Consider the following 56,985-nt stretch of genomic DNA (forward strand, 5'->3'; position numbering starts at 1 on the left):
GCGGTGTTCAGCGTCCCGTCCGGCTTCAGCGCCTCGGCATGGCGTAGGGTGATGGTGTCGCCCGCCGCGCCCTTGGCGCGGATTCGGCACCAGCCGGAAAAGTTCTGGCCGAAGTCGACGATGCGGACGCCGGGTCTGGGCGTGGTGATCCGTGTCGGCTTCAGGACCTGGATCGCGCATATGCCGGGACCCGGCTGGGCGGCGACATGGACCGGCGGCGCCTCGCCTTTGCGCGCCGAGGACCAGGCGCGATCGTCGAAGCCCGGTGCGTCCCAGCCTGTCTCGTCCAGGCGCGCATCGTGGGTCTCGCCGTCATAGATCTCGGCCTTCAGCACCGCCGAGGGGGCCAGCTTCCAGCCGTCGCCGTCCGTGGCGATGCGGGTCATCGAGCCGTCGGGGTGTGTCACCTCCAGCAGGCCCGAGAACCGGCGCGGCGGCGGGCCGAAGGCGTAGCGCAGGTCCAGGAAGCCGAACGGGCTGCCGAACCAGCCGTCGGCGACCAGAGCGCCCAGAACGTTGTCGCCGGCCTCCACCAGGTCGGTGACGTCGTAGGCCTGGCTGAGGGCGCGGCCGCGGAAGTCTGTTGACTCCGGCGTCAACAGGCGATCGCCGACCTTCTTCCCATTCAGCCGAGCCTCGTAGCCGCCAAGCGCCGTGGCGTAGAGTCGGGCGCTGGCGACGGGCTTGTCCAGCCGGAACGCGCGGCGCAGGCGCACGGCCGGGCCGGTGACCCAGGGATGGCACGGCGGGATGGTGCGGGCGGAAACCGCCGCTGGCCAAGCGGCATCGTCGAAGCTGGCCTCGCGCCAGCCGTCCGGCGCGTCCAACGCCGTGCGCCAACCTTCCTTGGCATGAATGCGCGTGACCGAACCGTCGGCCTTGGTGAGTGTCAGCCGCACGGCCAGGGCGCCGCCCAGCACCGGGCGCGGCTCGTCCAGGCGCAGGCCCGCCTCGACCGTCAACACGTGCGAGCCAGGCGTGAGACGAGGCAGGACGAAGCTGGGACCCTGGCCCCAGGCGGCGCGGTCGCCAGGCTTGATCAGATTGGCGCCGTCCACCCACAGGCCGTTCAGGCTGTCCTTGGCGCAGACGCTGACGATGGCCGAGACCACGTCGGCCGACATGTCGAAGCGCCAGCGGAACCGGCGGGGTTTGGCGTCATCCGTCTCGCCCCAGACCCAGTACACCCCCTCCAGGCGTTCTTCGCGCATGGCTGGGGTTTCGGCCTCCAGCCAGCTGGCGGACCAGGGCTCCAGCGGACCCATTTCCCACCAGGCGGGTGCGGAGGCGCGAACGGGTTTGCCGTCACCATCCCACGCCTCGACCCGCCACCAGCAGCGCTGGCGCGAGGCCAGCCGTGGTCCGGCATAGGTGATATCGAAGGTGTCGTCGGACTCTACCTTGCCGCTGTCCCAAAGGAACGGACCGCCGGTCAGCGCCGCGCGGCTGGCGGCCACGCGGAGGCGATAGGCGCTCTGCTTAACGTCGCGTCCGCCATCCGCCTCGATCGTCCACGAGAAGCGCGGCCGCGGATTGTCGAGGCCCAGTGGGCTGTCGATCTGGTCGACGCGCGGCGCGGCGATGCGAGCTGTATTCGGAGCGGCCTTGGCCGCGCCGGCGGTCAGGCTCGCGCCAGCGCCCGCGACGGCCAGGAACTGGCGGCGGTCCATCGCCTAGTGACTCGGGTTGAAGTCGGGCTTCCGCGCGAAGACGTAGGTCTCCCAGTCGGCGCGGCTGTGGAAGTCGAGGCCTTTGTCCCAGGCCGCGCCCATATAGTAGACGAACGGCTTGCCCGGCTCGACCTTGACCAGCACCAGCCAGTCCGTGTCGGTCTCGGTCACCCCGACGATCTGCTTGGGGTCGACCAGCAGGGCCACGCCCATCGTGCCCTTGTCGGGATCGGTGACATCCCAGAACGAGAACACGCCCTTGGCCTTGTCGGCGCGCAGGTCGCCAGCCTGTTTCGCGGTCGGCTTCTTGGTGACGCCCAGGGCCACGGTGATCGGCCCCTTGGCGTTCGAGCCGAAGGTCGAGACCATCCGCGTGAAGTTCGTGCCCATCGGCAGGGTGAAGGTCCGGCTCTCCCAGACCTCGCGCTTTTCCGCGACCTTCCAGGGCGCGTAGCTGACCTTGAACGAGGCCGCGTCGGGGCCGTCCTTCAGGATCTTATAGTCCTTCCAGTTGCGCGACACCCACAGTTTGCCGCCGTCCCAGACGCCCAAGCCGCCCGCGCCGCGGAAGGTCCCGACGTTGTAATAGTCGATGCCTTCGCCGTGATAGGCGTGCTGGTCGCCAGTGCGTAGCTGGCGGGTCATGAACGGGTAGCGGACGCTCTTGCCCCAGGCGTCGATGCCCGAGGTCGAGGGGGGCTCGAACTGCTCCAGGGCCGGGCCGTAGATGCGGTGGGCCGTGCGGTCGTTTTCCCACAGGATGTCGTCATAGCGCTCAGGCGCGTAGCGGACGGTGGCGCGTGGCTTGTCTTGGCCGGCCGGCGGCGGGGCCATGCGGTAGATCATCTTCGGCGGCGTCGGCTGGCCCGGCGCGGCGGGCGGAACCTGGGCGGGCGCCAGGCCGGGCCCCTCGATCGCCGGATCGTAGGCGAGGGCGGCGACGGCCTTCATCTCGGTGGCGTGGCGGGCCTCTTCCTCGGGCCCTCGAACGGTGCGCGGTACGGGCGGCACGGGCGTCGAGGCGGCCACGAAGTCGGCCGAGTCACGCGGCGGCTCGGCCAGGGGCAGGGCGGTGACGGGCTTGCCCAGGTTCATCACCTCCAGCCCGGCCAGCAGGAAGGCGCCCGTGCCGTAGGGACCGATGTCGTCGGCGGCCGTCGGCACCGGCTGGTCGCCGGTCTTCTGCACCGCGCCGATCATGCCGCTGGGCAGCACCTGCTTTTGAAGGCCGTTCCAGCCCTTCACGACCACCGGCTGGTAGGTCGCTCGGTCGAGGAGTCCATGGTTTATGCCCCAGGCCAGGGCGTAGACGAAGAACGACGAGCCGGAGGTCTCGGCCTCCGGGAACTTCTCCGGCTGCATCAGGCTGGACGCCCACAGGCCGTCGGCGCGCTGCAGGCCGGCGACCCGCTTGGCCATGGCCTGGAAGATCGCGACGTAGCGGGGCCGGGAGATGTAGTCGGCCGGCATTGATTCCAGCACACGCGCGGCGCCGGCCATCACCCAGCCGTTGCCGCGCGACCAGAAGAGCTTGCGGCCCTGCTCGTCGCGGCGCTCGATAAAGCGCTCGTCGCGGAAATAGAGGCTGTCGTCCGGGCTGTAGAGGCGCGCGAAGGTGCGCCACCACTGCTTGTCCATGGCGTCGAGGTACTTCTTGTCGCCGGTCTGGGCGCTCATCCGCGCCAGCACGGGCGGGGCCATGAACAGCGCGTCGCTCCACCACCAGACCAGATGCTCGGGGATCGGCTGGCGAGCCAGGTGGGGCAGGGCCCAGTCAAGGCGCTGGCGCAGGGGCATGATCACGCCTTCTTGGCCGCGACGGGCGTGGAGCTCCTCATAGAGGTCGCCGATCGCCATCTCGTCGGCGTTCAGCATGGCCTTTCCGTTCTTCGCGCCGCGCAGGGCGTAGTTGTAGTGCTCGGCCGCGTCGGTCAGGAACTTCAGCGTTTCGGCGTCGCCCGTCGCCCGCGCCAGACGCGCCGCGCCGACATAATAGGTCGCCGACACCCAGTTGGAGGACATCTCGCGCACCGCGCCGCCGGTGGTGACGGGGATCGGCTCGGCCCGCATGGCGTCGATCTGGGCCTTGTTGGCGCGGTTCAGCACCGCCAGCACGTCGGCCGGAGCAGGGAGTTGCGCGGCGTCCGCCGCGGGGCGCTTCGGCGCGGCCAGGACCGGCGCCCCGATGGCGCACAGGGCCGTGGCGCATAGCAAGGCGGCGAGGCCGGCCTGACGGATGGGCTTTGAACGCGGGGTCACGGGCACTGGCGATTTCCTCGACGCGCCGACGCTCATGGGGTCAGCGATATTCATTATTTGGAATAGAATGTCAGATTTTGAAAAGTTGTCCATCAGCCGCGCCATTGGGTGTTGGCGGTGTCACAGCATAGGCGCACCCGCCCATTATTCCGCCTGTGGGCTTGCAAAAAATGGAAACCAATCGCAGCATGTGAAGACAATGATACCGGTGTCATCAAGAACACCAACCTGGGAGGGTACGAGATAATGGCTTCATCCAAGAGTTTTGCCCTGCGTGATCGCCTGCTGACGGGCGCCGCGGGTCTAGTTTTCGCCCTGGCGGCCGGCGCGGCGCAAGCGCAACAGGCGGCCCCCGCTCCGGCGGGCGACGACACCGTCGAGGCGGTGGTCGTCACGGGCTTTCGCAACAGTCTCCAGCAGGCCCTGAACGTCAAACGCTCCTCGGCGGCGGCCGTCGACGCCATCTACGCCGAAGACATGGCCAAGTTCCCGGACCTGAACCTATCCGAATCCATCCAGCGCATCCCGGGCGTCGCGATCTCGCGTGACGCCGGCGAAGGCCGCCAGATCTCGGTCCGCGGTCTGGGCGCCCAATTCACCCGCGTGCGCATCAACGGCATGGAAGCGCTCACCACCTCGGGCGGCACCGACGCCTCGGGCGGCACCAACCGCAGCCGCTCGTTCGACTTCAACGTCTTCGCTTCGGACCTCTTCAACCGCATCACGGTGCAGAAGACCGCCTCGGCCGAGACCGAAGAGGGCTCGCTGGGCGCGACCGTCGACCTGAACACCGCCCATCCGTTCGACAAGCGCGGCTTCAACTTCGCGGTGTCGGGCAAGTACGGCTACAACGACCAGGCCAAGAAGGCCTCGCCGCGCGTGGCGGCCTTGATCTCTAACACCTGGCGCGACGACACCATCGGCGCCCTGTTCTCGATCGCCTATTCCAAGCGCGACCTGCTGGACGAAGGCACGAGCACGGTGCGCTGGCAGACGGGTACGGCGGCCGCGCCGGGCTTCCGCAGCGTGAAGGGCGTGACCTGCGCCACCAACGCCGCCGCCTGCGCCGAGGCCAATGGCGCGGTCCACCCGCGCATCCCGCGTTTCGACTGGTACAAGAACAAGCAGGACCGCCTGGGCATGACCGGGTCGCTGCAATGGGCTCCGGACGACAAGACCACGGTTTCGTTCGACGTGCTGTACGCCGACTTCAAGGGCGAGCGTAACGAGGACTTCCTTGAGACCTTCACGCCACAGACCGCCGGCGCCTGTACGGCGACCTCGGCGCCCTCATGCGGCATCAACCAGGTCGACGTGGTCGACTACACGGTGACCAACCCCCGTTCTGGCCTCTCGGTCATGACCAAGGGGACGTGGAACAACGTCGACCTGAAGACCGAGCAGCGCCACGACGAGCTGGAGACCGAGTTCCGCCAGTTCACCCTGGCCGGGGAGCACCAGTTCACCGACAAGTTCAAGGCCAAGGGCGTGCTCGGCTTCTCGAAGTCGACCTTCTCCAACCCGGTCCAGAACACGGTCCAGTGGGACCAGTACAACGTCCAGGGCTACAGCTTCGACTACAGCGGCGGCGACGCCTATCCGGTGATCAAGTACGGCACCGGCGACACCGTCAACGCCGACGCCTGGACCCTGGCCGAGATCCGCATGGTCCAGGGCTATGTCGACAACAGCTACAAGACCGGCCAGTTCGACCTGGCCTATGACTTCAGCGACGCCTTCAAGCTGAAGGGCGGCCTGTCCTACAAGGCCTATGGCGTCGAGAGCACGGCCTTCGCCCGCTCGAACGGCACGACCGCAAATATCAACCCGGTTTCGTCGACGGACCTGAAGAACGTGCCGCGGTCCAGCTATGCCGAGACGATCGATTTCTCCAGTCTGAAGATCCCGGGTGGCAACGTCTCCTCGTGGATCACGCCGGACCTGAACAAGGCCATCGCGGCCTTGCACATGGACGACGCCAGCTACGGCAAGACCGTCACCACCACGCCGGGCACGGTCTGGGTCAGCCCGTTCGGCAACTCCTGCTTCACCCAGGGCTGCGGCATCTACAACCTGGGTCGCGAACCCAGCCTGGGCAGCAACTACTCGATCGATGAGTGGGACACGACGGGCTACGTCCAGGGCGACTTCAAGTTCGACGTCGGCGGCGTGCCGGTGCGCGGCGATGTGGGCGTGCGCTACGTGAAGACCCGCCAGAAGGCGCTCGGCTACGGCGTCGTCCCGTCGAGCGTCAACGGCGTGAACTACCAGACGATCTCGGCCACCACCGCCACGCGCGCCTATACCGACGTGCTGCCGGCCATGAACGTGGTCGTCGAGCCGCGTGAAGACCTGCTGCTGCGCTTCGGCGCCGCCAAGGTCATGTCGCGTCCGAACCTCGGCTCGCTGACGCCGGGCGTGAACATCGGCACGGGTTCGACCAAGTCGGTGACCTCGGGCAACCCGTTCCTGGATCCGTACCGCGCCAAGACCGCCGACGCCGCCGTCGAGTGGTACTTCCAGCCGGGCGGCCTGCTGTCCTTCGCCTACTTCTACAAGGACATCTCGACGTTCGTGCAGAGCTATACCTCGGCGCTGTCGACCTTCGACCAGAACCCGTTCGGCCTGCCCGACAGCGCGGCGGTCGCGGCCTGCGGCACCACCCCGGGCTGCTCGCCCAGCCTGCCGGTCTGGCAGTTCAGCACCTCGGTCAACACGCCCGGCGGTCCGCTGAAGGGCTTCGAGATCAACTACCAGCAGCCCTTCACCTTCCTGCCGGCGCCGTTCGACAAGTTCGGCTTCCTGGGCAACTACACCCACGTGACGTCGAACGTGACGTACCTGTCCTCGACCGGCGCGGTGGCGGCCATCGGCCCGCTGACCAACCTCTCGAAGGACAGCTATAACGCCACGCTCTACTTCGAGAACAAGAAAATCAGCAGCCGCGTCTCGGCGGCCTATCGCTCCAAGTACCTGACCCAGATCCCGGGCCGTAACGGTTCGGACGTCGAGGGCACCAAGGCGACGCTGAACTTCGACGCCTCGCTGACCTACACCTTGAACAAGAACTTCGCTTTCACCCTCGAGGGGGTCAATCTGACCAACGAGAAGCAGGACCAGTATTACGACAGCAGCCAGCTGGTGTCGTTCTACCACGAGACCGGCCGCGAGTTCTTCGCCGGCTTCCGCTACACCTTCTAAATCTCATGCGCGGCGCGGTTCTTCGGAGCAGCGCCGTTTCGCTTTCCGAGGCGGCGGACCTATACGGTTCCGAAGCTGATATCGGGCTGGAGTCCGGTTTGAGGAGTAGAATGATGGGCGGTTTGCGACGACGCGAAGTCCTGGTCGGCGGCGGCGCCTTCGCTGGCGGCTTGTTGGCTGGCGGCGCCGAAGCGATGACCCGGCTCCCGGGTTCGACCCGCTGGGTTTTCGATCGCCTCTCCAACATCGGCGGCGTCGACACAGTGGTGGAGGGCGACCCGACCCTGGTCGACAGCCCCTATGGCAAGGCTGTCCAGTTCGACGGCGTCGACGACCGCCTGGTCATCGGCAAGCACCCGCTGGCGGGCATGGGCCAGTTCACTTTCGAGGCCCTGTTCCGCCCCGACGGCGGCGTCTTCGCCCAGCGCTGGTTCCACCTCAACGAGGAGGACCCGACGCCCGGCGCCCCGCTTTCGGTCACGCGCATCCTGTTCGAGATCCGCATCAAGGACGGCGCCTGGAGCCTGGACGCTTTCGCCACGGGGCAGGGTTACAAGCAGACCCTGCTGTTCCTGGACAAGACCTATCCGATCGGCCCCTGGTACTGGGTGGCCCAGAGCTATGACGGCAAGACCTATCGGTCGTTCGTCAACGGCGAACTGCAGGGCGAGGCCGACATCGCCTACGCGCCGCAAGGCCAGGGCCGCAGCTCGGTCGGCGCCCGCATGAACAAGGTCGACTACTTCAAGGGCGCGATCCGCGAAGCCCGCTTCACGCCCCGGGCGCTGGCGCCGGCTGCGCTGCGGAAGACCCGCTGACGGGGGCTCGATCGCCGCATCGGCCTGAATCCTGGTATGCCGTCGCGCGATCCCAAGTGCCGCGTAAGCGACTTGGCGTTGCACATGTCACCGCCAAACATATCCGTGGATTCCGGGACGTAACTTCCGGCCGACCCGGCTCGACCCGCGTATCGCCAACCCATGAAGCGCGAAGACATCGACCATCTGTTGGATTTCATGGCCAAGGAGGCGACGGAGAAGGGCGATGCCGCCTACCTGCCGGCGGCGATCACCTTCAACTCCGACACCTGGGTGAAGATGTCGGAGAAGGACTTGCCCACGACGTGCGTCAGCACTGGCGTGGGCATCCGCTATCGCGGCGTCCAGGTGCTGATCAGCGCGGCCCGGGAGGACAAGGTGCTGAACCGGGCCGAGGACGGCGGCGAGGGCAAGCCGCACTTCGACCTGGAGCCACGCGACTAGGCCAGCGGCGGCTTTGAAGGAACGGCCGGCGGCTCGACCCGCCGGTCCGCACGCCAATAGGGCAAGGGGCGCCAGCAAACCTAGGCCGAAGCCAAGGCCGGGCCTTCTTCGCTATCTATCTGAATTTTCGGGAAGAGGAGAATGGTGGATGCTGCAGGGATTGAACCTGCGACCCCCTCGGTGTGAACGAGGTGCTCTCCCGCTGAGCTAAGCATCCGCCTTGTCGGTTCGGGCCGCGAGGGACCGATCCGCGAGAGGAGGGGGCCTATAGCCCGGTGTTCGGCGCGGGGCAAGAGGCCAAAAGCGTCTTACAGGCCTGGGGGACATCCAAAAAGCTGTGGATGACCAGATCGGCTCCCAGGGTCTCGACCGGATCCTCGGTGTAGCCGAAGGATACCAGCACGCAGGGCGCCCCGGCGTTGCGGGCTCCGAGGGCGTCGTTGATGCTGTCGCCGACCATGACGGCGCGGGCCGGATCGCCGCCGACGGCGGCGATGGCGGCGGCTACGTGGCGGCCGTCGGGCTTGGCGGCGGGAGCGAGATCCGCGCCGACCACGGCGTCGAAGAACGGCGTCAGCGCCACGGCGTCCAGCAGGGCGACCGACAGGTTGGTCAGCTTGTTGGTGCAGACGACGAGCTTGGCGCCGGCGGCCTTCAGCTCGGTAAGCACCTCGACCACGCCGGGGAAGGGCGCGCTTTCGTCGGCGATGCGCTCCAGGTAGACGGCGATGAAGCGCTGGACCAGCGTCGGGCCGTGCTCGGCGTCCATGGGCGCGCCGGCGGCGGCGAAGCCGCGCTCCAGCAGGGCGCGCGCGCCGCGCCCGACCATCAGCCGCACCTCGTCGAAGGGCAGGGGCGGCAGGGTTTCCTGAGCCAGGATGGTGTTCAGCGCGCCGACCAGGTCCGGCGCGGTATCGACCAGGGTTCCGTCGAGGTCGAAGGCGATTGTCGCCCCGTTCAGGTCATGAAGCTCGCTCATGGGTCTGGCCTTTCCGCCAATTGGGCGGCTAATGCAACGCTGGAAGCGTCCCAGGGAGTCGCCAGTCCATGACTGATTCCGTTTCGAGCCCACCCCGTCCGCGCGCCGCCGTGATCCTGGCCGCCGGCCAGGGGACGCGGATGAAGTCGCCGACGCCGAAGGTCCTGCACAAGGTCGCCGGCCGCACCCTGCTGGACCTGGCCATCGACGCCGCCGAGGGTCTGAACTGCGAGCGGATCGTCGTCGTGGTCGGCGCGCACAGCCCCCAGGTCGGCGAGAGCGCCCGCAAGCGCCTCGGCCCGAACGCGACCGTTGTCCAGGATCCGCCGCTGGGCACCGGACACGCCGTGCTGGCGGCCAAGGACGCTCTGGCCGATTTCGATGGCGACGTGGTCGTCACCTATGCCGATTGCCCGCTGACGACCGCCGGAGTGATCGCGCCGCTGTTCGACCTGATGGCGGCCGGAACCGACGTCGCGGTGCTGGGCTTCGAGGCCGTCAACCCGACCGGCTACGGCCGCCTGATCATGGCGCCCGGCCATGTGCTGCTGCGCATCGTCGAGGAGAAGGACGCCGACCTCGCCACCAAGCAGGTCAAGCACTGCAATTCCGGCGTGCTGGCCGCTGACCGCGCCATGCTGTTCAGCCTGCTGGCCGACGTCCGCAACGACAACAGCAAGGGCGAGTACTATTTGACTGACGTCGTCGGCCTGGCCCACGACCGCAAGCTCTCGACCCGCGCGGCCTTCGCGCCGGAGCCGGCGGTGCAGGGCGTCAATTCCCAGGCCGAGCTGGCCGCCGCCGAGGCCGTCTGGCAGCGCGGCCGCCGCAACGCCCTGCTGACCGAGGGCGTGACCATGTGCGCGCCCGAGACCGTGCATCTGTCGTGGGATACCAAGATCGCCGGCGGCGCTGTCGTCGAACAGTTCGTGGTCTTCGGCCCGGGCGTCAGCGTCGAGACCGGCGCGGTGATCAAGGCCTTCAGTCACCTGGAAGGCGCGAGCGTCGGCGAGGGTGCGCTGATAGGCCCCTATGCCCGCCTGCGTCCGGGCGCGGAGATCGGTCGCGAAGCCCATATCGGCAACTTCGTGGAAGTGAAGAAGGTCAAGGTCGGGGCGGGCGCCAAAGCCAACCATCTCAGCTACCTGGGCGACGGCTCGATCGGCGAGAAGGCCAACATCGGGGCCGGTACGATCTTCTGCAACTACGACGGCTTCGAGAAGTTCGAGACCCATGTCGGCGCGGGCGCCTTCATCGGCTCCAACAGCGCCCTGGTCGCGCCCGTGCGGGTGGGCGACGGGGCGATGACCGGTTCGGGCTCGGTGATCGTCAAGAACGTGCCGGCCGAGGCCCTGGCCCTGGGGCGCGCCGAGCAGGTGATCAAGACCGGCTGGGCCGCGAAGTTCCGCGCCGCCAAGCAGGCGGCCAAGGACAAGAAGAGCAAGAAGGACAAGACATGAGCGCCGACGACCAGAAGCGCATCTCCGGCGAAGCCGCCGCCGAACTCGTCGAGAACGGCATGGTGGTGGGCCTGGGCACCGGTTCGACCGCCGCCTGGTTCGTCAAGGCGCTGGCGGCCCGCGAGCTGAGCGATATCCGCGGCGTGCCGACCTCGGACGCCACGGGCGCCCTGGCCCGCGAGCTGGGCATCCCGTTGGTGGCGCTGGACGACGTCAAGACCATCGACCTGACCGTGGACGGCGCCGACGAGGTCGGTCCGGGCCTCTCCCTGATCAAGGGCGGCGGCGCGGCCCTGCTGCGCGAGAAGCTGGTCTGGGAAGCCTCCAGTCGCTGCGTGGTCATCGCCGACGCCGCCAAGAAGGTCGACGCCCTGGGCAAGTTCCCTCTGCCGATCGAGGTGGTCCGCTTCGGCCACGTCCACACCAGCTGGCGCCTGGCCGACATCGCCGCCGAGTTCGATCTGCCGCCGCCGCGCCTGCGCATGGCCGACCGGGGCGTGGTGGTCACCGACGGCGGTAACCTGATCTACGACATGGCTTCCGGTGTGATCGCGGACCCCACGGCGCTGGCGGCGGCGCTGAAGAGTGTCACCGGCGTGGTCGATCACGGCCTGTTCCTCGATCTGGCCGACGAAGCGCTGTTCGGCACGGACGAGGGCGTGGTGCGCCTCGTTCCCTGACGTCCTACATAAGCCGCCCAAGCTTAGTTTCCGGAGGCCTTGATGGCTGACTACGACTTCGATCTCTTCGTCATCGGCGCCGGTTCTGGCGGCGTGCGAGCGGCCCGTCTGGCGGCAATGAGCGGCGCGAAGGTGGCCGTGGCCGAGGAATATCGGGTCGGCGGCACCTGCGTGATCCGCGGCTGCGTGCCCAAGAAGTTCATGGTCTATGCCAGCGAGGTCACCAGCCAGCTGAAGACCGCCAAGGGCTATGGCTGGACGATCGAAGTCGCCAAGTTCGACTGGAAGGGCTTCCTGCACGACAAGGACGTCGAGATCGCCCGCCTGTCGGGGATCTACGTCACCAACCTGCAGAAGGCCGGCGCCCACTTGCTGCACGGCCGCGCCCAGATCGTCGACGCCCACACCGTCGAGGTGCTGCCCAAGGAGGGCAGTAAGGACGCCGGGACCTATACCGCCCGGAAGATCCTGGTCGCCACCGGCGGCCGCCCGGTGAAGCCCGATTTCCCCGGCGCGGAGTTCGGGATCACCTCGGACGAAGCCTTCCACATCCCGAAGCTGCCCAAGAGCATACTGGTCGTCGGCGGCGGCTACATCGCGGTCGAGTTCGCGGGCATCTTCAATGGTCTGGGCGTCGAGACCACTCTGCTCTATCGCGGGGCCAATATCCTGCGCGGTTTCGACGACGACGTCCGCTCGCACCTGGCCGAGGAGCTGGAGAAGCGCGGCATCAAGGTGGTGTTGGGCTGCTCGCATACCAGCATCGAGAAGCAGGAAGACGGCACGCTGCTCAGCACCCTGACCAGCGACCTGACCTTCGAGACCGAGGCGGTGATGTTCGCCACCGGTCGCGAGCCCTACGTCCACGGCCTGGGCCTGGAAAAGGCCGGGGTGAAGCTGAACGATAAGGGCGCGATCGCGGTTGACGCGCATTCCAAGACCAGCGCCGCCAGCATTTGGGCCGTCGGCGACGTCACCGACCGCATCAACCTGACGCCGGTGGCCATCCGCGAAGGCGCGGCCTTCGCCCAGACCGAGTTCTATAACAACCCGACCAGCTTCGATCACGAACTGGTGGCTTCGGCGGTGTTCTCGCAGCCGCCGGTCGGCGCGGTCGGCATGACCGAGGCCGAGGCCCGCCACGCGTTCGGCACGGTCGACGTCTACCGCTCGGTGTTCCGGCCGATGAAGATCACATTCTACGGGGGCCAGGAGCGCTGCCTGATGAAGCTGGTGGTCAAGGCCGACGACCAGAAGGTGGTCGGCGTCCACGTGGTGGGCCCGGACTCGCCCGAGATCATCCAGATGGCCGCCATCGCCGTGAAGATGGGCGTGACCAAGCCCCAGTGGGATTCGACCTGCGCGGTCCACCCGACCCTGGCCGAGGAATTGGTCACCATGCGCGAGAAGTACGTGCCGGTCGAAGTCGGCGGGGTTGGATGACGCTGGCGGTGGCCTCCGCCGAGAGTCCCGAGCGCCGCACGCGGTGGTTGGGGGCGCTCGCCGTCTTCCTGATGGTGATGACGCCGCTGGTCGGCTACCTCGCGCCGCTGGGCTTCGCGCCCCTGCTGGCCGTGGTCGGCCTGCTGGCGGCGCCGAGCCTGGCGCGCTCGCGTCCGCCGCTGCTGCCGATGTTCGCCCTGATACCGCTGGTGCTGTGGGCGCTGGTCAGCCTGAGCTGGAGCCCGGCCGCGCCGGCGTTGTCGGCGCTGAAGCGCGGCAAGGACATTGGCGCGTTCACCGCGCTGAAGCTGGTTCTGGAGCTGGGGCTCTATGGGACCGCGGCCGCCACCCTCGGAACCCTGTCGCAACGCTCAGCGCGACTGGCCGGGCGGGTGATGCTGTTCGGCATGATCGCCCTGGCCGCGCTGACCTTCCTCGATTCCGCGATGCAGGCCAGAATTTATCAGGCGATCCGGGCCGCGACCCACGACCCCATTCGGCCCGATCTGGCGGTGGTGAAGGTGTCGATGCCGATCTATCCGCTGGTGCTGCTGTTCTGGCCCTGCGTGCGACTGCTGGACGCCTGGGGCTTCCGTGGCCGAAACGTGCTGATCGCGACCCTGGCGCTGATGATCCTGGCCGCTTCGCACTTCACCAGCGCCGACGCCTCGGGCGCGGCCCTGGTGCTGGGCGGTGTGGCCTGGCTGGGGACGCGGATCATCGGCAAGCCGTTCGTGCGCGGCATGATCCCGGCCGTCTCGACCCTGTTCATCTTCGCGCCGATGGTGGTGCTGTGGGGCGTGCGCTCGGGTCTGTTCGCGTGGCTGCACGCCATGGCCCCGCCGTCGTGGGACGCGCGGCTGAACATATGGGCGTTCGCCGCCAACCAGATCGTCGAGCACGCCCTGCGCGGCTGGGGCATCGACGCCAGCCGGGTCTTCGGCGCGGCCATTCCGCTGCACACGCACAACGCCGCGCTGCAGCTTTGGCTGGAGCTGGGCGCGCTGGGCGCGGCTCTCGCGGCGGCCTTCTTCGCCTGGGTCCTGTACCGGATCGTGGCCTGGACCGGGGAGAACCGCCGCGACGGCGCGATGGCGGCCGCGACCCTGACGGCCTATGTGGTGATCGGCGGCCTCAGCTTCGGCGTCTGGCAGGAGTGGTGGCTGGCGCTGGGCGTCATCGCGGCCGTCGGCTGTTCGATCGCGCAAAAATCGAGCGCCGCGGGGCGTTAGCGCGACCACGACTTTCTCGCCTTGGCGGATCCGCAGTGTTCAGTCGCACGATTTTGCCTTTTAGTTCCTTTCGCGGTATCTACGCCGCCCTTTCAGTTATCGAGCTCCGTCATGACCGCCCGCTGGACACCCGCCGCCTGGAGAGCCAAGCCCGCCAAGCACATGCCCACGGATTATCCGGACATGGCCGCGGTCGAGCGGGTCGAGCAGACCCTGCGCCAGATGCCGCCACTGGTCTTCGCCGGCGAAGCGCGCCGCCTGAAGAGCCTGCTGGGCGATGTGGCCGAGGGCCGGGCGTTCCTTCTGCAGGGCGGCGACTGCGCCGAGAGCTTCAAGGAATTCCACGCGGACAACATCCGCGACACCTTCCGCCTGATCCTGCAGATGGCGGTGGTGCTGACCTTCGCCGGCGGCAAGCCGGTGGTGAAGGTGGGACGTATCGCCGGCCAGTTCGCCAAGCCGCGCTCCGAGCCGATCGAGACCATCGGCGAGACGACCCTGCCGTCCTATCGCGGCGACATCATCAACGGCATGGATTTCACGTCGCAAGAGCGCGTGCCCGATCCGGACCGCCTGATGAAGGCCTACGGTCAGTCGGCCGCGACCCTGAACCTACTGCGCGCCTTCGCCAACGGCGGTTACGCCGACCTGCACAACATCCACCGCTGGACCCTGGGTTTCGTCGGCGACAGCCCGCAGGGCGCTCGTTATCGCGAGCTGTCCGACAAGATCACCGAGAGCCTGGCCTTCATGGCCGCCATCGGCGTCACGCCCCAGAGCCATCCGGGCATGCATCAGGTGGAGTTCTTCACCAGCCACGAAGCCCTGCTGCTGGGCTTCGAGGAAGCCATGACCCGCGTCGATAGCACCTCGGGCGACTGGTACGACACCAGCGCCCACCTGTTGTGGATCGGCGAGCGCACCCGCCAGCTGGACGGCGCCCACATCGAGTTCATGCGCGGCGTGAAGAACCCGATCGGACTGAAATGCGGCCCGACCATGGAGGGCGACGACCTTCTGCGCCTGATCGACGTCCTGAACCCCAACAACGAGCCGGGCCGCCTGACCCTCTACGGCCGCTTCGGTTCGGACAAGATCGCCGACCGCCTGCCGCGTCTGATGAAGGCCACCAAGTCGGCCGGCCGATCGGTGGTCTGGGCCACCGACCCGATGCACGGCAACACGCTGAAGGCCTCGACCGGCTACAAGACCCGTCCGTTCGACCGCATCCTGAGCGAAGTGAAGAGCTTCGTGGAGATCGCCCAGGCCGAGGGCGTCCATCCGGGCGGCGTGCACCTGGAGATGACCGGCCAGAACGTCACCGAATGCCTGGGCGGCGCCCGCGCGGTCTCGGAGACGGATCTCGCCGACCGCTACCACACGCACTGCGACCCGCGTCTGAACGGCGAGCAGGCTTTGGAGCTGGCCTTCCTGGTGGCCGAGAAGCTGAAATCCGATCGCGACGATCAGCGCCGCCAAGCGGCGGGTTGAGCCTGTGGCCGGGGATCGTCGCTGGGGCGGCGATCCTGAGTGATCGCTGTTCAGCTTGAGCGAACATTGAAAGGTTTGCGATGCGGCGCGACGTGTCTTGACCCGTCGCGCGGCGCTCTCCAATGGTTGTTTAAGGGAGAGATGAATGCGTTTGCGTCAGAAGATTAAGCGGGAAATCCGCTTCCTGAAGGGCCTGTCCCGGACGCTGAAGCGCGTGAAGTCCATCGCTCCCGACAGTCCCAACCTGATCTGCGACGATCTGGAGGCGGCCGTCGACAAGTGGCGTGATCGCCAGGCCATCACCTTCGAGGGCAAGTCGGTCACCTACGCCGAACTGGACGCCATCGCCAATCGCTACGCCCACTGGGCCAAGGGGCAGGGGCTGACCAAGGGCCAGACCGTGGCGCTGTTCATGCCCAATCGCCTTGAGTATCTGGCGATCTGGTACGGCCTGACCAAGGTTGGCGTGGCGACCGCGCTGATCAACAACCAGCTGACTGGCGCGGCGCTGGCGCACTGCCTGAACATCTCCCAGGCCCTGCACTGCATCGTCGATCCCGAGACCTCGCCGTGCTTCGAGGACGTCAAGGGTCAGCTGGAGCGCCACATGCAGCAGTGGGTGCTAGGCCCGGCGCACGGCGAGCAGCGCGATCTGGTCAAGGCGCTGAAGAGCTGCAGCCAGCTGCGTCCGGACCGCGAGACGGCCCGTGACGGCATCACCGCCAAGGACACCGCGCTCTACATCTTCACCAGCGGCACCACCGGCCTGCCCAAGGCCGCGCGCATCACCCACATGCGCGCCCAGCTGTACATGCGCGGCTTCGCGGGCTCGACCGGCTCCAACCAGAACGACCGCATCTACGTGACCTTGCCGCTGTACCACGCCACCGGCGGCCTCTGCGCCATGGGCGCGGGCCTGCTGAACGGCGGCTCGATCGTGCTGCGCAAGAAGTTCTCGGCCACCCATTTCTGGCCCGAGATCGTCGCCGAGAAGTGCACGATGTTCGTCTATATCGGCGAGCTGTGCCGCTACCTGGCCAACCAGCCCGAGCACGAGCTGGAGCGCGCCCACAAGATCCGCATGATCTTCGGCAACGGTCTGCGTCCGGACGTCTGGAACGACATGCTCGACCGCTTCAAGGTCGGCGATGTGCTTGAATTCTACGGCGCGACCGAAGGCAATGTTTCGCTGTTCAACTTCGACGGTCGCCGCGGCGCGATCGGCCGGGTCCCCGGCTATCTGAAGAAGAAATTCAATATCCGCATCGTCAAGTTCGACATCGAGACCGAGATGCCTGTGCGCGGCCCGAACGGCTGCTGCATCGAGGTCGCGCCCGGCGAGGTCGGCGAGTGCATCGGCCACATCGGCAGCGACGCTCGCTCGAACTACACCGGCTATGCCGACAAGGCCGCTACCGAGAAGAAGGTGCTGCACGACGTCTTCCAGAAGGGCGACGCCTGGTTCCGTACCGGCGACCTGATGAAGGTCGATGGCGACGGCTACATCTATTTCGTCGACCGCATCGGCGACACCTTCCGCTGGAAGGGCGAGAACGTCGCCACCAGCGAGGTCTCGGAACGCATCGCCGGCTTCGACGGCGTGCAGGAAGTCAATGTCTACGGCGTCAAGGTTGGCGACCTGGACGGCAAGGCCGGCATGGCCGCGCTGGTCGTGGAAGACGGCTTCGACATCGAGGCCTTCGCCAAGTACGTAGACGAGCAGCTACCCAGCTACGCCCGCCCGCTGTTCGTGCGCCTGCAGCGGCAGATCGAGACGACCGGCACATTCAAGTATCGCAAGATCGACCTGGTCAATGACGGCTTCGACCCCGCCACGACTAAGGACCCGCTGTACTTCCGCGATCCGGCCAAGGGCTATGTGAAGATCACCAAGGCTCTGCACGCCAAGATCGAGAGCGGGGCTTTCAAGCTCTAGGGGCGGCGAAGACCGGCGCTCGGTGTTGGTGGAAGGACGCGCATGAGCGTCCGAAAGCTTCGTGCGTTCGTAGCTCTAGCGGAGAACAACGGCGGAGGCGCGGCGTGGCGGGAATGCGGGTGACGAGACGTGTGGGACTGGCCGCCCTGACGGCCGCGATGACCTCGGCGTGCTCGCCGCTGTCGCTCTTCGCGACCTTCACGCCCAAGGATGCGGCCAGGGTCGAGGACAAGGGCGCGCGCTACGCGGCCGGACCGCGCGGCGGCCTCGACGTCTACGCTCCGCCGGTGGCCAAGGGCCCCGCGCCGGTGGCGATCTTCTTCTATGGCGGCTCGTGGGACAGTGGCCGCCGCCAGGATTACGGCTGGGCCGCGCGCGCGATCGCCGCCCAAGGCTTCCTGACCTTGGTCCCGGACTACCGGCTGTATCCGGAAGTGCGCTATCCCAGCTTCATCGACGACGGCGCCCAGGCCGTGCGCTGGGCCGTCGAGCATGCCGCCGCCCTGGGTGGAGATCCCGGTCGCATTGTCCTGATCGGCCATTCCGCGGGCGCCTACAACGCGGCCATGCTGGCCCTGGACACCCGCTACCTCACGGCCGCGGGTGTGAAGCCGGGCGTCATCAAGGCCTTCGCCGGCTTGTCGGGTCCCTACGCCTTTTTGCCGCTGGATGGCCCGATCACGCGCCAGACCTTCGGCGAGGCGTCGGATCTCGAAGCGACCCAGCCGACCCACTACGCCCGCGCCGATGCGCCGCCGACCTTCCTGGCCACCGGCGACAAGGACACCACGGTCCGTCCGCGCAACACGCGCATACTGGCCGCCGCCCTGCGCGACAAGGGCGCCAGGGTCGAGGAGCGCCATTACGCTGACCTCGACCACGCCGGAACCGTGCTGGCCCTGTCGCGGCCCTTCCGCCGCAAGTCGACGCTTTTCGCCGACATGACAGCCTTCCTCAAGACCGCTGTCGGCTAACCCCCGCAGGCTTGGCCGTTCAGCTTGCGCTGGTAGGCCTCGGCCAGGCTCAGATAGGGCGGCAGGAAGGTCAGCAGGGCGATCGGCTTGCCGTCGGTCGTCGTGCCCGTCACGCCCGCCCGCAGCTCGAAATGCAGGTGGATGGTTGTCGGCGTACCGCCGAAGTCGTTCGAGACCTTGCCCAGCTTCTGGCCCCTGACGACCTGATCCCCTTCCTTCACCGCCAAGGTCGACATCTGCATGTGCAGGTAACGGTAGGTGTAGTGCGGCTGGGCTTTGGCCACGAGGGTGACGCTGTACGAACCGATGTCCGTGATCGTCCCGGCCTCGGCGGCCACGGCGAAGTGTTCGTTCTTCTTACAGGTGGCCGGGCGGATGTCCTGGCCCTGGTGGCCCGTGCCGGATCCGGCGCACAACGGGTTTGTCCGCGAGCGGGCTTCGCAGAAGGTATCATGCCAGGGCAGGCTGTAGTTCAGCGTGTCGCACTGGCTGGGCTTGCCGGCCGGGCCCATGCCGCCGCCCGGGCCGTAGACCTGCGAATTGGCGAAGCCGGCCTCGGCCAGCGGCCAGCACATGTTGGGCGACCAGATCGTGCGGTCCATATAGCCCGGACCCTGGCCGGCCGGGATCGCGCCCGCCGGCGCGTGGTCGAAGGTGGCCTGCGCGGGGGCGGGCGGATCGGCCGGCCGCGGCGCGGGATCGGGGCTGGGTGGCACGGGCTCGCTGGAAGGCTGCTCGGCGCCGCCGTCGGATGGCGTGTCATCGGGCTGTGGCGGGCCGGGCTCGGGCGACGGCGGCTTGGGCGTCTCGCCGGGCGCCGGAGGCTTGGTGGTGTCGTCGCAAGCGGCCAGCGGCGCCAGGGTCAGGACGGCCATTAGCAGGAGCGGGGAGAGGCGCATGGTCAGCCCCCCAGCCCGGCGGCTTCACGGGCGGCCTTGCCCATCACCACCGCCGTGGTCTTGCCGACCAGGCCCAGCACGTAGTTGTCGTCGGCGCAGCGAGGGTCGCCGGCGGCGTCGCAGCGGATTTCCACCGAGTAAAGCACGCCGTAGCGCACGAAGCTGGCCAGTTGACCGTCGACCGTGCGCTGGACGATCAGCATCTCCGGCCCGGTCTCGATCTTCAGCGGCTTGGACGCCGGCATCGGCACGGTGGCGGTCGTCCCGCTCAACGAGACGCGGCCTCCGGTGGTGTTGCTGGTGATCGTATAGTAGTCGCCGAAGCTGTAGATCCGCGCCCCGGCGGTCAGCTTGGCGTCCTGCGGTAGCAGGATCGGCACGGCGGTCAGGTCGACCTGCTCGCGATCGAGGTTGGTCGCCAGGCTCTCGCCGACATTGGCCGACTGGCGCAGGCCGCCGACGGCGCCCTGCCAGTCCACGCGGACGCGCGGACGGGCCGCCAGCGCCGCGATCCCGGGACGGATAGCCGCCGCGCCGGGGATCGGCGCGCCGGTCGCATCCCGCGTCTGCGCCTTGCCGGTCGAGATCCAGGCCGCGCCCGCGAGCACGCTCACGGCGACGGCCCCCGCCACCGCCCACCCTCTTGAATGACGCATGGTATCCCCCACAGAACCGCGTTCTCTCAAACCTTAGCGCGAAAAGCGCGTGGTGTTAACCATTGGTCCCGCGTCCGGGTGCGATTGAACGGTTGTGGGCTTGTGTCTATATGGCGTGACCTGTTTCGGGCCTTGTGTGTGGCGCCCCTGAAAATTCAATTCATTTCAAAGGGATAAGGTCCCCGCCATGCTGCTCACCATGCTGAAGGCCAAGCTGCACCGCGCTACGGTGACCCAGGCCGACCTCGACTACGAAGGCTCGATCGCCATCGATCGCGACCTGCTGGACGCCTCGGGCATCCTGCCGAACGAGCAGGTCGACGTTCTGAACATCACCAACGGCGCTCGCTTCACCACCTACGCCATCGAGGCTCCGCGCGGCTCGAAGGTGATCGGCGTCAATGGCGCCGCCGCCCGCCTGGTGCAGAAGAACGACCTGGTGATCGTCGTCACCTACTGCCAGATGGCCGCGGAAGAGGCGCGCAACTACGCCCCGACCGTCGTGCTGCTGGACGAAGGCAACCTTATCAAAAAGGCCGCCTGATGCGTCGTATCGCGCTCGTTGTTCTGGCCGCCGCGGGCCTTTCGGCCTGTTCGCCGAAGCTGCCTACGGGCGTGGACGAGGCTGTCCTGACCCAGTCGGTCGGCAAGTCGATCGGTTCGCCCTCGACCTGCGTCGTTATCGCCGACGCTAGCGGCAAGCTGGTGTGGCGCGGCGGCGGCTATGTCACCTGCTCGCGCAACCTGCCGTCCTGCGACGGCGCGCAGACCACGGCCGAGACGTTGTTGAAGGCCAATGTGGGCAAGCCGGCCCGCTTCCTCAGCTGCGCCAGCGGCGGACCCGCTGGCGCCACGGTGGGCTGGTCCATCGGCCCGGTGCCGACCGGCGAGGGCAAGCCGCCGCGCGGCCTGACCTATGTCGCGGTCATGGAAGGCGACAAGGCGCTGCCAGGGCTGGAGATCAAGGAACGCGTCGAGCGGGCCTTCAAGAAGGCGGGCTTCTAGACACGTCAAAGCCGCCGCCGGGATCCCGGCGGCGGCTTTTTCCTAAGCGCGGGTTGGGGCGCTGCTCGGGGCCTACTTGGCGGCTTCGTACGTCGCGCTGATATCGATGCGGACCTTCAGTTCGCCGGCGGCGATGCTGGTCGAGTCGGCCATTTCGCGCTTGGCCATGGCGAACACCGGCATCGGCGCGGCCGGGGGCGAGTAGCCGCCGCCTTCGCTCAGATCGACCAGGCGCACGGCCTTGTAGCCGGTGGCGCGGCCATAGAGCTCGGCCTTGGCCTGCAGCGCCTTGACCGCTTCCAGGCGGGCGGCGTCCTCGGCGGCCTGCGGGTTGATGAGGCCGAAGCTGATGCCGTTGACCGTGTTGGCGCCGGCATTGACCGTGGCGTCGACCGTCGCGCCCAGCTTGGTCAGGTCGCGGACGGTGATCGTCACCTGGTTCGAGGCCTGGTAGCCGGTCAGCTTCGGCGGCTGGTTCTGCTCATAGGCGTATTGGGCGTTGAGGTTCAGGTTCGAGGTCTGGACGTCGCGCTCGGCGATCCCGGCCTTCTTCAGGGCGGCCATCACCTGGTTCATGCGCGCGCCGTTGGCCTTCAGGGCCTCGCCGGCGGTCAGGGCCTCGGTCTGGACGCCCAAGGTGATGGTGGCCATGTCCGGCGCCACGCGGGTCTCGCCATAGGCCGACAGGCTGAACGTCGTGGCCTTGAACGCCGAGTCCGCGCCGGTCTGGGCCGAGGCCGGGGCGGCGGCGCCCATCAGCAACGCGCCGCCGATCAGGGCGGCCACGGCGGAGGATTGGGCGATCGAGGTCAGGCGGCGAGCGGTGTTGGTCATCGTTCTTTTCTCCAGGGCGGTCGGGACAGGGAAGCGTCGCCGGACAGCTATGCGTTCCCTGATGACAGCTCCAACCTGAACCGGAGCTTTAAGCCGCGTTCGGCTCATGCTAATCCGCCGCTCTCGCGTACGTTCATCCGTATCCGCGCGGGCCTGTAGCTCAATGGTTAGAGCCGACCGCTCATAACGGTCTGGTTGGGGGTTCGAGTCCCTCCGGGCCTACCACTTCACCCAAATTGCGCAACGAAATCAGATCGCTTTGGTGGGTTAGGCAATAGGGTTAGACACTAGTTCGTTCGATGTATGTTCCGCGCGAGCTAGGCGCGAACCGGGTTCGCAGCCTAGGTGCTCTAGCCGGCGGGCGGGAAAAAGCCCGCTCCGGCGTTGGCCGGAGCGGGCTTCATTGTCAGCCCAGCTCTTAGTGAGACGGGAAGTCGGCGGGCAGTTCGGGGGCAGGGGCCACCTTGCTAAACTGCTCGCTTCGTTTGAACTCGCTAATACGGCCCTGATTGAGGTCGTAGTAGGCGGCAATCTGGTGTTGATAGTAACCCGATTGCATGGCCAGCTTAGCGACGCGCTTTTGTTCGTCAGTCAGATGGCGCATCGGATCAGCTCCGGTGCTTGGTGGGGTCGACGAGACGGTAGCCCTGGCCGGGCGAGAGGCTCGGAGGCAGGGGTTTGCCGCGCGTCGAAGTGACCTCGCCGGGGATGTGGCCCCCGCGAACGCCGATACGTTCATACTGTCCAGATTTAGGGGTGGGTTGCCCCGGTCGAAGGGGTGGCCGTTGAGCCATAGTTATTGCTCCTTGGTTCTTTAAAGTCAGATTGACTTGAAAAAGCCTTGGAGCGGGAATAGGGAAAGGTTGCTTACACCATACCTAGTCCCGCCGTGGCCTAACCGCCGGAAGCACCGGACAATCGACCTACCAAAGCACCCCGGAGACTTCTCCGGGGTGCTTTTTTATTCGGATATCGGGATGAGTCGCACAAGTGCCAAAACGAGACACTTAGGATTAGGTTAACAGTTTATGCACATCGCTGAGTCGGGTCAATGAATTTTGAAATGAGTAACCCGCTGATTTAGCGAGACTTTCCATTTCATAATGTTTTCGCCACTTCGGCGAAAAAAGTTCCCATAGCTGTGGATAAATGTTCGGAAGAGGCCTCGGTTCCGCCCGACGGGAACCTGGTTCGCCGAGCCGTTGGGACACAGGATGGCGTGCATGAACAGGCCGTTCTTGAAGCGGTCGGTCGCGGCGCGCCGATTTGCTGCCGATGCAAATACGCGGGAGATGAGAAAATTTGCCTTCAGTGCAAAAATTAACCTGCGTCAAACGCGGACGCATAGGCCGCCGCCACCGGTCGACTCATCTGAAGGAGGCGTGCAGAGTAGGGGTGTTGAAGGCGGAGGTTGTCGTGTTCTCGGTGACGCGTTTCTGCGTGCAGGCCTTCGGGCGGCGAGGTGGATTGCTCCGGCCGACCGAGGTTCGGGAGTGCTATTTCGAAGAGGATGCGCGGCGTGAAATGGAGGTTCTGGCCCGGCGATCCTCTGGCGTGGCGCTCTATCGGGTACGCGGCGAGCCGCTATCGGGCCTTTGGGGAAGGCCCAAGCTGATCGAGCGCCAGGGCGAGATCCTGGCGCTGGACTGATCGGGAATTACCCAGCTTTCTTGAGCGTTTGGCCGATCTCGACAAGTTGGCTGCGCTGCACGGGCTGCAACTGGTCCCAGATCGACCAGATCGCCTCCCCGGCCGCGGGATCGCGCATGATCAGGTCGGCGGGCTCGCAGCGATAGATGGTCGCCAAGGCCTCCAGCACATCCTGGGAATAGCCGGTTTCGCCGCGCTCGACGCGCGAGAGCTGGGCGACCGAATAGGGATATCCGACCTCGAGCTCCAGCCGTTCGATAGCTTGCTCCAGGTTCATGCCGCGATGCTTCCGCCAGGCGCGGATGAAGGTCTTCGCGCGCTGCTTCGCCTTGGCCTGCCGGTCGGGGGTCATGCAAATCCGGGAGTGAGTGCGAAAGGGAATGTCCAGCCATTAAACACAAAATTTGCTTGCCATGCAAATTTGTATTTGGTACAAATTGGATATTCCAAGAACTCCGCCCTGGCGACGCGAGCCGGGCGGCTTTCCACGAAATTCCCTTCATCGGCCTAGCCGCAGGAAGCCCCAGATGATTCCGCTCCACGCGACCGGTCACGCCGGTCATGCGCCTGTCCACGCCCCTATGCCGGGCTATGTCGCGCGCCGCACCGACGCCGACCGCCGTCCGCCGCGCGCTGTCCTGACCGCTCTGCTGATGGGCGATCCACGCCCGGGGCGCTACGCCGTGTCCGAAGCGATCCGTACCCGCCTGTTCGGCGGCGCGCCCATTGAACCCATCGTGCCGGCCAAGGTCCTGGCGGTGCTGGAGGCGCTGGTGGACGGGCCGCTGACCCTGGCCGAGCTAGCCGACGAGATGGCCGTCAGCCTGTCGGCCGGCAGCGACCGCGCCCAGGCCGCCCGTCTACTTGGCCTGGTCGAGCGCCTGGGCGGCCGGCCTTGCCGGATCGGCCTGACGCCGGCCGGCCGGACCGCGCTGGAAGCCTAGACCCATGGCCGGGCTCCAGGACGAGATCGCCGAGGGCGCCATCGACAAGGCCGTCCGCGCCTGCGGGCCGCGCAAGCCGATGCTGTGCGCGATCATTCGCGCCGCCGGCCGGATGCTGGCCGAGAGCGAAGGCCATGACTTCGTTGCACAGGTCTGCGCCGGCGAACCCCGCCGCCACGCCCTGGCCGACAGCCGACGCGGCGTCCGTTTCGGGCGCTGACCATCTAGAAAGGGGAACCATCATTTCCGTCCAGTTCATCCGGCCCGAGGGGCTGACCTCGGCCGAGCTTCGAGACCTGGCCCGCGCCGACCGCGCGGCGGGCCTGGCGATCAGTCCGGCCGCCCGCCAGGCGGCGCGCGAGACCGTGCTGCGCATCGCCGGCGCCCAACTGGCGAGAACCGAAGAGGCCGAGACCGCCGCGGGCTTGGTCGAGACCGCGGCCCTGGCGCGGGCGCGGGGTGAGGTGGTCGAGGCCGACGGCGGTTCGTTGCGGATCTCCAGCCGCGATGGCCTGCGCAGCCTGCGCCAGGGCGGCCACATCAACGACGCCCACTACGCCGTCGCCCTGCTGTACCGCGCCGGCTTCGAAGCCCGGGGCCGTGACCTGCGCGTCGCCAGCCTGGAGCCCGGAAGCGGCGGCGGTCACGACAACGACCGCTTCGTCGCCGCCCGTCTGCGGCGCGCCCGGATGCTGGACTTCGTGGCCCGCGCGGACCGCGCCGTGGCGATGAGCCTGGCCGATACGCCCATGGCCCTGCGCCTGCTGCGATCGGTGGCGGGCGAGGGGACCAGCCTGTCCGTATGGGGCGCCGGCCGCGCTTTTGCTCGTAATCGCGAAGTGCTGATCAAGGCTTTGGAGCTCGTCGTGGCCTTGGCCAAGCAGATCGCGCATGATCGTCAAATCAAGAACGTTTCGTGAACAAACAGATTGACGACCGGGAAGGTAAGGGGTTTAATCAAAACAGTCTCCGAGATGCGCCTTCAGCGGCGATCAAGACCTCCGGAGACTGAACTCCAGGCCTTCCTGTTCTTCCGAAGCGGCGCGCGCGACAAAGCGTGAGCCGGTCGGCCCCGTGAACCCGCTCTTCCTCCCCGGAGGGCGGGTTCTTCGTCTCGTCCGCTGATCCAGGGACCTCCGACATGAACCTCGCCCTCGCCGCCGGGAGCCGCATGGCTTCCGGATCGCCTCCGCGCGCCTCGAGCCCGCCAGTCTCGACAGGGGAGCGCCGCCGATGAGCGTGCTGAAGATCCGCGCGGCGCTGGAGACGGCGCTGGCGGCCATGAGCCCTGCCCTGGCCACCGCCTGGGAGAACACCGCCTACACGCCGGTTTCGGGAACGCCCTATCAGCGCGTGTCCATGACCTTCACCGAGCCGGTCAACACCGAGTACGGCCGAAGCTTCCAGCAGGGCGGCCTGTTCGTGGTCACCCTCTGCTACCCGCAGGGCGCGGGTCCGGCCGACGCGGCCGCGCGCATCGAGCTGCTGCGCTCGACCTTCTATCGCGGCGCCGCCTTCACGTCCGACGGCCTGACCACCGCGGTCGCCCGCACCCCCATCATCCTGGCCGCGATCCTGGAGGGCGACCGCTACCTCGTCCCTGTCCAGGTCCCGTTCCTGGCCACGATCACCAGCTGACGGCGGTCTCCGCCCGAAGGGACAGGCCCCAGGTCGCCTTCCTTGGGAGCCTCGTCCGATCCACCCATCCCGATAACGTCTCAGGAGAAGACCCCATGGCAGTCGCCCAGGGCATCAACAAGAAGACCGTCTACAAGAAGCAGACCGGCCTCGGCGCGCCCGCCGCCGGCTCGGGCGGCCAGGTCGTCCGCCGCACCAGCTCGGTGTTCCAGGCCCCGCCGGACACCTTCGAAAGCAACGAGATCGTCAGCCATCAGCAGTCGACGGGCGTCGGCCTGGGCGTGGTCAAGCCGGCCGGCAAGATCGACGGCCTGCTGTCGCCGGGCACCTACGGCGCCCTCATGGGCTCGCTGTTGCGCAAGGACATGACGGCCGGCGTCTCGGCCACCGGCGCGACGATCAGCGTCGCCGCCTCGGGTCAGAACTGGACCCTGACCCGTTCGGCCGGCTCGTACCTGACCGACGGCTTCAAGATCGGTGACGTCATCCGCCTGACCGCCGGCGCCTTCAATGCGCTGAACACCCAGAAAAACCTGCTGATCATCGCCCTGACGGCCACGATCGCCACGGTGCGCGTGGTCAACGGCTCGACCATGTTCGCCGAGGCCAACATCGCCAGCGCCACGGTCTCGGTCACCGGCAAGAAGTCGCTAGTTCCGCTGTCGGGCCACACCAACGACTACTACACCTTCGAGGAATGGTATCCGGACCTGGGCCGCTCGGAAGCCTATTCCGACCAGCAGGTCGGCCAGGCGGCGCTGAACCTTCCGGCCACCGGCAACGCCACCATCAGCCTCGACACCGTCGGCCGCATCCGCACGCTGGGCGCGGCCCAGGTGCTGACCACGCCGACGGCCGAGACGGTCACCGACATCCTGACGGCCGTGAACGGCGTGGTCCTGGTCAACGGCGTTCCCGTGACCAACGTGACCGGCGCCCAAGTGACCATCAACGGCAACGCCGCCCACAGCGACGCCGTGGTGGGCTCGAACGTGGTCGACGACATCCAGCGCGGTCGCCTGGCCGTGTCGGGCTCGTTCACCGCCAAGTTCGACAGCGTGACCCTGCAGACCATCTTCGAAGGCCGCTCGACCACCTCGCTGGTGCTGGCGGTGACCGAGGACGCCACGGCCAACGCCGACTTCGTGGTCATCAATCTGCCGATGATCAAGCTGACCGGCGACACCCCGGACGACGGCGAGAAGGCGGTGATCCGGACCTATCCGTTCACGGCCCAGATCAACGGCGCCGGCGGCGCTGGACAGACCTCGGATCAGACCATCATCGCCATCCAGGACAGCGCCGCCTAACCGGTCCGGTCCTTCTTCTCTCCCTCCCGAAGTCCCCCTCGACTTAGCGGCCGGGTCGCGCCCGGCCGTCCTTTTCCAAGGACAGACCCATGACCAAGTTCTCGACCGAAACCCTGTTCGACCTGAATGACCTCGACGCCGTCGCCGCCGGCGACACCCCGTTCGAGGTCGAATATATCCGCGCCGACGGCTCGGGCTCCGGCGTCTTTCTGCGGGTGCTGGGCGGCCAGTCCGAGAAGGTGCAGTCCGAGGTCAACCGCCTCGTCAACGACCGCCGCAAGAAGCAGGCCGTGGCCGCCGCCATGACGGGCCGAAGCAATCCCGAAAAGGCGGAGTTCACCCCGATCGAGGACGACATCGCCTTCGGCCATCGCCTGACCGCCGTCCGCCTGGTCGGCTGGCGCGGCATCAAGCAGGAGTGGTCGGCCGAGAACGCCTTCCGCCTGGTCAGCCGCAATTCCGAGATCGCCGAACAGATCACCACGGCGTCGAACACCCTCGGAAATTTTATGCCGGGCAAGTCCGCGGCCTGATCGCCTACGCCCGCGAGCAGTTCGAGCTCGCCGCGCGCCAGGACGACGGCGAGCCGCTGCGGACCCACCTCGAGAGCCTGGCCCGCCAGGGCGACCCCGAGGCCAGCTGGCGGCTCGCCAACCCGCCGCCGCTGTCGCCGCACGTGGCCCACCTGTGGGCCTGGTACGCCGACCTCTGCCAGACCCGCCAGTCCGGCGGGTTCGGTCCCTCCCGCCTCTCGCGCCTGGAGATCCAGGCCTGGGAGCGCGACGAGGGCGTCCGGCTCGAGCCCTGGGAACGGCGCGCGGTCATGACCCTCGACGCCGAACACCTTCTGACCATGACGGCCCCCAGCAAGGGCTGACCACCACCGGGCTGCGCCTTCGCAAGGAGGCGCGGCCCGAACTTTTTGGGAGAGCTGCTGTGGCTGATTTGGACCTGAAAGACCTCAAGCTCTTCGAGAGCGCTCTGGAGGATGTCGGCGATGCGTTCAAGGACATCGGTGACGAGGCCAAGGACGCGAGTAAGGAAGTCGAGGACTTCGAGAAGCGCATCTACGCCCTGATCATCAAGTCCAATCCGATGCCTCGGCTGGTCAAGGACATCAATGACCAGCTATCGCGCCAGGCCGGCCAGATGCGGCAGACGATGAAGGCCGCCGACGATCTCGCAAGGGCCTATGAACGGCTGGCGAAGGCGCAAGGCGGGCCAATGACGGCGACTTTGAAGCAGGGGCCAAAGTTCGGCTCGGCCGCCAAGTCGGCGATCGACAAGTCCCCGATGGAGGCGCCGGAGCCGATCGAGCCGCCGATGCCGCAAATCCCACATAAGCGTTCCAAGAAGAGCGTCGCGGGCGGACTGACCTCGCCTGAGGCTGAAGCTCTAGGTGGATCGGCGATCGAGGCCATCGCTTCGCTGTCCAAGGGCGACGAGCCGCTGAAGGTCCTGATCGACCTCGGCGAGCAAGTGGCCAATACCTTCCTGAAGGCCTCCATCGAGGGCGTCAGCCTGGCAACTGAACTGAAGCGCATGGGCGTTTCGACGGGCGTCCTCAAGGTCGTGGGCGCCGACGCCAAGGCGGCGCAGGCGGGGCTGGGGCTGATGACGGGTGCGACTGGCGAGCTGAGGGCCGCGACGGTCGGGATGGGCGAGGCCGCGACGGTGGCGGGCGCGGCTGAAATGGTCGCGTTCACGCCCGTGGGCGTGGTGTTGGGCGGTATTGCCCTGGCCGTCGGGACGGTCGCGACGGTGTTCGCGGTCACCGCCCAGCAGATCGGCAAGTCGACCGGCGAGAACCTCGATCACCTGCATCTCACCGAAGAGCAGCTAGGTCGGGTGAAGGACAAGGGCGTCACCATGGGCGACGTCCTGTCCGGCGTCTGGAAGACGACGACGGACATCCTTAAGGACGCCTTCGGGCCGGCTCTGAAGTGGCTCGGCGACCTGTTCGGCAAAGTCTACCAGGGCGTGGTCGATGGTGTCCTGTGGGTGGTTAAGGCGAACGTCCGAGCGATCGGGGGCTTCATTGGAGGGTTCAAGGCCGCCTTCGGTGGCCTGGGCTTCGCGATCGGGGATCTCGTGATCTCCGGCCTGAACCTGGCCGGCCAAGCCATTCAGCAGTTGGTCAACAAGGCCTTCGACGCCATCAACAACCTGGTGCGGATGGGCAATGGCGCGGCAGAGAAGCTGGGGCTGTCGATCCGTCTGCCCGAGTTGAAACCCATCTCTATCGGCCCAATCGACAATCCGTTCGAGGGCAAGGCCGCCGCTTTCGGCAAGGACCTCTACAAAGGCATTGTCGACGGCGCGGACGCGGCGGGCAAGGCCTTGGACGCCCTCGGCGCTCGCATGGTCAAGAACATCGTGGATGCGCGTGACACGCGGGCCATCAAGCATGCCGGCAAGGACGTCAAGGACGCCGCCGACGCCGCCTGCAACTGTGGCTCTAACATCCAGGAGGCCGCCAACGACAACTGCTCTTACACTTCAGCCGGCGCTTCAAGCGATGACGTGGTCGTCGCTTCCTACAAGGAGCCGGTTTCCGTTCAAGAGCAGTTGGTTCGCCCTATAGTGGTGAATGAGCCGCTTATCGATACCGGTCTCGAAGAAGCGGGCAAAGCCATCGAGGCCGTCCTCAAGCCGCTCGACGCGATGTTCGACAAGCTCACCGACGTCAACGCGTTGGCGCCTGAACTCGGCAAGCAGTTCGAAGCCGCCTTTGGCCAGACCGGCAAGGCGTTGGGCGGTGTGCTGAGCAGCTTCACGGCCTATTCGCTAGAGCTCGCTAAGATCAAAAAGGCGGCGGCGGGTGCAGACCTTTCGACCGAGCAACGGGAGGAGCGTACACGCGCTCAGGTCAAGGCCTATGGCGCTATGGCCGGAGCGGCCAAGGGGTTCTTCAAGGAAGGCTCCGACGGCTACAAGGCCATGCAGGTCGCTGAAATTGCATTCCATACGATCGAGATGCTGAACACCATCAAGTCGATGGGTGTGAAGGCGGCGGCGAACGCGGCCGATGTCACCGGAGAGGTGTCCAAGCAGGCGGCCTACGGCGCTACCGCCTACGCCAAGACGCTCAGCAGTTTGCCGTTCCCGTTCAACCTGCTGGCGGGCGCCACCGTGCTGGCGGCGCTGGTTCAGGTCGGCGTCGCGATCAAGGGTAAGCCCAGCGGTGCCGGTTCAGCGCCCGGCGCCAACGACATGAAGACGCGTCAGGAAGCCGCCGGCGCGACCTCGGTCCTCGGCGACCCCAAGGCCAAGTCTGACAGCCTCGAGAAGGCCCTCGGCTACGCCGAAGGCTACCAGAACAAGGACCTGGAATACGGCAACGCCATGGTCCGGTCGCTGAAGTCGATCGACGACCAGATCGGCGCGGTGGCGGCGGCGCTGGCGCGGTCGTTCGGGGCTGGCGGGATGCTGAGCACCGAGGGGCTGAACCTCGGCAAGACCGGCACGTCGGCGTCGCTGTCGAACCTGGGCTTCTCGAAATCCACGACCCGGACGCTGCAGGATCAGGGCATCCAGTTCGACGCCGCGACCCTGGGCGACGTCACGGACGGCAAGCTCTGGGGTTCGACCTACCAGCAGGTGCTGGAAGCGACCAAGAAGAAGGCTTTCGGGATCACCACCTCGAACAAGAGCAAGGTGATCACCGAGACCGGCGCGCTGGACACCGACTTCGTCGAACAGGTCACCAAGCTGATCACCTCGCTGGGCAAGGGAGTCACCGATGCCGCCGACGCCATCAAGGCGACCGGCGTCCAGGAGATCCTGGCCAGCTTCAAGGTCGACCTCGGCAAGCTGTCCTTCAAGGACATGACCGGTACGCAGATCGAGGAGGCTCTGAACGCGATCTTCGGCAAGCTGGGGGACGACATGGCCAAGGCGGCCGTGCCGGCGATCGCCGAGTTCCAGAAGGTGGGCGAGGGCGCCTTCGAAACCCTTGTCCGCGTGGCGCGCCAGTACGAGGTCATCGACACGGCGCTGAAGTCGGTCGGCATGAAGTTCAACGAGGTCGGTGTGGCCTCGCTGGCGGCCCGCGAGCGTCTTGTCGAACTGGTCGGTGGCCTCGACAACCTGACTGAGCAAACCGCTTTCTTTGGCGAGCATTTCCTGACGGACGAAGAGCGCCTGAAGCCGGTGAAGGACTCGGTCAAGGACAGGCTAACCGAGCTGAAGTTGCCGACGAACATGACGCGCGAAGGCTTCAAGGATTTGGTCCTCGGCCAAGACGTCAAGACCGAGGATGGCGCCAAACTCTACGCCGCGCTCCTGGCCCTCGCCCCCGCCTTCGACAAGGTCGCCACGGCGGCAGAGGCCGTCAAGGCGGCGGTGGACGACAAGCGGGCCTCGCTACAGGGGCAGATCGACGACCTGGCCCTGTCGCCGGCCGCCAAGCTGGCCAAGTCGCGCGAGGTGGAGAGGAAGGCGGTTGAGGACCTGGACAAGTCCCTGGTCCCGCTGCTCGAGACTCTCTGGGGCCTGCGGGACGCGGCCGACGCCGCCAAGCTGGCCACCGACCGGTCCAACATGTACGCGGACCTCCTGGACGCCCAGGGGCGGACGGCCGAAGCCACGCAGCGGCGCCGCACCCTGGCGCTGGCGGCGATCGAGGATCCGGTCCAGCAGGGGTACCAGACGCAGATCTGGGCCGCTCAGGACGCCGCCGAGAAGGTGTCGGCGGCGCGGGACGCGCTGAGCCAAGCCTATGAGAGCCAGAAGACCATCTTCCAGGAGACCGTGGACCGGTTCAAGGCTCTGTCGGAGTCGCTAAGGGCGTTCAGCGCCAGCCTGTCGGAGACGATCGCTGGAACCGATCTGGCCACGCGGTATCGAACGACGCGGGAGGCGTTCCAGACCACGGCCGCCCAGGCCAGACTGGGCGACGCGGACGCCATGGGGCGTCTCCAGGCCCTGGGCGAGGCGTTCACGTCGGCGTCGCGCGACCACGCCACCAGCACCATCGACTACCTCCGCGATGTCGCCCTGGTCCGGGGCGCGGTGGACGACGCGGCCGACACCGCCGACCGCCAGGTCTCGATCGCCGAGAAGCAGCTGGAGGAACTTGAGAATTCAGTCAGCGGGCTGATCAACATCAACAACAGCGTCATCTCGGTGGAGCAGGCGATCCTGAACCTGCAAGGCGCCTTGGCGGAGGCCAACAGCGCGGGCGTCGTGTCGGTGGGCGGCTCGAGCCTTGGCCTGTCGGGCGCCCCCTCTTCCAGCGGCGCCCCGGCGGTCACGACGCTGGATGGCAAGTACGCCTACGACAGTTTCCTGGGCAGCCTGGCGCTGAGCGAGTCTCGACGTGACCCGCAATACTACGGCGGCGCCAATCCTGCGCTGACCCCGGGCACGCAGTCGTACTCTCTGCTCGAGACCTACAAGGCCCGCGACCAGCTGTCCTATCTCAACCAGAGCATGAACTTCGCCACCGGCGGCGGCTTCGAGGTCGGCGGTTCGGGTCCGCCGGACTCCAAGCTCTTCAACCTGGCCCTCAGCCCCGGCGAGGCGGTCAACGTCCGCCGCCGCGGTGAGGGCGGCGACGACAGCCTCATCAACGAACTGCGACGCCTCCGCGAGGAGCTGGCCGACCTGCGCCAGACCAACGCCCGCATCGCCAACAGCAACGACAAGATGGAGCGCACCTTGACCAATGTGACCGAGGGCGGCCGCGCCATGCAGACCAGTCAGGCGGCCGCCTGATGCGCGCCCTGCCTCCCATTCCCATCACGCAGGCCGTCCTGACCAGCACCACCTGCGCCGAGCCTTCGGCGGGGGAGGCGGTCTGGGCCGCCGGGACCACCTACGCGGTCGGCGATCGCGTGATCCACACCACGTCCCACCGGGTCTATGAAAGTCTGAAGGCCAGCAATGTCGGCAAGGACCCGACCGTGGCGGCCAACGCGACCTGCTGGCTGGACGTCGGTCCAACCAACCGCTGGGCGATGTTCGACCTGCTGCGCAACACCGGCACCAGCACGACCTCGCCGCTGACGGTGGCGCTGACGCCGGGCAAGCGGGTGGACGCCATCGGCGTCGTCGGCATGGTCGCCGACACGGTGACCATCACGGTCACCGTGGCCAGCGTGATCGTCTACACCGCCTCGGCCAACCTGCTGAACCGGCCGACCCGAGGCTGGTACGACTACTTCATCGGGCCGTTCCGCTACCGGCAGGAATTCGCCCGCTTCGACCTGCCGCCCTATTCCAACGCGGTCATCACCCTCACCCTGACCAAGGCGAACGGCAATGTCCGCTGCGGCGGGGTGGTGATGGGCTCGTCGGTCTATCTGGGCCGCACCCTGCACGACGCCGAGAGCGACGCGCTGAACTTCTCGCGCATCGACCGCGACGACTTCGGGACCGCCACGCTGGTTCCGCGCCGCTCGGTGCCCAAGACGGTCCAGACCGTGCGCTGCCGGAAGACCGACGTCGATCGGATCCTGCAGCTGCGCGACGACCTCAACGCCACGCCGGCGCTGTGGTCGGGCCTGGACGACCAGGACAGCGGCTACTTCTCGGCCCTGCTCATCGTCGGTGTCTACAAGCGGTTCACGATCTCGATGGACCAGCCGGAAGACGCCCAGATTTCCCTCGAACTCGAAGAGGTCTAAACCCGTGGCCATCACGCCTCCCTCCGCGATCACGGTCGCGATCACCCCCCTGCCGCAACCGCCCCAGACCAGCGATCCCGCCAATTTCGACGTGAGGGCCGACGCCTACGTCCTGGCGGAACAGGTGTTCTCGCAACAGGTCGAACTGGCCCGGCAGCAGGTGAGCGCCAACGCCCTGGTCAGCCAGAACAACGCCCAGGAGTCGGCGAACTCGGCGGCCGCCTCGGCCGCGCAAGTGTCGCTGGCGGCCGCGCAAGTCGGGCTCGCCGCCGACCAGGTGGCGCTGGCGGCGGGCAAGGTCACGCTGGCGACGGCGCAGGCCGATCGCGCCGCTGAAAAGGCCGGCGCGGCCGCCGACACCCTGGCGCTGATCCAGAACATCGCCTCGGGCCTGTCGTTCACCTCGACCTCGACCACCTCGAACAGCATCTCGGCGGGAAGCAAGACCTTCACGGTCGATGCGGGCGAGAGCTTCAAGGTGGGGATGCCGATCTACGCCGTCGTGAACAACGATCCGACGCGGTACATGGTCGGCGTCTGCACCGCCTATTCGGGAACGACCCTGACGGTCTCGGTCAGCCAGATCTCGGCGAACACCGGCACGTTCAGCGCCTGGAACATCAGCATCGGCGGTATTCCGGGCACGGCCGGTCAGGGGGTTCCGAGCGGCGGCGCGATCGACCAGATCCTGCGCAAGAAGTCCGCGGCAGATTACGACGCCGAGTGGTCTACACTGCTCATTGGCGACATCGGCGATGTTGCCTATTCCTACGCGACCAACAAGGGCGCGAAATGGAAGAAGGCCGATGGCTCGATCATCAGCAGAGCCAGCTACCCGGACTTTGCGGCGCTGAACGGCTCGCCGGTCAATAAGCTGACCAACGCCTCGACGGAGTACGTCGTGACGGCTCAAACCCAACCCGGCGGCTGGAATTACTCCCTCAATGCCGTCTGCAAGGTCGGGTCGCTCTACATCGTGGGGGGCACTCGGGGCCTCATCTTCACGTCCCCCGACCTCACGACTTGGACGCAGCGCAGCACGGACCAGGGGGGCAGCTACGACATCGCATTTTTAGTTTACGACGGCACCTACGTGGTCGCCATCTCTAGCACGGGCTACACCATGCGCTCGGCGGACGGTGGGCTCAGCTGGACTAGTCTCGGCTACGTGGCGTCCGCTGTAAGCTTCGGGGGGCTCTTCGCGGTCGCCAGTGATGGCGCGGGCACTCTGATGGCTATGGCGACCTTCTCCAACATGGATGGAGAAGGAAATTCAGTCTACTATGCTTTCGTGATTAAGTCGACGAACGGAGGCGCGACTTGGTCCAACGCTCAGCAGATCATGAGCAACGCGGCTGCTTATGTCTCGGTCTGGATGCTGACTTGGACCGGCAGTAGATTCATCGCGGCGGTTGTCTGCGGAAATGTCGCCGGATACCAGTGGATTTCCTTCTTTAACTCGTCTGGAACACTGACCGGAGGACGGGCTCTATCAAGCCTCCCCGGAACGAACCAGATATATTGGGTCGGAAGCATCAATGAGCGGATTTTTGTCGGCCGTGCAAGCGCGCTGACGGCATACTATTCTGACGATGATTGTGTGACTTGGTCGCCGACCGCGTTGAACGCTAGTATTAGTGGGCAGCTGGTGAGCTTGGCGGGCAACGGCATCCTAGTCGGGAACAGTGGTGGCACCGCCGTCGTCAGTGTTGATCAAGTTATAACGATCGGCAGCAGTTTGAACTTTGGCATCCGGTCCACCGGGCAGATCGACAATGAGAACGGATACATTCTCATCCCCGGTACGGTCGCAAGCTCCAATGTTCGCGTCAGCGTGCTGAAGCCGTTCACCTACGACGTGAAGACGCAAACCGCGCTCCCAAAGCTGGCGCCATCGGCAACTTCGAATACGCAACTCGATAAGGCTGCAAACCCCTTCGTGAAGGTGCTCTGACATTCGGACCATTTGGGAAACCGACGAGCACGGCGCGTGGACGGGCGCGAGCCGCCAGATAGACGACGGCGACGCCTGGCCGCCGACTTGGGTCACGGTCGAGCCGCCCGAGCTCGCCGAGGGCGAGACCGCGCTCTGGAATGGTATCGTCTGGTCGCTCGTGCCCGACTGGACCCCGCCGGCCCCGACGATCGAGGTCCCCGCCAAGATCCACAAGGTCTGGGCTGTCATGGTCCTGGAGGCCTGGGGCGTCATGGATCAGGTCGAAGACGCCTTGGACGCGGCGTGGGCGGCGGGGAACCGTAGCTTAAAGCGCTTCTGGAGCGCTGTCGGCGAGATCAACCGAGGCGACCCGATCCTCGGCGCGTTCGCCGCCAACTTCGGCTGGTCGAGCGAGCAACTGGATCAGATCTTCGTTCAGGGCGCGGCCTATGAGGCCGCCGCCGGAGCGAACCTTTAAACCCCGACTCCGGAGGTCCGCATGGACGTCGATCCCGATCGCGTCCGCGCGGTCCTGGGCGCGCTGGGAGGCGCGTCCGTCTATGGGCTGGTGCAGTTCGGCGCGGTGGCGCTGGGCGGGCACCAGCCCTCGCGCCAGGAGTATCGCGCCCTGGCGCTCAACATCGCCTGCGCCATCCTGGCCGGGGTGCTGCTGGCGGGGTTCCTGGTCGAGGTGGTCGCGCCGTTGATCCCGTTCGCGCCGCTCCGCGACGCCTCGGCGTTCGGCTTCGCGGTCGGGGCGTTCGGCTGGGAGCTGGCGCCGCTGATCTTCAAGGTCATCGGCAACCGCGCCCGTCGCCAGGTCGAGACCCTCGGCGGGGAGGGGCGCTGACATGGCCCCGCTCGATCTGGTGACCATGGTCAATGCCGGGGCCGCGGCCCTGGCCCTGGCGCTGCGCGGCAACATGCTGAAGCCCGAAGCCCGGGCCTGGGCGTCGAGCCGCGCGGCGTCGCTGATCATCATGGGCCTTTCGGTGACCATGGCTGGGGTGGCGATCGACATCCACGGCCGGCGCGGCGCGACCGCGCGCGAGATGGCGATCGTCAGCGCTGTCGCCGTCTCTTCGATCGCGATGCTGATCCATCTCTGGCGCCAGAGACGCACGCCGACCGCCTGACACCCCAAACTCAAGGAGAACCACCATGCCCACGCCCTCGGCGCGGGGTGTACCCGCCTGCGCGCTCGCGCTGATCCAGCGCTTCGAAGGGCTTCACGACCGCGACAAGAAGACCGCCGTCCTGGAGCCCCAGGCCGATCCCGTCGGCATCTATACCGTCGGCTGGGGCCACGCCCTGTTCGTCGGCGGCAAGCCGGTCAGGGATCGCGAGACCGCCTACCGCCAGTGGCGGACGCGGTGGCCGGCCGGGATGGTCCGGGGCGACGCCGATGCGCTGCTCAAGGCCGATGCGCAGTCCGTCCGCGACAAGGTCGTCGCCCTGTTCCCGAACACGCCGCTGAGCGACGCCCAGCTCGGGGCGATGACCAGCCTGGCCTACAATATCGGCGTCGGCGAGATCGGCGGCGCGGCGGACTTCGCCGACAGCAGCGTGCGCCGGCGGCTGATCGCCGGCGACATCCAGGGGGCGGCCGACGCCTTCCGGATGTGGCGCTTCGCCGGCGGCCGCGAATTGCCGGGCCTGATCGCCCGGCGCGAGGCCGAGCGGGCCGTGTTCCTCAATTCCAAACCTTAGAAGGAGCTTTCCATGAAGCGCGTCGTCGGCCCGGTGGCGGGCCTTCTGCTGACGGTGTCCCTGTCGGCCTGCGCGGGCATGGCCGTCGATCCGGTCACCCTGGCCCAGGCCGTGAAGATCCTGAACGAGGGCTGCGAGCGGTCGGTCGATCTCAATCTCGACAAGAGTCAGCCCGGCGGGGGTTCGTTGAAAGTCGTCCGGACCTGCGCGCCGGCCGAGGCTCAGCCGCCAAAGCCATAGCCGAAACTAGAACCTGCCCGGAAACGCCTTGGTCGTCTTGGCGTCGTTGTAGCGCGCGCCGGGGCAGTCGACGGCGTAGGCGCCGGCGGTCTCGGCCAGGTAGGGGCCGCGGTCGCTGTCGCCGTTCAGGGCGCGGCACGAGACGGCCGTCTTGTAGACGACCGAGCCGTCGTGGCTGAGCTCGTTCATGAAGAGGTCGAAGGCCAGGTCCATCAGGCCCCGCGTGGCGGCGAGGCGCCGGTCGCGGCCGTTGAAGGCGGTGGTGACTTCGCCCTGTCGCGACACCTCGCGTGACACCGGGACGGGGCCCGCCGCCGCGCCGGCCGCGCTGATCACGCCGCCGGCCAGCATGGCCTCGAGATCCTGGAAGCGGCCCGACGCCGTGCCGACGGCCAGGGCGGCGCTGAAGGCGGCGTCGAAGCCGGGGCCCTGGCGGCTAGGGCCACCGATGCCGGCGGCCTGGGCCGCGCCGGCCAGGCCGGCATAGGGCGCGTCGTAGAGCGAAACGATCAGGTTCTGATTGACGTAATAGCCCAGCGCGATGCCGCCGATCGCGCCGCCGGGCAGGGCCAGCACGCGATCGCGCGAGACGCCCAGCGGGCCGGCGATGGCGGCGCGGGCGATGTCGGGCGTGATCCCGGTCCAGCGCGCCTCGTAGGAGGCTTCCAGGGTCTTCTCGCGGACCACCTCGCCCGTGCGCCAGCGCACCAGGCGGAAGGTCACGCGAGCCGAGGCCAGCTTGTCGGTTCCCCACCAGACGTCGGGGCCGCGAAGCTCTTCGAACGCCGTGTAGAGCATGTACTCGGCGTCGAGGCGCGTAGGCGCCAGCATCTCGGCGCGGCGCAGATGGTTGTTCAGGCTCTCGACCACCTGCACGCGGGTCGGGCGGGTGGTGACGACGGCGCCGCCATCGAACCAGCGGAACTCCGGAGCGCCTTCGACCGCCTGGACGGCGACGTTGCGATAGAAGGCGCGGGCGGGCGAGGCCTTGGCCACGGCGACCGGCGGCAGGGCCGGCTGGCGCAGGGCGGCCACCTCCTCGCGGGTGGCGCAGGCGCTCAGCAGGCCCGCGGCGCTCGCCAGTAGGACGGCCAGACGGATGGACTTGGTCGGCATGATCGCGCGCTCCCCCAGATGGACGGCACTATCCGGCGCAATCCTAAAGAGAGCTTGAAAGGCTCGGTGGTCTCTTGGGTTTAGGCCAAAAAGAACCCCTGTCGGGCAGGGCCGACAGGGGCGCCATAGGCTCCTTGGGGAAGGATTGGGCGGCTTAGAATCTGTAGTTCAGGCCGACGAGGTAGGTGCGACCGTAGTTCTGGTAGTCGATGACCTGACGCGGGTCGTTGTTCTGGTAGGTGACGAAGGGCTCGTTGGTCAGGTTGTTGACCTGGGCCAGGACCGAAAGGCCTTCCATCGGGCCGTCGTTGAAGGTGTAGCCGATCTGGCTGTCGACGACGGATTCGCCCTTCACCATCCGGTAGTTGCGGCCGTTGCCGAAGCCGGTGACCTCGCCCAGGAACTTCGAGCGATAGCGGTCGCTGACGCGGAACGAGAAGCCGTTCTTCTCGTAGTAGACGGTCAGGTTGGCGACGGTCTTGGACAGGCCGGGGATCGGCTGCGTCGCGTCGCTAGGGTTCGGCTGGATCGAGCTCTCGGTGTACGAGGCGCTGAACGTGGCGCCGAAGCCGTCCAGCCAGTCGGTGAACAGCGCGCCGGGGATCGAGGCGGCGAATTCCACGCCCTTCAGGTTGCCGCCCTTGCCGTTCTGCGGCGTGGTGACCAGGCCCAGGCGCGTGGCCGGGGTCGGGCCGCCATTGGTCGGGAAGCCGGTGAAGTCGAAAACGACGCTCTGGTCGTAAACGTAGGTCTTCAGGTCCTTGTAGAAGGCGGCCAGCGAGACATAGGCCTGACGGCCGAAGTACTTTTCGTACGACACGTCATAGGCGTCGGCGCGCCAGGGCTCGAGTTCCGGATTGCCGCCCGAACCGCTCCAGGGCGAGAAGTTGATGTTGCTATTGCCGGCCTTGGACGGGTCGTAGCTGAAAGTCTTGCTGGCGCGCATCTGGTCCATACGCGGACGGGCCAGGGTGCGGGCGACGGCGAAGCGCAGGGTCTGCTCGGCCGGCAGGTGGAACTGCAGGTTCATGCTGGGCAGGAAGTCCGTGTAGGTCTTGCCGCCCGACAGGTTGGTGCGGGTGACGCCCGCACCGGTGCCGCTAGCGCCCAGGGCGGTCGAGCTCTGGTCGGTGTTGACGATCTGGAAGCCGAAGTTGCCGGTGACCGGCACGCTGCCGACAGCGGCGTCGATATTGGCCTTCACATAGCCGATCGTGACCTTTTCCTCGACGTCCCAGCTCTTGACCAGCACGTCGGCGTTCGGGTTGCGGACCAGGTCGTACGTGCCGTTCTTGATCAGGGCGAACGGGTCGTAGCTGACCATGCCGGCGATGCCGATGAAGGCCAGCGAGGTCGTGCCTACGATGGCCGACGACGGGATCGCGACGCTGGCCGGCGAGCCCTTCACGCGCAGGAACCATTCGTCGTTGACGAGGCCCTTGGAGCGTTCGCTGTAGTTGAAGCCGATCTCGAAGCTCGACAGGCCGTCGCCCAGCGCCTTGGTGGCCGAGAGGCGGGCCGCCTTCAGCTCGTCCTCGATGTGCGGCTGGTTCAGATAGCCGTCCTGGCCGCCGGTGATGATGTCGCCGCCCCAGCCTTGCGGGCTGGTCAGCTTGATGACGTTCGGATCGGCGTAGTTCAGGGTCGACTTGAAGATCGCCACACCGTCTTCATTCATCGCGAACGTCATGTTGTCGGTGGCGCCGACGCCCGAGCGGCCCGTGCCTGAATAGCTCTCGACGACCTGGTCGGTGCGGTCGACCTTGGACCACGACAGGTCACTGACCAGCGTCCAGTCGTCGCCGACGTTGAACTTGTTGTTCCAGCCGACCGACTTGATGGTCGCGTCACGGTCGTTGCCGTCGTTGCGGACCACGCCCTTGACGCCGTTGAACGCGCCGCTGTTGACGAAGCCGCCCGAGGCCTGGGCGTTGGTCAGCGGCACGCCGCCCCAGACCAGCGGCAGTTCGATGCCGCGCTGGATCTGGTGGTTCTTGAACTTCGAATAGAAGACGTCCAGCGACGAGCTGAAGGTGTCGGTGGGCTTGAACTCCAGGACGCCGATGACGCCGTCACGCTTCAACATGCTGGACTGCACGTACGGCTTGGCGCCGCCGATCACCAGGTTGCCCGAGGCGTCGGTGGGATAGCCCCACGAATTCCAGCGCTCGGCCTGATAGGGCGACTCCATGTGAGCGTAGCCGAGCGCCAGGCCCAGCTTACCGTCCATGAACTGGTCGATGTACGAGATCGACAGGCGATTTCCGTGGGCCTTGGTGCCGGCGTTCAGGGCGCCGATATCGTTCCACTCGTAGCGGGCGCCGATGGCCAGGGCGCGCTTGCCGAAGGCCAGAGGACGCACGGTGCGCATGTCGGCGGTGCCGGCCAGGCCCTGGCCGATCAGGCCGGCGTCAGGGGTCTTATAGACCACGACCGCGCTCAGCAGTTCCGACGGATACTGGTCGAACTCGACGCCGCGGTTGTCGCCGGTCGAGACCTGCTCGCGGCCGTTCAGCAGGGCGGTGGTGAAGTCCGGCGCCAGGCCCCGGATCGAGATGACCTGACCGCGACCGTCCAGGCGCTGGGCGGTCAACCCAGGGAGACGCGCGATCGACTCAGCGATCGACATGTCCGGCAACTTGCCGATGTCTTCGGCCGAGACGGCTTCGACGATCGAGGTCGAGCTCTTCTTCAGCGAGATGGCGCCCTCGATGCCGCGGCGGATGCCGGTGACGACGATCTCTTCGACCTTGCTGTCGTCTTGAGCGGCGGGGGCGGTGGTTTGCGCTTGAGCCGAGCCGGCCACGGCGAACGCCAGCGCCAAGCCCGTGGCGCCGCCCGCCATCAGCCACGCGCGACGACGCGAAAATTGGGTGTTCATAGAAGCTCCCTCCCTGTCCGGCTCTGCGCTCTTGCGAATTTGCGATCGGGCCGTTGCTGCAAACTACCGCAAATTAACGGGCTGTAATCAACCCAAAAAATTGCAAATCCGGCATTGAGGATGGTGAGAAGTCACCGGAATGGGGCTTGGTGTGGCTTCAATGCGCCACCTTTGGCGGCGAGATTGGCTAGATGGACTGCAAATCGCGTCAATCGAACGGATTGACAGGTCGTCGCGGGTTCTGCAAATTCTTGCAAATAATTGCATTGGCGGTTGCAAGCCGTCAGCTAGGGGAGGGAGCGATGTCGGCGTTGACGCCTTGGCGACGAATGTTGCTGGCCATGACGGCGCTAGGCGCGCTGGCCTCGGCCGCCCACGCCTCGCCAGACTCCTTCCGCCTGCGAAAGCCCCAGGATGAAGTGATCTATTTCGTCCTGCCCGATCGCTTCGAGAATGGCGACGCGACCAATGACCACGGCGGACGCAATACGGGGCCGCTGGTCGACGGCTTCGACCCGACGCGGGCCGGCTTTTATCATGGCGGCGATCTGAAAGGCGTGACCCGACGGCTGGACTACATCCAGGGCCTGGGCGCGACGGCCGTGTGGCTGGCGCCGATCTTCAAGAACCAAGCGGTGCAGGGCTCGCCGGGCCACGAGTCGGCGGCGCATCACGGCTACTGGATCACCGACTTCACCGACGTCGATCCGCATTTCGGGACCAGGGCCGATTTCAGGGCGCTGGTGGACGCGGCCCACGCTCGAGGCCTGAAGGTCTATATGGACATCGTCGTGAACCACACGGCCGACGTCATCCGGTACAAGGAATGCCCCGATGGCCGCTGCGCCTATCGCGGCGTCGCGGACTATCCCTATGTCCGCCAGGGCGGCGTCGGCGGTGCGCCCATCAATGCCGGCTTCGACGGCAAGGATTTCACCAGGCTCAAGACGCCGAACTGGGCCTACAGCCCTTTCGTCCCGGCCGGGCAGGAGCACGCCAAGAAGCCCGACTGGCTGAACGACCCGATCTACTATCACAACCGGGGTGACAGCACCTTCGCCGGCGAGAGCTCGTTGCTGGGCGATTTCGCGACCCTGGACGACGTCTTCACCGAGAACCCGCGCGTCGTGCAGGGCTTCATCGAGGTCTACGGTCAGTGGATCGACGACTTCGGGATCGACGGCTTCCGCATCGACACCGCCCGTCACGTGAACCCGGAGTTCTGGCAGGCCTTCGTTCCGGCCATGCTGGCCCGCGCCAGGGCCCGGGGCATCCCGAACTTCCATATCTTCGGCGAGGTGTTCGACGCCGACCCGGCGATCCTGGCCAGCCACACCAGGGTCGACAAGCTGCCGGCGGTGCTGGACTTCGCCTTCCAGTCGGCCGTGACCGACGTCGCCCTGGGCCGGACCGGTACAGACCGTCTGGCCCGCGTCTTCGCCGCCGATCCCGTCTACGAAGGCGGCGAGGCGACCGCGCGTCAGTTGCCGACCTTCCTGGGCAATCACGACATGGGCCGCATCGGCTGGTTCGCGCTGAAGGCCAAGCCAGGCATCGGCGACGACGAACTGCTGGCCCGCGTCACCCTGGCCAACGCCCTGATGCTGACCGCGCGCGGCGTTCCGACGATCTACTACGGCGACGAGCAGGGTTTCACCGGCGACGGCGACTATGCCGACAGCCGCGAGGACATGTTCGAAAGCGGGGTCGCCAGCTACAACGACAACCGCCTGGTCGGCTCGAACGCCAAAGGGCCGCGATCGGCGTTCGGGACCGATGGCGTGCTCTACGGCCGGATCGCCGAACTTTCGAAGCTGCGCGTCGCCACGCCAGCCTTGCGTGGCGGCCGCCAGATCACCCGCGTCGCCAGCGATAAGCCGGGCCTGCTGGCGTTCTCGCGCATTCTGGGCAAGACCGAGGTGCTGGCCGTCTTCAACACCGGCGACCAGCCGCTGAAGGCCAACATCCCGGTCGAGGTAGGCTCCATTTCCTGGCGGGCGCTGCACGGCGCTTGCGTCGGGACCGCCGCCGCGCCGGGCAGCTTTTCGATAGAGCTGAAGCCGCTCGACTACATGATTTGCGTTTCCGAGGGACGATAGTGACAGTGCAGGTTCTGGTTCGCCCCGGTGCGGAGACGTCGATGAGCGGTGAGTGGTGGCGCGGGGCGGTGATCTATCAGGTCTATCCGCGCAGCTTCGCCGACTCGAACGGCGACGGCGTTGGCGACCTGCCGGGGATCAACGCCCATCTCGATCATATCGCCTCGCTGGGCGTCGATGGGGTGTGGCTGTCGCCGTTCTTCACCTCGCCGATGAAGGACTTCGGCTACGACGTCTCGGACTATCGCGACGTCGATCCGATCTTCGGGACCCTGGCCGACTTCGACGCCCTGATCGCCAAGGCCCACGCGCTGGACCTGAAGATCATCATCGACCTGGTGTTCTCGCACACCTCGGAAGAGCACCCCTGGTTCGCCGAGAGCCGCCAGGACCGGGCCAACGCCAGGGCCGACTGGTTCGTCTGGGCCGACGCCAAGATCGATGGCGGCCCGCCCAGCAACTGGCAGTCGGTGTTCGGCGGCCCGGCCTGGACCTGGGACGCCCGCCGCGGCCAGTACTACATGCACAACTTCCTCAGCAGCCAGCCGCAGCTGAACCTGCATAATCCGGCGGTTCAGCAAGCCCTGCTGGCCGTCACCCAGTTCTGGATCGACAAGGGGGTGGACGGCTTCCGCTTCGACGCCATCAACTTCTCGATGCACGATCCGGCCTTCACGGATAACCCCCCGCTGCCGCCGGGCGGCAAGCGCACCCGGCCGTTCGACTTCCAGGACAAGATCCACAACCAGAGCCACGCCGACATCCCGAAGTTCCTATCCCGCATCCGGGCCCTGACCGATGCGGCGGGTGGTCGGTTCTCGGTGGCGGAAGTCGGCGGGGACCACGCGGACCGCGAGATGAAGCTGTTCACGGCCGGCGAGGACCGCCTGAACAGCGCCTACGGCTTCCTCTATCTCTATGCCGACAAGCTGACCGGCGACATGGTCCCCAAGGGCGCGGCCATGTGGCCGGGCGAGGCGGGCGAGGGCTGGCCGTCCTGGACCTTCTCGAACCACGACGCCCCGCGCGCGGTGTCGCGCTGGGCCGAGGGCCGCGACCGCAAGGCCTTCGCCGAGATGTGTCTGCTGCTGCTGATGGGCCTGCGCGGCAATGTCTTCGTCTATCAGGGCGAGGAACTGGGTCTGCCGCAGGCCAACGTCCCGTTCGAGCGCCTCCAGGACCCGGAAGCCATCGCCAACTGGCCCCAGACCCTGGGCCGTGACGGCGCGCGCACGCCGATGCCGTGGGTGGCTGGCGCGATCAACGCCGGCTTCTCGGGTGTCGAGCCCTGGCTGCCGGTCGATCCCGAGCACCTGCCGTTGGCGGTGGACGCTCAGGAGGCCGACCCGACCTCGACCTTGCATGTGGCGCGCCGCCTGATCGGCCTGCGCAAGGCCTATGCCGCGCTGCGCACCGGCGCGATCAGCTTCGTCGACACCAACAGTTCGCTGCTGATCTTCCAGCGCGGGGAGGGGGCGGATGGGGTGCTGCTCGCCTTCAACCTGGGCTTTGAGCCGGTGACCTGGTCGCTGCCCGAAGGCTGGACGATGGTCGATGGTGTCAACCTGGGCGGCGAGGGCGAAATGCCGCCATGCGCCGGGCTGATCGCGCGACGGGCCTAGGTCGCCGGCGCTGCCGCGTGCCTTCCGCTCCGCTGCGGCAGGACGATGATCAGCAGCACGATCGCCGTGGATAGCACCGCCGAGGCGATCGGTCGGCTGAACGCCAGGCCGCCATGGTCATGGGGCTTGTCCAGGAAGTCGCCGACGGCCGCGCCCAGCGGCCGGGTCAGGATGAAGGCTGTCCAGAAGAGGACAATCCGGCTGACCCGGGTCCTGAAATACAGCGCCGCGACGACGACAAGCATGCCGGCGAAGATCAAGGCCGCGCCGACATAGCCCAGGCCCGCCGTGTCCGCCGTCCAGTCGCCGAGCGCCGTTCCCAGGGTCTGGGAGAAGGTGATGGTGATCCAGTAGAAGGTCTCGGCCTTGCGCGACTGGATGTCATCGGCGTCGATCGCGCCCAGGCTCACCCGCCAGGCCGCCAAGGTGGCGACCACGCAGGCCAGCAGCAGCAATGAGCCTCCGGCATAGCCGATCCCGAGCGAGCGCGTCGCCAAGTCGGCCATGGTCGTGCCGGCCGTGGTCGAGGCGATGATCGTCGCCCAATAGAGGAACGGGTGAAAACGCCGCGCCGCGATCTGGCTGGCGGCCAACGCCAGCAGCAGCGCCAGGAAGATGGCGGAGCTGACGAGGTAGCCCAGCGCGAAGGTCATGCTCAGCGTATCGCCGCCGGTCTCGCCCAGCGTCGTCGCCAGGATCTTGATGAGCCAGAAGCCCAGCGTGACGGCGGGAACCTTGCCGGCGGCGGCCTCAAGATCGGTCTTTGGCGTCATCCTGGGTCTCCTGGTCGGGCGCGCGCCGACACCTTAAAGACGGCAGAGTGGACCCTGTCCCTCAGCGGCCACTAACCGCCGCAGCTTTCCCGAATGATCAGGTCCGTCGGCACACGCTCCGATCGGCTAGCGCGCTCGCCGCTGTCGAGCAGCTTCGACACCATCAGGCGTCCCGCCTTATTGGTGTCCTGGGCGATCGTGCTGAGCGCCGGGCTGGCGTAGCGGCTGAAGGGGACGTTGTCGAAACCCATGACCGAGACGTCGCCGGGAACCGACCGGCCGGCGTGCTTCAGGGCGCGCATGGCCCCCAGCGCGATCAGGTCGGAGGCGGCGACGACGCCGTCGAACGCCACGCCGTGGTGGATCAGGCTGTCGACGGCGGCCTCGGCCGACTCGACCTCGAAGTGGGCCGGGACGATCAGGTCGGGATCGACGCCCAGCTTGGCGTGATCAAGGGCGTCCAGATAGCCGCGATGGCGCTGCATGGCCTCCGGCGCCTCGGTGTCGCCGAGGAAGACGATGCGCTTGCGGCCCAGCCGCTGCAGGTGAAGCGTGGCGCGGCGGCCGCCCATGACGTTGTCCGAGCCGACCGAGCAATAGTTCTGATCCGGCAGCTGGGCGCCCCAGACCACGAAGCGGTTCTCGGTCTCGGCCAGGCGGTTGAAGGCCGCGTGCAGCGAGCTCTGCCCCAGGAAAATCACGCCCTCGGCCCGGCTGGTGGTCATGGCCGAGGACAGGTCCTCGAAATTGGTCGGGGCGATGTGGCTGAGAATCACGTCGCAGCCGCGCTCGCGCGCCGCCTCGCCGACGCCGGCCAGCAGCTCGAGGAAGAACGGGTCAGACATGCTGCTGGCGCGGCCTTGCGGACGGGGCGTGACGATGGCGATCGTCGCCTCGGCCCCGATCGGGCCGGCGGGCATGTAGCGGCGGAAGGGATAGTCCATCTCGCGCGCCAGCTTCCAGATCAGTTGCTTGGTGCGCTTGTTGACGGCGGGGCTGTCATTGAGGGCCCGTGACGCGGTCGAGATCGAGACCCCCGCCAGCTTGGCCAGGTCCTCCAGTCGCGTCGCCCCCTTGCTCACCTTACGCTCGTCCCTGTCCGGCTGTTGTTGCTGCAAAGATTTCTGCAAACTTTTTCAGAGGTCCATAAGGCGCCGTTCGAAGGCGTTTGCAAGTCGGCCAGGGTGGAAACCGACTTGAAAACTCCTGCAAATATGAATGCAAGCTCTGCTTCACCGAGCGTGGGTTTAGAAGGGTGGGGTGCAAGGGTGTCGCGCTATAAGGCAATAAAACTTGGATTTTTCGTTGCGTAGCCTACCGGCGCATGCGCAAATACGCGCCACCACGATTTATGAAAAAACTTGCGAACCAGTCGGGCCAACCGGCGGTCGGAGCGGGGCGGAGGACCGATGGCCAGGCAGAGGCTCAGTTTCCTGCAGATCTGGAACATGTGCTTTGGCTTCTTCGGAATCCAGATCGGTTTCGGCCTGCAAAACGCCAACACCAGCCGCATCTTCCAGACCCTGGGCGTCGATGTGAACCATCTGGCGATCCTGTGGATCGCCGCGCCGGCCACGGGCCTGCTGGTCCAGCCGATCATCGGTCATCTGTCCGACAAGACCTGGGGGCGCATGGGCCGCCGCCGGCCGTACTTCTTCTGGGGCGCGATCCTCACCACCCTGGCCCTGTTCGTCATGCCCAACGCCCCGGCGCTGTGGGTGGCGGCCGGCGCGCTGTGGCTGATGGACGCCTCGATCAACATCACCATGGAGCCGTTCCGGGCCTTCGTCGGCGACAACCTGCCCGACGAGCAGCGGGCGACCGGCTACGCGATGCAGAGCTTCTTCATCGGCCTGGGCGCGGTGCTGGCCTCGGCCTTGCCGTGGATGCTGACCAACTGGCTTCATGTGTCCAATACGGCCCCGGCGGGGCAGATCCCTGACGCCGTGCGGATCGCCTTCTATGCCGGCGGCGCGGTCTTGCTGCTGGCCGTGATGTGGACCGTGTTCACGACCAAGGAATACACGCCCGAACAACTTGAAGCGTTCGAGGCGGCCGAGTTCGACAACGGCGTCCACGAGACCCCCGAGCCCTCGGTCAACGCCTATATCGGCCTGGCTCTCGGCGGCTTGATGGGCGGGGTGGTTCTGGCCCTGATCGTCTGGGGGGCGAAGCTGGAGAAGGAGCTCTACGTCCTGGCCGGCCTTTTGGCCGTGTTCGGCGTGGCGGGGATCGTCGGCGTTCGCCTCAAGCGGCGAGGCATGACGCAGAACGGCTTTTCCGAAGTGCTGGACGACTTCTTCCGCATGCCCCGGACCATGCGCCAGCTGGCGGTCGTGCAGTTCTTCTCGTGGTTTGGCCTGTTCGCCATGTGGATCTACACGACGCCCGCCGTGGCGGCGGTCCACTTCCACGCCGTCGACGCGACGTCCAAGGCCTACAACGAGGGCGCCGACTGGGTCGGCGTGTTGTTCGCCGTCTACAACGGGGTCGCGGCCCTGGCGGCCCTGGTCATCCCGCTGATGGTCCAGGCGACCAGCCGCAAGGTCAGTCACGCCGTCTGCCTTTTGCTCGGCGCCTTGGGTCTGCTGTCGTTCCTGCTGATCCGCGAGCCGGGGATGCTGTGGATCGGCATGATCGGCGTAGGCTTCGCCTGGAGCTCGATCCTGTCGGCCCCGTACTCGATCCTGGCCGGCGCTCTGCCCGCCCGGAAGATGGGCGTCTACATGGGCATCTTCAATTTCTTCATCGTCATCCCGCAGCTGCTGGCCGCGACGGTGCTGGGCCTGCTGCTGAAGAGCTTCTTCGGCGGCCAGGCGATCTACGCTCTGGTGCTGGGCGCGTTGTCCTTGGCCATCGCCGCCGCCACGACCTTCCTCGTCCGCGATCGTGTCGCCGGCGAGCCCGCCTGATCCTCCCTTTCCCTTCCAGCCTGACGAGGTCCTCGCCATGCGCCGCCTGAAACTTCTCGCCCTGGCCTCGGCCGCCGTCTCCTCCGTCGGGAGCGCCTACGCGGCCGCGCCGACCACCTGGGCCTATTCCGCCAAGACGGGGGTCGGCGCGTCCTACGAGGCCTATGTCGACGGGGCCTACAAGGCCGGCGGCAAGACCGGGGCGGTGTCCAAGGTCTGGTTCTCGATCGCCGACGGCGTGCTGACCGAGACCATGTATGGCCTGATCCACGAGGCCCAGATCAAGCAGATGCGCATCGCCGTTGAGACCACGACGGGCCTGGCGGTCGAGGGCGCGGACACCACGTCGAAGACCGAATATCTGCACGTCGACGGCATGGGTCGTCCGCTGTCGCCGGCCTACAAGATCACCACCACCGACAAGCAGGGTCGCTTCGTCATCGAGAAGCGGATCTTCACCGATCCCGACCGCGACAGCCTGTTCGTGCGGGTGACGGTCAAGGCGCTGAAGGGGGCGGTCACGCCGACTCTCGTGCTGGAGCCGCACATGGCCAATACCGGCGGCGGCGACACGGGCGTGGCCTCGCGCGCGGCGCTCACAGCCTTCGAGGGCAAGGCTTTCCTCAGCTTGAAGGGGACCAAGCCCTTCGCCAAGGCTTCAGCCAGCGTGCTGAGGGACAATGACGCGCTGCTGGGCCTGAAGGCCACGACGACCTCGGCCAAGGGCGCGATCGTGCTGACCGGCCTACTGCCCGCCGTGGGCAAGGAAACGACCTTCGACTTCGCCATCGGCTTTGGCCCCGACGCCAAGGCCGCCGACGCGAGCGCCGCCGCCACGCTGAAGACCGGCTATGCCGAGGTGCTGGCCCGCTACAACGGCGAGGGCGCGCGGGTGGGCTGGGAAGACTATCTCGCCTCGCTGACCGAGCTGCCGCGCCTGCGCGAGGCGTCGGAAGACGGGGGCAAGCTGGTCCAGGCCTCCGCCCTGATGCTGAAGGTCCAGGAAGACCGCACCCACGCCGGGGCCCTGATCGCCTCGCTGTCGAACCCGTGGGGCGACACGGTGGACGCCACCCAGTCCTCGACCGGCTACAAGGCGGTGTGGCCGCGCGACTTCTACCAGTGCGCCATGGCGTTGGCGGCCCTGGGCGACAAGGAGACGCCGCTGGCGGCCTTCCACTATCTGCCGACCGTGCAGGTCGGGCCAAAGACGCCGGGCAATAAGGGCGACGGCGGCTGGTTCCTGCAGAAGTCGCACGTGGACGGCACGCCCGAATGGGTCGGCGTCCAGCTGGACCAGACCGCCATGCCGATCATGCTGGGCTGGAAGCTCTGGAAGCTGGGCTGGCTCTCCGACGCCGACCTCAAGACCTTCTACGGCAGGATGCTGAAGCCGGCCGCCGACTTCCTGGTCAAGGGCGGAAAGGTCGACCTGGGCTGGAACCGCGGCACGATCATCCCGCCGTTCACCCAGCAGGAGCGCTGGGAAGAGCAGGGCGGTTATTCGCCCTCGACGACCGCCGCCGTGATCGCGGGTCTGGTCGTGGCCGGCGACATCGCCGAGGCCGCTGGCGACACGGTTTCCGCGCAGATCTACCGCGGGACCGCCGACGACTATTCCAGCAAGGTCGAGGCCCGCATGGTCACGACCAAGGGCGCGTTCGGCGACGGCCACTACTATCTGCGTCTCAACAGCGACCAGGACCCGGACAACAAGAGCCCGGTCGAGGAACGCAATGGCCAGGCGGCCGTACCCGAGGACCAGATGCTGGACGCCGGCTTCCTGGAGCTGGTCCGCTACGGCGTGCGCCGCGCCGACGATCCGGCCATCGTCGCGACCCTGCCCAAGGTGGACGACGAGTCGATGCAGGATCTCTATCGCGTCCGCTACAGCTTCACGTTCCCGGGCGTCGAGGGGACCTTCCCCGGGTGGCGCCGCTACGGCGTCGACGGCTATGGCGAGGACATCAAGAGCGGCGCCAACTATGGCGCGGGCGGCAAGATGGCGCCGGGGCAGCGCGGTCGGGTGTGGCCCATCTTCACCGGCGAGCGCGGCCATTACGAACTGGCTCTGGCCGGCGTGTCGGGCAAGCCCGACGCCGCGTCCCTCAAGAGGATCCGCGACACCTATGTCCGCGCCATGGAGCTGTTCGCCAACGAAGGCCTGCTGATCCCCGAGCAGGTCTGGGACGGCGTCGGCGCCGAAAGCCCGCACGGCTACGTGCGCGGCGAGGGAACCGACAGCGCCACGCCGCTGGCCTGGAGCCACGCCGAGTACGTCAAGCTGCTGCGCTCGGTCAGCGACGGGCAGGTCTGGGACAGCTACGCGCCTGTGAGGGCCCGTTTCTCACGCTAGGGCAGGCGGCCAGGGTGCGCGGATTGTCGCACTCGTGCGTGTCCGCGGCATGGTTAACGGGGCCTTTAGGATTCGACCGCGAGAAAGGGTTAATCGCCCTTCTCGCGGCCGGAGACCTTTCAAATGACCGCCTTCCGTCGGTTGACCATCGCCTGGAAACTGATCCTGGTGGCGGGTCTGGCGATCGGCTTCCTGCTCATCGCCGCGGCGGTGGCGGTGTCGTCGCACACCAGCGCGATCGTTTCGGGCCTGACCAACCGCTACGCCGGCGCGGTCGCCGACGATGCGATCCAGAGCGTCCAGGCCGACATCGGCAAGGTTCAGGCCACGACCCGGTCGATGGCCGTCTCTATCGGGGCCGCCCATGAAGCGGGCATGACCGACCGGGCCACGGTCGTCCAGATGCTGAAGCCGAACGCCGAGTCCTCGGCCATGGTGCTGGGCAGCTGGTACATGGCCGAGCCCAACGCCTTCGACGGCAAGGACGCCGAGTTTGTCGGCAACACCGCGTCGGGCTCCAACAAGGCCGGCAACTTCTCGCCGTACTGGGTGCACGACGGCGACAAGGTGATCTTCCAGCCGCTGGACCAGGGCAACGAATACGCCGAGCCCTACTACGCCATCCCCAAGCGGACGGGGAAGTCGACCGTCGTCGAGCCCTATTCCTACGACGTGGCCGGCAAGTCGGTGCTGATGACCTCGGTCGTCTATCCGGTGTTCTCACACGGCCAGTTCATAGGCGCGGCCGGTCTCGACATGGCGCTGGACAGCGTGTCCAAGACCCTCGGCGCGCTCAAGCCGCTAGGCGGTGGTCGGGTGATGATGCTGTCGCCGAGCGGCAAGTGGATCGCCCATCCCGATCCGGCCAAGCGCACCCAGCCATATTCCGACGTCGGCGCCGACCAGTTGCAGAGCGTCCTGGCCGGCGGCGCGGCCGTCGAGGTCAAGGGCGTGATCGACGACGGCGTGCCGATGGCCCGCATCATCCGACCCGTGCCGATCCCGGCGCTGAACACCACCTGGGCCCTGGTGATGGACGTGCCGGTGGCCGCCATTACCGGTCCGGCCGACCGACTGGCCAAGATCCTGTTCATCGGCGGGCTGGTGATCACCGCCGCCGTGCTGGCCGCGCTGTTCTTCGCCAGCGCCGCCCTGGTCAAGAAGCCGCTGACGGGCCTGACCCGTAGCGTCGATAAGCTGAGCGCCGGCCGCTATGATGAGGCCGTCCCCGGCGTCGACGGCGGGGACGAGATCGGCGCCATCGCCCGCGCCCTGGACGGCTTCCGGCACGATCTCGCCGACGGCCAGCGCCGTCGGGCCGAGCAGGAGGCCGAGCGCGCCGCCGCGGAGATCGAGCGCCAGCGCCACGAGCAGGAGGCCAAGGCCTTCGCCGCCGCCCAGGCCAAGGCCGTCTCCAGCCTTGGCGAAGGCATGGAGCGCCTAGCCGACGGTGATCTGATCTGGCGCATGCGCGAGGACGACTTCAGCGGCGACGCGGCCAAGATGCCGCGAGACTTCAACGCCGCCGTCGAGAGCCTGCAGGCGACCATGACCGGCATCCTGACCGCCGCGCGCAGCATCCGCGGCGGTTGCGCCGAGATCAGCAACGCCGCCGACGACCTTTCGCAGCGGACGGAACGTCAGGCCGCCGGCCTGGAGCAGACCGCTGCGGCCCTCGACCAGATCACCGCCACGGTGAAGCGCAGCTCGGAAGGCGCCGAGCGCGCCCGCCTGGTGACGATCAGCGCCAAGGCCGCCGCCGAACGTAGCGGCGCGGTCGTGAAGGAAGCCGTCCAGGCCATGGGTGGCATCGAAAAGTCCTCGCAGTCGATCACCCAGATCATCGGCGTCATCGACGAGATCGCCTTCCAGACCAACCTGCTGGCGCTGAACGCCGGCGTCGAGGCCGCCCGCGCCGGCGACGCCGGTCGTGGTTTCGCGGTGGTCGCTCAGGAAGTGCGGGCCCTGGCCCAACGCTCGGCCGACGCGGCCAAGGAGATCAAGGGCCTGATCCGCGCCTCCAGCGACGAGGTGGGCAAGGGCGTCAAGCTGGTCGGCGAGACCGGCGAGACCCTGGCGCAGATCCTCACCCAGGTGGCCGAGATCAACGAGCTGGTCGGCGAGATCGCCTCGTCCTCCAAGGAGCAGGCCGTGGGCCTGGCCGAGGTGAATCAGGCCGTGAACCAGATGGACCAGGTCACCCAGCAGAACGCCGCCATGGTCGAACAGTCGACGGCCGCCAGCCACGCGCTCTCGACCGAAGCGGCTGAACTGGAACGTCTGATTGGCCGCTTCCAGGTCGGGGCGGTCGTCCACGAACTGCCCGCCCGCGCCGAACGTCGCCCGGCGGCTACGGTTCAGCGTCCGGCGGCGGCTCCGACCCGCGAGAGCTTCCGCCAGCGCTACGTGCAGGGGGCGAATGCCTTGAAGGTCCAGCCGAACTCGCGTCCGGGCGAGTGGGAGGAATTCTGAGGGACCGGCATGCGTGACGATCACGCCCTCTGACATCCGCCGCCGGCCGCGCTATATCCCCGCCATGGCCGAAGCGTTCAACGACATCACCCTCTCCGCCGACAAGGCGACCCGCTATGCCGAGGTCGCCGACGAGATCGCGTCCGTGCTGGACGGCGAGCCCAACGTCACCGCTCGCATGGCGACGGTGGCCTCGATGCTGGCCAACAGCTTCGATCACTATTTCTGGACTGGCTTCTACGTCGTGGATCCCACCAAGGAGCGCGAACTGGTGGTCGGGCCCTATCAGGGCACGCTGGGCTGCCTGCGCATCGCCTACGGGCGCGGCGTCTGTGGCGCGGCGGCGGCGACGGGCGAGACCCAGCTTGTTCCGGATGTCCACGCCTTCCCGGGTCACATCGCCTGCGACAGCCGCTCGGAGAGCGAGATCGTCGTGCCGGTCTTTGGTCCCGACGGCCAGTTGATCGCGGTGTTCGACGTCGACTCCGACAAGCCGGCCTCGTTCGACGCCACCGACCAGCTATGGCTGGAGAAGATCCTCAAGACCACGTTTGCATAGGTCGGGCGCAACCCTGTCGGGAACCCTTCGCATGGCCCGCTGATTGCAGGCCCAGGTCCATCTTTCCCTAACCCGAGCCGGAGTAGGACAGGTGGACATGTTGGACGTCGAGACCCTGCACCCGAGCCTGCTGAGCGCCGAAGACGTGACGCTATGGCGGAGCCTGGCCGCTGCCCAGGCGGGTTTCGGCAATCCGCTGCTGGGTCCTGACTTCGCACAAGCCATTGGAAATGTTCGGGAAGATGCCCGCGTCGCGGTGGTTCGCCGCGCCGGTCAGGCCCTGGGCTTCCTGGCCTATCACCGTCGCCCCGGCGGCTTGGCGCGACCGATCGGTTCGCCGCTGTCGGACTATCACGGCCTGGTGGCGCGTCCCGATGCGGGACTTGATCTGGGACAGGTGCTGCGCGCCGCCGACATCTCGGTGTTCCGCTACACCGGCCTCATCGATCCGAACGGCCTGTTCCCGGCCGCGCCGGAGACCGATCGCACGGCCTATCTGATCGACCTCTCCGGCACGACCGCCGAGGCCTATCTGGAGGCCATCCGCGCCGCGAGCCCCAAGAAGATCAAGAACTACCGGCGCCTGGACAACAAGCTGGATCGCGAGGTCGGACCCGTGCGCCTGGTCGCCGGCGACGTCTCGCGCGAGGCCTTCAACCAGCTGATCGACTGGAAGCGCGAGCAACTTGAGCGCACCGGCGCCCACGACTTCCTGCGCGCGGACTGGACCCGTGAGCTGATCGCCGACCTGTTCGCGCGTCGCTCGGACGATTTTCGCGGGCTGATGATCAACCTCTATGCCGGCGACACGCTGATCGGCGGTCACTTCGGCGTTCGCTTGGGCGACGTCTATCACCCGTGGATCGCCTCGACCTCGCCGGAGCACGCCGCCTGGTCGCCGGGCCAGATATTCTTCCTGCGCGCCATCGCGGCGATGCCTGAACTAGGCCTCAGCCGCTACGACCTTGGTCCCGGCCATGATCACTACAAGCGCGCCTACGGACTCAACACAGTGACGATCGGCGAGGGCGCCGCGACGGCGGCCACGATCGGCGGCCGCATGGCGCTGTCGATCGAGAACGCCTGGACGATGGCCGGCGCCCATGGCGCGGGTCCGGTCGGACGCCTGCGCCGCCGGATGGACGCCATCGCCAGCACCGAACTGACCATCTCGGGCCGCGTGCGCGACTTCGTGGGCGCCGTGGCCTCGCGAGCGCACCGCCGCCCGGGGGACCATCCGGAGGCCTGATGACGCGCGTAACGATCATGATCCCGACGCAGCGACGTCCCGACGGCCTGGCCGTCGCGGCGCGCTCGGTGTTCGGCCAGACCGGCGTCGACTTCGCCGAACTGGAGCTGGTGATCGTCGACAACGACCAGGTCCCGTCCGCCAAGCCCCTCGCCGACGACCTGGCCAGGATCGCGCCGTTCCCGGTGATCTACGTGCATGAGAAGCGCCCCGGCGTCGCCTTCGCCCGCAACGCCGGCATGGCCCGCGCCTCGGGCGACTTCATCGCCTTCCTGGACGACGACGAGGAGGCCCCGGCGGGCTGGCTGGCGGCGCTGCTGGCGGCGCGGACCCGGTACGACGCCGACGTGGTGTTCGGGCCGGTGAAGACCCGCGCGCCGGACCACATCGTCGCGCACCGCGACTATCTGGAGCGGTTCTTCTCGCGCGAAGGCCCGGCCGAGGCTGGCGTTCTGGATCACTATTACGGCTGCGGCGACAGCCTGATCCGTCGCGCCGCCCTGCCGGATCCGGTCTCGCCGTTCGCGGTAGAGCGCAACCACATCGGCGGCGAGGACGACATGCTGTTCGGCCACATGAAGGCGGCCGGCGCGCGCTTCGCCTGGGAACCCGCGGCCTGGGTCTGGGAGGAGCCCGTGCCCAGCCGCATGAATCTTCGCTACACGATCGCCCGCGCCTTCGCCTACGGCCAGGGCCCGACCTCGCACTGCGCCGCGGCGACGCCGCGCGACAATCTGGGCGTCGCCCGCTGGATGCTCATTGGCCTCGGTCAAGCCGCCGCCTTTGGCCTGCTGGCCGGTTTCAAGTGGCTGACCCGCGCCAAGGATCGCGCCGAATGGCTGGACCGCGCCGCGCGGGGCCTGGGCAAGACCTTCTGGTGGGGGCCCTTCAAGATCCATTTCTACGGG

Annotated in this window: 48 protein-coding genes, 2 tRNA genes and 1 pseudogene (3 of these 51 only partly in view); 38 read left to right on the forward strand and 13 right to left on the reverse strand. The window is 67.2% G+C overall.

Features of this window, described 5'->3' with window-relative positions; translation table 11 throughout:
- Both ACW175_RS06545 and ACW175_RS06550 read right to left on the reverse strand, forming a co-directional pair.
- A protein-coding gene (locus ACW175_RS06545; RefSeq protein WP_492103795.1) for an alpha-L-rhamnosidase crosses the window boundary here: on the reverse strand, window positions 1-1,670 show its 5' portion. 1,423 nt of this gene lie to the left of the window's left edge; the window shows 1,670 of its 3,093 coding nt (coding positions 1-1,670); the start codon lies at window positions 1,668-1,670; the stop codon falls past the left edge of the window.
- A 3-nt stretch (window positions 1,671-1,673) separates the two neighbouring features.
- Window positions 1,674-3,929 carry a glycoside hydrolase family 88 protein gene (locus ACW175_RS06550; protein WP_492103796.1) on the reverse strand — a complete coding sequence of 752 codons (2,256 nt, stop codon included), beginning with the start codon at window positions 3,927-3,929 and terminating at the stop codon, window positions 1,674-1,676.
- Between the two features lie 246 nt (window positions 3,930-4,175).
- Here ACW175_RS06550 and ACW175_RS06555 point away from each other — a divergent pair, with 246 nt between their 5' ends.
- The 3 genes from ACW175_RS06555 to ACW175_RS06565 all read left to right on the forward strand — a co-directional run bounded on the left by ACW175_RS06555 (window position 4,176) and on the right by ACW175_RS06565 (window position 8,392).
- The gene (locus ACW175_RS06555; RefSeq protein WP_492103797.1) at window positions 4,176-7,130 is read left to right on the forward strand and encodes a TonB-dependent receptor; all 2,955 of its coding nucleotides are present in this window, start codon (window positions 4,176-4,178) and stop codon (window positions 7,128-7,130) included.
- A 113-nt stretch (window positions 7,131-7,243) separates the two neighbouring features.
- On the forward strand, window positions 7,244-7,948 hold the full coding sequence (locus ACW175_RS06560) for a LamG-like jellyroll fold domain-containing protein (RefSeq protein ID WP_492104913.1): 705 nt from the start codon (window positions 7,244-7,246) through the stop codon (window positions 7,946-7,948).
- A 162-nt stretch (window positions 7,949-8,110) separates the two neighbouring features.
- On the forward strand, window positions 8,111-8,392 hold the full coding sequence (locus ACW175_RS06565; protein ID WP_492103798.1) for a hypothetical protein: 282 nt from the start codon (window positions 8,111-8,113) through the stop codon (window positions 8,390-8,392).
- A 142-nt stretch (window positions 8,393-8,534) separates the two neighbouring features.
- Here ACW175_RS06565 and ACW175_RS06570 read toward each other — a convergent pair.
- Window positions 8,535-8,609 (reverse strand) — tRNA-Val (locus ACW175_RS06570).
- 48 nt (window positions 8,610-8,657) lie between these two features.
- Window positions 8,658-9,371 carry an HAD-IA family hydrolase gene (locus ACW175_RS06575; RefSeq protein WP_492103799.1) on the reverse strand — a complete coding sequence of 238 codons (714 nt, stop codon included), beginning with the start codon at window positions 9,369-9,371 and terminating at the stop codon, window positions 8,658-8,660.
- Window positions 9,372-9,439: 68 nt separating this feature from the next.
- On the opposite strand from ACW175_RS06575, the gene glmU reads away from it, so the two are divergent.
- From glmU to ACW175_RS06610, 7 genes are all read left to right on the forward strand, one after another.
- Window positions 9,440-10,831, forward strand: coding sequence for a bifunctional UDP-N-acetylglucosamine diphosphorylase/glucosamine-1-phosphate N-acetyltransferase GlmU (gene glmU, locus ACW175_RS06580; RefSeq protein ID WP_492103800.1), 1,392 nt, complete (start codon window positions 9,440-9,442; stop codon window positions 10,829-10,831).
- Window positions 10,828-11,511 (forward strand): ribose-5-phosphate isomerase RpiA, encoded by a 684-nt coding sequence (gene rpiA, locus ACW175_RS06585; protein WP_492103801.1) that lies wholly within the window; start codon window positions 10,828-10,830, stop codon window positions 11,509-11,511. The genes glmU and rpiA overlap by 4 nt, the downstream gene beginning before the upstream one ends.
- Window positions 11,512-11,553: 42 nt before the next feature.
- Window positions 11,554-12,954 carry a glutathione-disulfide reductase gene (gene gor / locus ACW175_RS06590; protein ID WP_492103802.1) on the forward strand — a complete coding sequence of 467 codons (1,401 nt, stop codon included), beginning with the start codon at window positions 11,554-11,556 and terminating at the stop codon, window positions 12,952-12,954.
- A complete protein-coding gene (locus ACW175_RS06595; RefSeq protein WP_492103803.1) occupies window positions 12,951-14,186 on the forward strand; it encodes an O-antigen ligase family protein in 1,236 nt (411 codons plus the stop codon). Before gor ends, ACW175_RS06595 begins: the two co-directional genes overlap by 4 nt.
- 111 nt (window positions 14,187-14,297) lie before the next feature.
- Complete coding sequence (locus tag ACW175_RS06600; RefSeq protein WP_492103804.1) at window positions 14,298-15,677, forward strand: class II 3-deoxy-7-phosphoheptulonate synthase; 1,380 nt, start codon at window positions 14,298-14,300, stop codon at window positions 15,675-15,677.
- A 145-nt stretch (window positions 15,678-15,822) separates the two neighbouring features.
- A complete protein-coding gene (locus ACW175_RS06605) occupies window positions 15,823-17,613 on the forward strand; it encodes a long-chain-acyl-CoA synthetase (RefSeq protein ID WP_492103805.1) in 1,791 nt (596 codons plus the stop codon).
- A 113-nt stretch (window positions 17,614-17,726) separates the two neighbouring features.
- Window positions 17,727-18,587 (forward strand): alpha/beta hydrolase, encoded by an 861-nt coding sequence (locus tag ACW175_RS06610; RefSeq protein ID WP_492103806.1) that lies wholly within the window; start codon window positions 17,727-17,729, stop codon window positions 18,585-18,587.
- Here the strand turns inward: ACW175_RS06610 and ACW175_RS06615 are convergent.
- Window positions 18,584-19,486 (reverse strand): M23 family metallopeptidase, encoded by a 903-nt coding sequence (locus ACW175_RS06615; RefSeq protein WP_492103807.1) that lies wholly within the window; start codon window positions 19,484-19,486, stop codon window positions 18,584-18,586. The genes ACW175_RS06610 and ACW175_RS06615 overlap by 4 nt on opposite strands.
- Before the next feature lie 2 nt (window positions 19,487-19,488).
- On the reverse strand, window positions 19,489-20,154 hold the full coding sequence (locus tag ACW175_RS06620; RefSeq protein ID WP_492103808.1) for a hypothetical protein: 666 nt from the start codon (window positions 20,152-20,154) through the stop codon (window positions 19,489-19,491).
- 175 nt (window positions 20,155-20,329) lie between these two features.
- Here ACW175_RS06620 and panD point away from each other — a divergent pair, with 175 nt between their 5' ends.
- Window positions 20,330-20,686, forward strand: a complete 357-nt coding sequence (gene panD, locus ACW175_RS06625) for an aspartate 1-decarboxylase (protein ID WP_099576484.1) — start codon at window positions 20,330-20,332, stop codon at window positions 20,684-20,686.
- Window positions 20,686-21,147, forward strand: coding sequence for a hypothetical protein (locus tag ACW175_RS06630; RefSeq protein ID WP_492103809.1), 462 nt, complete (start codon window positions 20,686-20,688; stop codon window positions 21,145-21,147). Before panD ends, ACW175_RS06630 begins: the two co-directional genes overlap by 1 nt.
- A gap of 72 nt (window positions 21,148-21,219) precedes the next feature.
- On the opposite strand, the gene ACW175_RS06635 is transcribed toward ACW175_RS06630, so the two are convergent.
- On the reverse strand, window positions 21,220-21,981 hold the full coding sequence (locus ACW175_RS06635) for an SIMPL domain-containing protein (protein WP_492103810.1): 762 nt from the start codon (window positions 21,979-21,981) through the stop codon (window positions 21,220-21,222).
- A 149-nt stretch (window positions 21,982-22,130) separates the two neighbouring features.
- Here ACW175_RS06635 and ACW175_RS06640 point away from each other — a divergent pair.
- A tRNA-Ile gene (locus ACW175_RS06640) sits at window positions 22,131-22,206 on the forward strand.
- Between the two features lie 193 nt (window positions 22,207-22,399).
- Here ACW175_RS06640 and ACW175_RS06645 read toward each other — a convergent pair.
- Window positions 22,400-22,585 carry a hypothetical protein gene (locus ACW175_RS06645; protein ID WP_492103811.1) on the reverse strand — a complete coding sequence of 62 codons (186 nt, stop codon included), beginning with the start codon at window positions 22,583-22,585 and terminating at the stop codon, window positions 22,400-22,402.
- Between the two features lie 863 nt (window positions 22,586-23,448).
- Here ACW175_RS06645 and ACW175_RS06650 point away from each other — a divergent pair.
- Window positions 23,449-23,631, forward strand: a complete 183-nt coding sequence (locus ACW175_RS06650) for a hypothetical protein (protein ID WP_492103812.1) — start codon at window positions 23,449-23,451, stop codon at window positions 23,629-23,631.
- A gap of 7 nt (window positions 23,632-23,638) precedes the next feature.
- Here ACW175_RS06650 and ACW175_RS06655 read toward each other — a convergent pair whose 3' ends face one another.
- On the reverse strand, window positions 23,639-23,983 hold the full coding sequence (locus tag ACW175_RS06655) for a helix-turn-helix domain-containing protein (protein WP_099576488.1): 345 nt from the start codon (window positions 23,981-23,983) through the stop codon (window positions 23,639-23,641).
- 175 nt (window positions 23,984-24,158) lie between these two features.
- Between ACW175_RS06655 and ACW175_RS06660 the strand changes: the two genes are divergently transcribed.
- From ACW175_RS06660 to ACW175_RS06730, 15 genes are all read left to right on the forward strand, one after another.
- Window positions 24,159-24,575, forward strand: coding sequence for a hypothetical protein (locus ACW175_RS06660; RefSeq protein ID WP_492103813.1), 417 nt, complete (start codon window positions 24,159-24,161; stop codon window positions 24,573-24,575).
- Between the two features lie 4 nt (window positions 24,576-24,579).
- Window positions 24,580-24,795 carry a hypothetical protein gene (locus ACW175_RS06665; RefSeq protein WP_492103814.1) on the forward strand — a complete coding sequence of 72 codons (216 nt, stop codon included), beginning with the start codon at window positions 24,580-24,582 and terminating at the stop codon, window positions 24,793-24,795.
- Window positions 24,710-25,495 (forward strand): hypothetical protein, encoded by a 786-nt coding sequence (locus ACW175_RS06670; protein WP_492103815.1) that lies wholly within the window; start codon window positions 24,710-24,712, stop codon window positions 25,493-25,495. Before ACW175_RS06665 ends, ACW175_RS06670 begins: the two co-directional genes overlap by 86 nt.
- A gap of 313 nt (window positions 25,496-25,808) precedes the next feature.
- Window positions 25,809-26,213 carry a phage tail terminator-like protein gene (locus tag ACW175_RS06675; protein WP_492103816.1) on the forward strand — a complete coding sequence of 135 codons (405 nt, stop codon included), beginning with the start codon at window positions 25,809-25,811 and terminating at the stop codon, window positions 26,211-26,213.
- Between the two features lie 95 nt (window positions 26,214-26,308).
- Complete coding sequence (locus ACW175_RS06680) at window positions 26,309-27,523, forward strand: phage tail tube protein (protein WP_492103817.1); 1,215 nt, start codon at window positions 26,309-26,311, stop codon at window positions 27,521-27,523.
- A gap of 89 nt (window positions 27,524-27,612) precedes the next feature.
- Window positions 27,613-28,056, forward strand: coding sequence for a hypothetical protein (locus tag ACW175_RS06685; RefSeq protein ID WP_492103818.1), 444 nt, complete (start codon window positions 27,613-27,615; stop codon window positions 28,054-28,056).
- A complete protein-coding gene (locus ACW175_RS06690) occupies window positions 27,942-28,400 on the forward strand; it encodes a phage tail assembly chaperone (protein WP_492103819.1) in 459 nt (152 codons plus the stop codon). The genes ACW175_RS06685 and ACW175_RS06690 overlap by 115 nt, the downstream gene beginning before the upstream one ends.
- Window positions 28,401-28,459: 59 nt before the next feature.
- Window positions 28,460-33,241: a hypothetical protein gene (locus tag ACW175_RS06695; protein WP_492103820.1), complete on the forward strand. Its 4,782-nt coding sequence runs from the start codon at window positions 28,460-28,462 to the stop codon at window positions 33,239-33,241.
- Entirely contained in the window at window positions 33,241-34,152 is a 912-nt protein-coding gene (locus ACW175_RS06700; RefSeq protein WP_492103821.1) for a hypothetical protein, read from the forward strand. Before ACW175_RS06695 ends, ACW175_RS06700 begins: the two co-directional genes overlap by 1 nt.
- A gap of 4 nt (window positions 34,153-34,156) precedes the next feature.
- Window positions 34,157-36,106, forward strand: a complete 1,950-nt coding sequence (locus ACW175_RS06705; RefSeq protein ID WP_492103822.1) for a WD40/YVTN/BNR-like repeat-containing protein — start codon at window positions 34,157-34,159, stop codon at window positions 36,104-36,106.
- Window positions 36,107-36,266: 160 nt separating this feature from the next.
- Window positions 36,267-36,566 carry a hypothetical protein gene (locus ACW175_RS06710; protein WP_492103823.1) on the forward strand — a complete coding sequence of 100 codons (300 nt, stop codon included), beginning with the start codon at window positions 36,267-36,269 and terminating at the stop codon, window positions 36,564-36,566.
- 21 nt (window positions 36,567-36,587) lie between these two features.
- Window positions 36,588-36,938, forward strand: a complete 351-nt coding sequence (locus tag ACW175_RS06715) for a hypothetical protein (protein ID WP_492103824.1) — start codon at window positions 36,588-36,590, stop codon at window positions 36,936-36,938.
- Between the two features lies 1 nt (window position 36,939).
- Window positions 36,940-37,224, forward strand: coding sequence for a hypothetical protein (locus ACW175_RS06720; RefSeq protein WP_492103825.1), 285 nt, complete (start codon window positions 36,940-36,942; stop codon window positions 37,222-37,224).
- 25 nt (window positions 37,225-37,249) lie between these two features.
- Entirely contained in the window at window positions 37,250-37,798 is a 549-nt protein-coding gene (locus tag ACW175_RS06725) for a lysozyme (RefSeq protein WP_492103826.1), read from the forward strand.
- Window positions 37,799-37,810: 12 nt separating this feature from the next.
- Window positions 37,811-38,038 (forward strand): hypothetical protein, encoded by a 228-nt coding sequence (locus tag ACW175_RS06730; RefSeq protein WP_492103827.1) that lies wholly within the window; start codon window positions 37,811-37,813, stop codon window positions 38,036-38,038.
- Window positions 38,039-38,044: 6 nt separating this feature from the next.
- Here the strand turns inward: ACW175_RS06730 and ACW175_RS06735 are convergent, their stop codons facing one another.
- Both ACW175_RS06735 and ACW175_RS06740 read right to left on the reverse strand, forming a co-directional pair.
- Window positions 38,045-39,154 (reverse strand): hypothetical protein, encoded by a 1,110-nt coding sequence (locus ACW175_RS06735; RefSeq protein ID WP_492103828.1) that lies wholly within the window; start codon window positions 39,152-39,154, stop codon window positions 38,045-38,047.
- Window positions 39,155-39,308: 154 nt separating this feature from the next.
- Window positions 39,309-42,035 (reverse strand): TonB-dependent receptor, encoded by a 2,727-nt coding sequence (locus tag ACW175_RS06740; RefSeq protein WP_492103829.1) that lies wholly within the window; start codon window positions 42,033-42,035, stop codon window positions 39,309-39,311.
- 302 nt (window positions 42,036-42,337) lie between these two features.
- Between ACW175_RS06740 and ACW175_RS06745 the strand changes: the two genes are divergently transcribed.
- Window positions 42,338-44,134, forward strand: coding sequence for an alpha-amylase family glycosyl hydrolase (locus ACW175_RS06745; RefSeq protein ID WP_492103830.1), 1,797 nt, complete (start codon window positions 42,338-42,340; stop codon window positions 44,132-44,134).
- On the forward strand, window positions 44,113-45,756 hold the full coding sequence (locus ACW175_RS06750; protein WP_492103831.1) for an alpha-amylase family glycosyl hydrolase: 1,644 nt from the start codon (window positions 44,113-44,115) through the stop codon (window positions 45,754-45,756). Before ACW175_RS06745 ends, ACW175_RS06750 begins: the two co-directional genes overlap by 22 nt.
- Here ACW175_RS06750 and ACW175_RS06755 read toward each other — a convergent pair.
- Together ACW175_RS06755 and ACW175_RS06760 are read right to left on the reverse strand one after the other, a co-directional pair.
- Entirely contained in the window at window positions 45,753-46,529 is a 777-nt protein-coding gene (locus ACW175_RS06755; protein ID WP_492103832.1) for a COG4705 family protein, read from the reverse strand. The two genes, ACW175_RS06750 and ACW175_RS06755, sit on opposite strands and share 4 nt — an antisense overlap.
- A 71-nt stretch (window positions 46,530-46,600) precedes the next feature.
- A pseudogene (locus ACW175_RS06760) lies at window positions 46,601-47,703 on the reverse strand (LacI family DNA-binding transcriptional regulator).
- 235 nt (window positions 47,704-47,938) lie between these two features.
- Between ACW175_RS06760 and ACW175_RS06765 the strand changes: the two are divergent.
- Complete coding sequence (locus tag ACW175_RS06765) at window positions 47,939-49,441, forward strand: MFS transporter (protein WP_492103833.1); 1,503 nt, start codon at window positions 47,939-47,941, stop codon at window positions 49,439-49,441.
- A 37-nt stretch (window positions 49,442-49,478) separates the two neighbouring features.
- Window positions 49,479-51,797, forward strand: coding sequence for a glucan 1,4-alpha-glucosidase (locus tag ACW175_RS06770; protein WP_492103834.1), 2,319 nt, complete (start codon window positions 49,479-49,481; stop codon window positions 51,795-51,797).
- Window positions 51,798-51,920: 123 nt separating this feature from the next.
- The gene (locus ACW175_RS06775; protein WP_492103835.1) at window positions 51,921-54,269 is read left to right on the forward strand and encodes a methyl-accepting chemotaxis protein; all 2,349 of its coding nucleotides are present in this window, start codon (window positions 51,921-51,923) and stop codon (window positions 54,267-54,269) included.
- Window positions 54,270-54,333: 64 nt separating this feature from the next.
- Window positions 54,334-54,828 carry a GAF domain-containing protein gene (locus ACW175_RS06780; RefSeq protein WP_492104914.1) on the forward strand — a complete coding sequence of 165 codons (495 nt, stop codon included), beginning with the start codon at window positions 54,334-54,336 and terminating at the stop codon, window positions 54,826-54,828.
- Window positions 54,829-54,925: 97 nt separating this feature from the next.
- Complete coding sequence (locus ACW175_RS06785) at window positions 54,926-56,077, forward strand: GNAT family N-acetyltransferase (RefSeq protein WP_492104915.1); 1,152 nt, start codon at window positions 54,926-54,928, stop codon at window positions 56,075-56,077.
- Window positions 56,077-56,985 carry the 5' portion of a glycosyltransferase family 2 protein gene (locus tag ACW175_RS06790; protein WP_492103836.1) on the forward strand. 12 nt of this gene lie beyond the right edge of the window, so 909 of the gene's 921 nt are visible here — the first part of the coding sequence; it begins with the start codon at window positions 56,077-56,079; its stop codon lies off the right edge, out of view. Before ACW175_RS06785 ends, ACW175_RS06790 begins: the two co-directional genes overlap by 1 nt.
- On the forward strand, window positions 56,883-56,985 hold the 5' end (the start) of the coding sequence (locus ACW175_RS06795) for a hypothetical protein (protein WP_492103837.1). It continues 923 nt past the right edge of the window; only the first 103 of its 1,026 coding nucleotides appear in the window; its start codon is at window positions 56,883-56,885; its stop codon lies off the right edge, out of view. Before ACW175_RS06790 ends, ACW175_RS06795 begins: the two co-directional genes overlap by 115 nt.

The sequence above is a fragment of the Caulobacter sp. FV1ye6ST genome (assembly GCF_058681225.1).

What these genes read in the sequence shown, in the direction of transcription:
- ACW175_RS06555 (WP_492103797.1), top strand. Translation starts at nt 4,176, where the DNA reads ATGGCTTCATCCAAGAGTTTTGCCCTGCGTGATCGCCTGCTGACGGGC.
- ACW175_RS06560 (WP_492104913.1), top strand. Translation starts at nt 7,244, where the DNA reads ATGGGCGGTTTGCGACGACGCGAAGTCCTGGTCGGCGGCGGCGCCTTC.
- ACW175_RS06565 (WP_492103798.1), top strand. Translation starts at nt 8,111, where the DNA reads ATGAAGCGCGAAGACATCGACCATCTGTTGGATTTCATGGCCAAGGAG.
- ACW175_RS06575 (WP_492103799.1), bottom strand. Translation starts at nt 9,371, where the DNA reads ATGAGCGAGCTTCATGACCTGAACGGGGCGACAATCGCCTTCGACCTC.
- glmU (WP_492103800.1), top strand. Translation starts at nt 9,440, where the DNA reads ATGACTGATTCCGTTTCGAGCCCACCCCGTCCGCGCGCCGCCGTGATC.
- rpiA (WP_492103801.1), top strand. Translation starts at nt 10,828, where the DNA reads ATGAGCGCCGACGACCAGAAGCGCATCTCCGGCGAAGCCGCCGCCGAA.
- gor (WP_492103802.1), top strand. Translation starts at nt 11,554, where the DNA reads ATGGCTGACTACGACTTCGATCTCTTCGTCATCGGCGCCGGTTCTGGC.
- ACW175_RS06595 (WP_492103803.1), top strand. Translation starts at nt 12,951, where the DNA reads ATGACGCTGGCGGTGGCCTCCGCCGAGAGTCCCGAGCGCCGCACGCGG.
- ACW175_RS06600 (WP_492103804.1), top strand. Translation starts at nt 14,298, where the DNA reads ATGACCGCCCGCTGGACACCCGCCGCCTGGAGAGCCAAGCCCGCCAAG.
- ACW175_RS06605 (WP_492103805.1), top strand. Translation starts at nt 15,823, where the DNA reads ATGCGTTTGCGTCAGAAGATTAAGCGGGAAATCCGCTTCCTGAAGGGC.
- ACW175_RS06610 (WP_492103806.1), top strand. Translation starts at nt 17,727, where the DNA reads ATGCGGGTGACGAGACGTGTGGGACTGGCCGCCCTGACGGCCGCGATG.
- ACW175_RS06615 (WP_492103807.1), bottom strand. Translation starts at nt 19,486, where the DNA reads ATGCGCCTCTCCCCGCTCCTGCTAATGGCCGTCCTGACCCTGGCGCCG.
- panD (WP_099576484.1), top strand. Translation starts at nt 20,330, where the DNA reads ATGCTGCTCACCATGCTGAAGGCCAAGCTGCACCGCGCTACGGTGACC.
- ACW175_RS06630 (WP_492103809.1), top strand. Translation starts at nt 20,686, where the DNA reads ATGCGTCGTATCGCGCTCGTTGTTCTGGCCGCCGCGGGCCTTTCGGCC.
- ACW175_RS06635 (WP_492103810.1), bottom strand. Translation starts at nt 21,981, where the DNA reads ATGACCAACACCGCTCGCCGCCTGACCTCGATCGCCCAATCCTCCGCC.
- ACW175_RS06645 (WP_492103811.1), bottom strand. Translation starts at nt 22,585, where the DNA reads ATGCGCCATCTGACTGACGAACAAAAGCGCGTCGCTAAGCTGGCCATG.
- ACW175_RS06655 (WP_099576488.1), bottom strand. Translation starts at nt 23,983, where the DNA reads ATGACCCCCGACCGGCAGGCCAAGGCGAAGCAGCGCGCGAAGACCTTC.
- ACW175_RS06660 (WP_492103813.1), top strand. Translation starts at nt 24,159, where the DNA reads ATGATTCCGCTCCACGCGACCGGTCACGCCGGTCATGCGCCTGTCCAC.
- ACW175_RS06665 (WP_492103814.1), top strand. Translation starts at nt 24,580, where the DNA reads ATGGCCGGGCTCCAGGACGAGATCGCCGAGGGCGCCATCGACAAGGCC.
- ACW175_RS06670 (WP_492103815.1), top strand. Translation starts at nt 24,710, where the DNA reads ATGACTTCGTTGCACAGGTCTGCGCCGGCGAACCCCGCCGCCACGCCC.
- ACW175_RS06675 (WP_492103816.1), top strand. Translation starts at nt 25,809, where the DNA reads ATGAGCGTGCTGAAGATCCGCGCGGCGCTGGAGACGGCGCTGGCGGCC.
- ACW175_RS06680 (WP_492103817.1), top strand. Translation starts at nt 26,309, where the DNA reads ATGGCAGTCGCCCAGGGCATCAACAAGAAGACCGTCTACAAGAAGCAG.
- ACW175_RS06685 (WP_492103818.1), top strand. Translation starts at nt 27,613, where the DNA reads ATGACCAAGTTCTCGACCGAAACCCTGTTCGACCTGAATGACCTCGAC.
- ACW175_RS06700 (WP_492103821.1), top strand. Translation starts at nt 33,241, where the DNA reads ATGCGCGCCCTGCCTCCCATTCCCATCACGCAGGCCGTCCTGACCAGC.
- ACW175_RS06715 (WP_492103824.1), top strand. Translation starts at nt 36,588, where the DNA reads ATGGACGTCGATCCCGATCGCGTCCGCGCGGTCCTGGGCGCGCTGGGA.
- ACW175_RS06720 (WP_492103825.1), top strand. Translation starts at nt 36,940, where the DNA reads ATGGCCCCGCTCGATCTGGTGACCATGGTCAATGCCGGGGCCGCGGCC.
- ACW175_RS06725 (WP_492103826.1), top strand. Translation starts at nt 37,250, where the DNA reads ATGCCCACGCCCTCGGCGCGGGGTGTACCCGCCTGCGCGCTCGCGCTG.
- ACW175_RS06730 (WP_492103827.1), top strand. Translation starts at nt 37,811, where the DNA reads ATGAAGCGCGTCGTCGGCCCGGTGGCGGGCCTTCTGCTGACGGTGTCC.
- ACW175_RS06735 (WP_492103828.1), bottom strand. Translation starts at nt 39,154, where the DNA reads ATGCCGACCAAGTCCATCCGTCTGGCCGTCCTACTGGCGAGCGCCGCG.
- ACW175_RS06740 (WP_492103829.1), bottom strand. Translation starts at nt 42,035, where the DNA reads ATGAACACCCAATTTTCGCGTCGTCGCGCGTGGCTGATGGCGGGCGGC.
- ACW175_RS06745 (WP_492103830.1), top strand. Translation starts at nt 42,338, where the DNA reads ATGTCGGCGTTGACGCCTTGGCGACGAATGTTGCTGGCCATGACGGCG.
- ACW175_RS06755 (WP_492103832.1), bottom strand. Translation starts at nt 46,529, where the DNA reads ATGACGCCAAAGACCGATCTTGAGGCCGCCGCCGGCAAGGTTCCCGCC.
- ACW175_RS06765 (WP_492103833.1), top strand. Translation starts at nt 47,939, where the DNA reads ATGGCCAGGCAGAGGCTCAGTTTCCTGCAGATCTGGAACATGTGCTTT.
- ACW175_RS06770 (WP_492103834.1), top strand. Translation starts at nt 49,479, where the DNA reads ATGCGCCGCCTGAAACTTCTCGCCCTGGCCTCGGCCGCCGTCTCCTCC.
- ACW175_RS06775 (WP_492103835.1), top strand. Translation starts at nt 51,921, where the DNA reads ATGACCGCCTTCCGTCGGTTGACCATCGCCTGGAAACTGATCCTGGTG.
- ACW175_RS06780 (WP_492104914.1), top strand. Translation starts at nt 54,334, where the DNA reads ATGGCCGAAGCGTTCAACGACATCACCCTCTCCGCCGACAAGGCGACC.
- ACW175_RS06785 (WP_492104915.1), top strand. Translation starts at nt 54,926, where the DNA reads ATGTTGGACGTCGAGACCCTGCACCCGAGCCTGCTGAGCGCCGAAGAC.